Origin of the sequence: Mycobacterium sp. E2699, assembly GCF_001666745.1 — a bacterium.
Taxonomy (GTDB): domain Bacteria; phylum Actinomycetota; class Actinomycetes; order Mycobacteriales; family Mycobacteriaceae; genus Mycobacterium.
Map to the genome: position 1 here is coordinate 1 of NZ_LZJH01000122.1, position 57,671 is coordinate 57,671.

Below are 57,671 nucleotides of genomic sequence, written 5' to 3' on the forward strand. Positions count from 1 at the left end.
GTCGCAGGCGTACAACTGCGCACGCTCGCGACGGGCTGCCCACGCGTCAGGTCGCGTCGGCGTCGAACGGCGCGGGTGGCGCGCCGAACGGCTGTGGCGCTCCGAAGGGCGGGGGCGCTCCGAATTGCGCCGGCGGTGCCGGGTTTTGCGGTCCGATGCAGATCACGGTGCAGCCGGGCAGCTGCGTGGGCGCCTGCTGCGGGGTGGGTTGCATCCACGGGAACATCGGCTGCGAGCCGACGGGCGGCGTCCCGCTCAAGTCGATCAGCGGCGTCCGCGAGAACGGGTCGTCGGACGGCAGGCCGATGACGTTCATCGGGAGGTTGGGTCCGAGCCCCTCCGGATGATCGTCGTGGGCGTTGCCGAGCGGCGGCGGCGGCCCGGTCATCGGCGGCAGGTCGACCGGCACCACGCCGGTGGCGTACGCGGCGGCCCAGCCCAGCACGTTCTGCGCGTAGGGCACCGAGTTGTTGTAGCGCAGGATCGCCGACATCACCTGCATGGGGTCGCGCAGGTTCAGCCCGCCGCTGCACAGGTACCGGGCGGCGGCCAGCGCCGAGTCGAACAGGTTTTGCGGATCGGCGGTTCCGTCGCCCTTGCCGTCGGCGGCGTAGCGCGCCCAGGTGCCGGGCAGGAACTGCATCGGGCCCATGGCGCGCGCGTACGTGGGGCGATTGCCGGCCGTGCTCTGCACGATGACCTCGTTGCCGGGCAGCGACCCGTCCAGCGAGGGGCCGTAGATGGGGACGACCGCGGTGCCGCGCGCGTCGACCGCGCCACCGCCCGCGTGGCCCGACTCGATGCGCCCGATCCCGGCGAGCAGGTTCCAGCTGACGCCGCAGCCGGGGGCGGCTACGGCCATCTTCTGCTCGGCGCTGCGGTAGGCGGCCAGGGCGACCGACGGGATGCCCAGCGCGCCGGGCGCATTCACGATCATCGGCGGCGGCGGGGCGGACGGCGCGGCCTCGGCGATGTGGAACGCGGTGGGTGTGCGGTCCGCGGCGATGACGACCGGCCCGGAGGTGTCGGGGACGCTCGGCGAGACCGCGGCCACCGGGTAGATGGCGGCGCGCACCGGGGCGGGCTGGTTGCGGACCGGTGCCGGGTGAGCGGAATACGTCGGGGCCGCGCCGCCGACCGCACCGGCGAAGACGAGGGGGGTGATCACGGCGACGCCGAACGCGGGCGTTTTCGACACCCGGATTTTCGTCAGCCGGAGCTTTGGCACGCGAAGTACCCGCTGTCGCACGGCCGCGGCGGCCGGGCGTGGACCCCAACGTCCCCCAATGCGCACTCGGCCGTCCTCAAAGGTCGGGAAACTACCTGCTTAGCTTCGTGAACCAGATCACAATACATAACCCCCGTGACGGGAGTGGCGCAATGGCGGATTTGATAATTACCGGGATTTCTTAGCGGTCCGCTCCCAGTCGTCACTCGCCGTTGCGGCTTCCTCGTCGGCGCTTTCCGGCAGCAACGCGGTCAGCATCGAGCGCAGGTCTTCCAGCTCGTGGCGCAGGTATTCGCGCGTGGTGACCTCGCCCACGGCCAGCCGCAGCGCCGCCAGCTCGCGGGCCAGGTACTCGGTGTCGGCCTTGGTCTGCGCGGCCCGACGGCGATCCTCGTCGAGCGCGACCCGGTCCCGGTTCTCCTGGCGGTTCTGCGCCAGCAGGATCAACGGCGCGGCGTAGGCGGCCTGCGTCGAGAAGGCCAGGTTGAGCAGGATGAAGGGGTACGGGTCCCAGCGCAGTGCCGCCGCGAACACGTTCACCAGGATCCAGCCGATCACGATGACCGCCTGGATCAGCAGGTAGCGGCCCGTGCCGAAGAAACGCGCGATGGACTCGGTGATCTGCCCGACCGCCTCGGGGTCCACCCGTGGCGAATACCGGCGCGATGTGCGGGGGGTGTAGAGCCGTCGCGTTGCCGTGGATCTGCTCACCCGGAGCCTCCCAGTCGTCGTTCGATGCGGCCGGTGGTGTCGAGCTCCTGCACGTCAACGCGCCAGTCGTGCGGTAGCAGGTGATCGAGCAGGTCGTCCACGGTCACCGCTCCCAAGAGGTGGTTCTGGTCGTCGAGCACCGGGCCGCACACCAGGTTGTAGGCGGCGAGGTAGCGGGTCACCGAGCCCAGCGGGGTCTCCGGACTCAGGGTGAGCAGGTCGCTGTCGACGATCCCGCCGACCAGCTCGGCCGGCGCCTCGCGGAGCAGCCGCTGCAATGGGATGCAGCCCAGGTAGCGCCCGGTCGGGGTGGCCGTCGGCGGTCGCGCCACGAACACCATCGACGACAGCGCCGCGGTCAGGTCGGGGTCGCGCACGCGGGCCAGCGCCTCGGCGACCGACGTGTCCGGCGTCAGCACCACCGGGTCGGAGGTCATCAGCCCGCCCGCGGTGTCGGGGGAGTGGGTGAGCAGCCGGCGCACCGGTTCGGACTCGTCGGGGTCCATCCGGGTCAGCAGCATCTCGGCGTCCGTCGGGTTCAGCACGCCGAGCAGGTCGGCGGCGTCGTCGGGATCCATCTCCTCGAGCACGTCGGCCGATCGGTCCGTGCCCAGCTGCGAGAGCACGTCGGCCTGATCCAGCTCGGGCAGCTCCTGCAGGACGTCGGCCAGCCGGTCGTCGTCGAGCGCCTTGAGCACCTCGTAGCGCCGCTTGGGCGGCAGCCCGCGGATGACGTCGGCGACGTCGACGGCCTTGCGGCCCTCGAACTGGGCGAGCAGCTGGGCGACCCCCTGACCCGGCAGCGCCAGCGCCGACGGCGTCAGCCCCTGCACGTTCTGCCAGTCCACCACGTGGACGGGGCCGCGACGTCCCAGCCGTCGCTGGGTGCGCACGGCGACCCGGGTGACCAACCAGTCCCGTGTCCGGGTCTGCTCGATGCCCAGGTCGGTGATCACCACGCCGAGGCCGGCCAGCTCGGGCAGTTCGGGATCGTTGACCTTGACCGGGGTGTCGAGGATCTGGCCCATCGCCAGCACCTCGCCGGGCCGTTGCTCGAAATGGCGCAGGGACACGCTGCCGGTGTTGAGCGTGACCGCGTCGGGCTCGATCGCGGCGACCCGCAGCATCGGGATGAAAATGCTTCGGCGCGTGGCCAAGTCGACGACCAGCCCCAGGACGCGGGGCTGTTGGCGGACGATGCTGATGCTGATCACCACATCGCGGACGCGGCCGAAGTTTTCGCCGAGCGGACCTAACACCAGCATCCGCGGGAGCCGCGCGACGTAGACCCTGTTGACCGATGCCATGCACGGAAGCCTATTCAGCCGCCCCGCGGACGGCAGGCGGCCATGCCGGTGTCCGCCGATGAATCGCCGCTAACGCGAATGGATGCTGAACATCGCGATGACCAGAAACACCACCAGGGTGCCGACGCCGATCACGATGCCCGTGACCGCCAGGCCATAGCCGTCCTGGCGGGTCTGTTTGATCTGGTTCAGGGCGACCACGCCCAGCACGATCGCCGCGACGGAGCCGATGACGCAGCAGAAGAAACCGGTGAACGACGCGATGAGCGAGGCGATCGCCAGGCCGTTGGTCCCGGCCTGCGCCCGGTAGTCCGGCGCCGCGTGGTGGCCGGCGGGATACCCCGGATAGGCCGGCGGCCCGAAGCCGGGCGGCGGCGGCAGGAAGCCGGGAGGGGGCCCGTACCCGGGTGGCGGGCCGTACTCGGGTGGCGGGCCGTACCCGGGCGGCGGGCCGTACCCGGGCGGCGGCATCGGCGGGTAGCCGAGCGGCGAAAACGCCGGGGGCGGATATTCGATGGCCGGCGGATCCCAGGGAGGTTGCCAGGCGGGCTGCTCGGGCCCGTGGCCGCCGGTTGGCGGCGGGCCGGCCTGGTCGCCGTGGCCACCGCCGGGAGCTGCCATGGTGTTCAACCTAGCCCATGCGCACCCCGTGGCCCGGGATGAAAGGATGGCCGAGGCGGAGGAGAATGAGCGACGATGACCAATCCTTTCCAGCCCGGACAGGTACCCGGCGCCACACCCGGCGGCGCGGCGGCGGCCCGGCGCGGCGTGCCGTCGCTCCCGACCCCGCCCAAGGGCTGGCCGGTCGGCTCCTACCCGACCTACGCCGAGGCGCAACGCGCGGTCGACTACCTGTCCGACCAGCAGTTCCCGGTGCAGCAGGTGACCATCGTCGGCGTCGACCTCATGCAGGTCGAACGCGTCACCGGCCGGTTGTCCTGGCCGAAAGTGCTCGGCGGCGGCGTCATCAGCGGGGCGTGGCTTGGCCTGTTCATCGGGTTGGTGCTCGGGTTCTTCAGCCCCAACCCGTGGGCCGCGCTGGCCACCGGCCTGGTCGCCGGGGTGTTCTTCGGCCTCATCACCTCCGCGGTTCCCTACGCAATGGCGCGTGGCACAAGGGATTTCAGCTCGACCATGCAGTTGGTGGCCGGCCGCTACGACGTGCTCTGCGATCCGCAAAACGCAGAGAAGGCGCGGGATCTGCTGGCGCGCCTGGCGATCTGAATCGGTGGGCGGGCGTCGTGGTCGAGCGGGCCGACTCGGCGCAATCGTCCTGGCGGCGCTGACCGCGGCATCAACTCTGTCGGCCTGCGGGACGCCCGGCGGCGGGCTGGTGATCAGCTTCTACACGCCCGCCACCGATGCGGCCACCTTCACCGCGGTCGCGCAGGACTGCACCAGGCGTCTCGGGTTCACGGTCCGGCACGTGAGCCTGCCCAGGGGGCCGGGGGAGCAGCGTGTGCAGCTGGCCCGGCGGCTGAGCGCGCACGACCGCGGGCTGGACGTGATGGCGCTGGACGTGGTCTGGACCGCGGAGTTCGCCGAGGCCGGTTGGGCCCTGCCGCTCTCCGACGACCCGGCGGGCCTGGCCGAGTCGGACGCGACCGTCGACACCCTGCCGGGCCCGCTCGCGACGGCCCGCTGGAAGCATCAACTGTACGGCGCACCCGTGACGACCAACACCCAATTGCTCTGGTACCGGACGGATTTGGTGAACCGGGCGCCGATGACCTGGGACGCCATGGTGGCCGAGGCCGCCCGGCTGCAGGCGGCCGGGCAGGCGGCGTGGATCGCCGTGCAGGCCAACGAGGGCGAGGGCCTGGTGGTGTGGTTCAACACGCTGCTGGTGAGCGCGGGCGGACAGGTGCTCTCCGAGGACGGCCGGCGGGTCACGCTGACCGACACCCCCGCGCACCGGGCCGCGACCGTCGCCGCGCTGCGGGTCCTCAAGTCGGTGGCCACCGCGCCCGGGGCCGACCCGTCGATCAGCCGCACCGACGAGGGCACCGCGCGGCTGGCGGTCGAGCAGGGCAAGGCCGCGCTCGAGGTCAACTGGCCCTACGTGCTGGCGTCTTTCCTGGAGAACGCGGTCAAGGGCGGCGTGCCCTTCCTGCCGCTGAACCGGGATCCGGCGCTGGCGGGCAGCGTCAACGACGTCGGGACGTTCGTCCCCGACGACGAGCAATTCCGCATCGCCTACGAGGCCAGCCAGAAGGTGTTCGGCTTCGCGCCCTATCCCCGGGTGGCCCCGGCCATGCCCGCCAAGGTGACGATCGGCGGGCTGAACCTGGCGGTGTCCAGCACCACCCGCCACCGAGCGGAGGCGTTCGCAGCCGTGCGCTGCCTGCGCAGCCTGCAGAGCCAGAAATACGTGTCGATTCAGGGCGGGCTCCCCGCGGTGCGCGACACGCTGTATTCCGATCCGCAATTCCAGGCCAAGTACCCGATGTACACCGTGATCCGCCGGCAGCTCACCGACGCCGCCGTGCGTCCGGCCACGCCCGTCTACCAGGCGTTGTCGCTGCGGCTGTCGACGGGGCTGAGCCCGATCACGCGGATCGACCCGCAGCGCACGGCCGACGAGCTCGCCGCGCAGGCGCAGCTGGCCCTCGACGGCAAGGGGTTGTTGCCGTGAGCGCCTCCGAACGGCGGCTCGGCCTGATGCTGGTGGCGCCGGCGGCGATCCTGATGCTCACCGTGACGGCGTACCCCATCGGCTACGCCGTGTGGCTCAGCCTGCAGCGCAACAACCTCGCCAGCCCGAACGACACCGCGTTCATCGGGCTGGGCAACTATCTGACGGTTCTGACCGACCGGTATTGGTGGACCGCGCTGGCGGTGACCCTGGGAATCACGGTGGTGTCGGTGTCGGTCGAGTTCGTGCTGGGGCTGGCGCTGGCGCTGGTGATGCACCGCACGCTCGTCGGCAGGGGCCTGGTGCGCACCGCGGTGCTGATCCCCTACGGCATCGTCACCGTCGTCGCGTCGTACAGCTGGTACTACGCCTGGACGCCGGGGACCGGGTATCTGGCCAACTTGCTGCCGCAGGGGAGCGCGCCACTGACGCAACAGATCCCGTCGCTGGGCATCGTCGTGCTGGCCGAGGTGTGGAAGACGACGCCGTTCATGTCGCTGCTGCTGCTGGCCGGGCTGGCGCTGGTGCCCGAGGACCTGCTGAGGGCCGCGCAGGTCGACGGGGCCGGCGCGTGGCGGCGCCTGACCGGGGTCATCCTGCCGATCATCAAGCCGGCGGTGGTGGTGGCGCTACTGTTCCGGACGCTGGACGCTTTTCGCATCTTCGACAACATCTTCGTGCTGACCGACGGCGCGAACAACACCGATTCGGTGTCAATCCTGGGCTACGACAACCTGTTCAAGGGCTTCAACGTCGGGCTGGGCTCGGCGATCAGCGTGCTGATCTTCGTGTGTGCCGGCATCATCGCGCTGGTCTACATCAAGGTGTTCGGTGCCGCGGCGCCGGGTGGTGACGCCGATGGCCGCTGAACCGGCGCGGCGCGCCGCCTTGTGGGCCGTGATCGACGCCCTGGTCGTGCTGTATGCGCTCGTCCCGGTGCTGTGGATCCTGTCCCTGTCGCTCAAGCCGACCTCGATGGTCAAGGACGGCAGGCTGATTCCGTCGTCGCTGACGCTGGACAACTACCGGGGCATCTTCCGCGGCGAGTTCTTCACCTCCGCGCTGATCAATTCGATCGGGATCGGCCTGATCACCACGGCGATCGCGGTGGTGCTCGGCGCGATGGCGGCCTACGCGGTCGCCCGGCTGGACTTTCCGGGCAAGCGGCTGCTGATCGGCGCCGCCCTGCTGATCACCATGTTCCCGGCGATCTCGCTGGTCACCCCGCTGTTCAACATCGAACGGCGGATCGGCCTGTTCGACACCTGGCCCGGCCTGATCCTGCCCTACATCACTTTCGCTCTGCCCCTTGCCATTTACACGCTGTCGGCCTTCTTCCGCGAGATCCCGTGGGATCTCGAGAAGGCGGCCAAGATGGACGGCGCCACGCCGGGTCAGGCCTTCCGCAAGGTGATCGTGCCGCTGGCGGCGCCGGGCCTGGTGACCGCGGCGATCCTGGTGTTCATCTTCGCCTGGAACGACCTGCTGCTGGCGCTGTCGCTGACGGCCACCGAGGCGGCGATCACCGCGCCGGTGGCGATCGCGAACTTCAGCGGCAGTTCGCAATTCGAGGAGCCGACCGGCTCGATCGCGGCCGGTGCGGTGGTGATTACCGTCCCGATCATCGTTTTTGTTCTAATTTTCCAACGACGGATTGTCGCCGGGTTGACCTCTGGCGCTGTGAAGGGATAGCGCGATGGCCGAGATCGTGTTGGAGCACATCCACAAGAGCTACGCCGACGGCGCAGCGGCGGTGCAGGACCTGAGCATCACCATCGCCGACGGCGAGTTCCTGATCCTGGTCGGGCCGTCGGGCTGCGGCAAGACGACGACGCTGAACATGATTGCCGGGCTTGAGGATATCTCGTCGGGCGAGCTGCGCATCGACGGCCAACGGATGAACGAGAAGGCGCCCAAGGACCGCGACATCGCCATGGTGTTCCAGTCCTACGCGCTCTACCCGCACATGACCGTGCGGCAGAACATCGCCTTCCCCTTGACCCTGGCCAAGATGAAGAAGGCCGAGATCGCCCGGAAGGTCGAGGAGACCGCGAAAACCCTTGACCTGACCGAACTTCTGGACCGCAAGCCCTCCCAGCTGTCGGGCGGCCAACGTCAGCGGGTCGCGATGGGACGCGCGATCGTGCGCCATCCCAAAGCGTTTCTGATGGACGAGCCCCTGTCCAACCTCGACGCCAAGCTGCGGGTGCAGATGCGCGGCGAGATCGCCCGGCTGCAGCGCAGACTGGGTACCACCACCGTCTACGTCACCCACGACCAGACCGAGGCCATGACGCTGGGCGACCGCGTGGTGGTGATGCACGGCGGGGTCGCGCAGCAGATCGGCACGCCCGACGAGCTGTACGAGCGGCCCGCCAACCTGTTCGTCGCGGGGTTCATCGGCTCGCCGGCGATGAACTTCTTTCCCGCGAGCCTCACGCCAACCGGCCTGAGGCTGGCTTTCGGCGAGGTGATGCTGGCGCCGGAGGTCCAGCAGGTCATCGAGCGGCACCGGCGGCCGGACAACGTCATCGTCGGGGTGCGACCGGAGCACCTGGCCGACGCCGCGCTGATCGACGGCTACCAGCGCATCCGGGCGCTGACCTTCGAGGTCAAGGTCGACCTGGTCGAATCGCTGGGCGCCGACAAGTACGTGTACTTCACCACCGCGGGCCCGGCCGTGCACGCCGCCCAGCTCGACGAGTTGGAGGCCGAGGGCGAAATGCACGAAAACCAGTTCGTGGCACGCGTTTCCGCGGAGTCGAAGGCGACGGTGGGACAGTCGATCGAGCTGGCACTCGACACCTCGAAGGTGGCCGTCTTCGACGCCGAGTCCGGGGCGAACCTGACGATCCCGCCGGCTGAGTGATTTCCGACCTTGTTCGCGCCCACGTGTGCGGCCACTTCGCGGGGGTGGAGCCCGACTCGGCGAGCGTGACGTTCCTGGGCACCGAGCCGATCGAGGTGCTGCGGTTTCGCGGCGGCGGATTGGTGCACTACGTGTCGCTGGGGTGCTCGCGCCACCCGATGACCGACCCGACCGAAATGGTCGCGGACCCGTTGCGCGGCCCGCGGGCCGAGGTCGTGCTGAGCCTGCGGGATCCCGGGCCCGCCACCGGCATCGCCCGCAGCCTGGCAGTCCTGGCGGCCACCCCGGCCGTCGACGGCGTGGTGCTGGTCGCCGACGCCCTGATCGACCTCGGCTCTCCGCTGTGGGCGTGGCCGTCGGGGCGGGTGCCGTTCACCGCGGTGTTGCTGGGCCACAGCGACATTCCGCAGCTGCCGTTGGAGGCGCCCCGCGACCCGGTGCAGTTCCTGTCGGCGACTCCGATCACCGCGACCGAGGCCGCGTGGGTGCGGCTCAAGGGCGCCGAGGCGATGCGGCAGGCGTGGCGCAGCGACGGCGTCGACGTGCTCGACCCGAAACGGCCTGCGGCGCACCCGCGTTGACGGCGTGCTGGGCCTGGATCGCCGAGCAGACGCAAAAGCCCCCGACACGCCGACGAATGGGGGGCTTTTGTGTCTGCTCGCGAGGTGAAGGTGAGGGCCGTCAGCCGGCCAGGCGGGGCCTCGTCAGGTGGCCGTTGATGCGCGCCACCAGGCTGAGTGGATCCCGCCGGATGTCGTCAACCGTCATCGGAATTGTGGTCCAACCGCATTCCTGCAGTCGAGCGGTTTTCAGTCGGTCATGCAATAGGGCATCGCGACCGACATGCCACTCCACGCTGTCGTATTCCGCGCTGACCATTGCTTCCGGCCAGGCGAAGTCCACCCGCCAGAGTTTGCCGTGGCGATCGAGGACGCTGTACTGCAACTCGGGCTTCGGCAGTGCATGATCGATGAAAACGAGTCGCGCCTCACTCTCCATCGGGGATTCGGCGCGGCCGTCGGCATAGCCAGACAGTTCCCGGACCTTGACGATCCCGCGCCGACCCCGCTGCTCGCGAATCGCCGAGTCCAATTCCGCGCGGGTGCAGGCGCCGACGTGCAAGGCGGCATCAAGCGTCGCCAGGGCGCGCGGGCGCCGAAGCGTCCGGGCCAATTCGATTGCGGTCCATGCCGGCGCTGTCGCCAGGCGACCCTGGACTCGTCGCAGAGGAGCACCAATTCGCTGATGCACCATCATCCTCGGCAATGGGCGCATCCGTACCCCTGGATCAAGGACGTGGAGCCTGGACGTGCCCTCGGTGTCGAAGCCATACAACGCGGCCGCGGTGCCCATACACGCGACTACCGGTCGGCCGACCTTTAGTTGCAGCGCCGCCAGCGCGCCGCTTGCGTCGGGCTCATTCGTCGCATAAACACCATGGCATATCCGAATAAGCCTGCCGGACTTGACAAGTCCGGCCAATCGCTTACGCGAGATCACAGTCAACAGTTGGGAAGTAGTCGCCTGCCCGCCGCACTCGAATAGCGCGCGTTCGATGTCCACACCCCTAACGATGCTGCGCGGCAAGCTACCCGAGTAGTCAGCTGGCTGCGTAATGTGGAAAAGCCACGACCGCCCATTGCGCCGAGCAGACGCAAAAGCCCCCGACACGCCGACGAATTGGGGGCTTTTGTGTCTGCTCGCGAGGAAAAAGCTATAGCCAATTGTTGCGGCGGAACTGGAAGTACAGCACCAGGCAGACGACCACCATCAGCGCCATGATGCCCGGGTAGCCCCACGTCCAGTTCAGCTCGGGCATGAAATGAAAGTTCATGCCGTAGATCGCGGCGACCATCGTCGGGAAAGCCAGGATGCCGGCCCAGGCGGCCATCTTGCGCATGTCGTTGTTCTGCTGCATGCCGACGCGGGCCAGCGCCGCCTGGATCAGCGAGTTGAGCATGTCGTCGTAGCTGGCGATGTGCTCCGCGGCCTCGGAGTGGTGGTCGGCGAGGTCGCGCAGGTAGCGGCGCACCTCCTTGGCGATCAGGTCCTTGTTCTCCTGCTGGATCCGCAGGAACGCCCCGGACAGCGGGTTGACGCATCGGCGCAGTTCGACGACCTCGCGCTTGAGCAGGTAGATCGGTTCGACGTCGAGCTTGCGGCCGGGGGCGAACGCCACCTCCTCGATGCTGTCGATGTCGGCTTCGACGGAATGGCTCACTTCGAGATAGTGGTTCACCACCTCGTGGGCGATCGCGTGCATCACCGCGTACGGCCCCAGGCGCAGCTGCTCGGGGTCGGCCTCCATCCGCTTGCGCACCTCGGAGAGCCCGCCGTGCTCGCCGTGGCGGACCGTGACCAGGAAGTCCTTACCGACGAAGATCATCACCTCGCCGGTCTCGACGATCTGGCGGGCCAGCGTCACCGATTCGTGCGGCACGTAATTGACCGTCTTCAGCACGAGGAACAGCGTCTCGTCGTAGCGCTCCAGCTTGGGCCGCTGGTGCGCGCAGACGGCGTCCTCGACGGCCAGCGCGTGCAGCCCGAACACGTCGGCCACGTCCTGCATCTCGGTGAGGTCGGGCTCGCGCAGGCCGACCCAGACGAACGCCTGGTGCCCGAGCATCTCGATCTGCCGCACCCGGTTGACGGCGGCGGCGTAGCTGAACTTCCCCGGCAGCCGGTGGCCTTCGGCGTAGACGGCGCAGTCGACCAGCGTTTCGTGTGGCGGCTGCTCGACGCGCTCGGCCTGCGGCTCGCGCGGCTCGCGCGCGAGCGGTCGCAGCACCTCGGGCAATGCGTCAGGTCCGGGAAACACCCCCACCTCCGATCGCAGCGCATGGCCGATAAGCGGTGCTCAATGCTACGCGTCCTGGTGAAACACGACGTGAAAACTCCGCGGCGGCCGTGGACCGGAGGTTTCGCGCGGACGGGGGTGCGCTAGTTTCGAGCACGACACACAATCCCGATCTTCTCCATAAGGAGCACTTCGACGTGAGCGCAAGTCCAGTCAAGGTCGCCGTCACCGGCGCCGCCGGCCAGATCGGCTACAGCCTGTTGTTCCGCCTCGCCAGCGGCGCGCTGCTGGGGCCCGACCGCCCGATCGAGCTGCGGCTGCTGGAGATCGAGCCCGCGCTCAAGGCGCTCGAGGGCGTCGTGATGGAGCTCGACGACTGCGCCTTCCCGTTGCTTGCGGGCGTCGAGATCGGCGCGGACCCGAACAAGATCTTCGACGGCGTGAACCTGGCTCTGCTCGTCGGCGCCCGGCCGCGCGGCCCGGGCATGGAGCGCGGCGACCTGCTGGAGGCCAACGGCGCGATCTTCACCGCCCAGGGCAAGGCGCTCAACTCGGTCGCCGCGGAAGACGTGCGCATCGGCGTGACCGGTAATCCCGCCAACACCAACGCGCTGATCGCGATGAGCAACGCCCCCGACATTCCCAAGGAGCGGTTCTCGGCGCTCACCCGCCTCGACCACAACCGCGCGATTACCCAGCTGGCCCGCAAGACCGGCGCCGCCGTCACCGACATCAAGAAGATGACGATCTGGGGCAACCACTCGGCCACCCAGTACCCCGACATCTTCCACGCCGAGGTCAAGGGCAAGAACGCCGCCGAGGTCGTCGGCGACCAGGCATGGATCGAGAACGACTTCATCCCGACCGTCGCCAAGCGCGGCGCCGCGATCATCGACGCCCGCGGCGCGTCGTCGGCCGCGTCCGCCGCCTCGGCGACCATCGACGCCGCGCGCGACTGGCTGGTCGGCAGCCCGGAGGGCAACTGGGTGTCGATGGCGGTCGTCTCCGACGGCTCCTACGGCGTGCCCGAGGGCCTGATCTCGTCGTTCCCGGTGACCACCAAGGGCGGCGACTGGTCGATCGTGCAGGGCCTGGAGATCGACGACTTCTCCCGTGGCCGCATCGACAAGTCGACCGCGGAGCTGGCCGACGAGCGCAACGCGGTCACGGAGCTGGGCCTGATCTGATCCCGAGCAGAAATTAGGTCTACTAATGGGTAGCCCTTACCCTGATGCGATGCCGGAAACCGCGCATCCGCCGATGCCCATCGGAGACGACGAGATCTTCGACGCGCATGTGGGCGGGAAGCTTTCGGTAGCCCTCAGCGCACCACTGGACACCCAGCGCGCCCTGTCGATCGCCTACACCCCGGGCGTCGCGCAGGTCAGCCGCGCCATCGCCGCCAACCGCACCCTGGCCGCCCGCTACACCTGGTCGAACCGGTTGGTCGCGGTCGTCAGCGACGGCAGCGCGGTGCTGGGCCTGGGTGACATCGGCCCCGAGGCTTCGCTGCCGGTGATGGAGGGCAAGTGCGCGCTGTTCAAGGCCTACGGCGGGCTGAACGCGATCCCGATCGTGCTCGACACCAAGGACCCCGACGAGATCGTCGAAACCCTGGTGCGGCTGCGGCCGACGTTCGGCGCCGTCAACCTCGAGGACATCGCCGCCCCGCGCTGCTTCGAGATCGAACGGCGGGTGATCGAGGCGCTGGACTGCCCGGTGATGCACGACGACCAGCACGGCACCGCGATCGTCGTGCTGGCGGCCATGATGGGCGCCAGCAAGCTGCTCGGCCGCGACATGTCGTCGTTGCGGGCGGTGGTCTCGGGTGCCGGCGCCGCCGGGGTGGCGTGCACGAATCTCCTTCTGACGATGGGTCTTTCGGACATCACCGTCCTCGACTCGCGCGGCATCCTGCACACCGGGCGCGACGACATGAACAGCGTAAAGGTCGACCTCGCGCGGCGGACCAACCCCGACGGCCTGTCCGGCGGGCTCGTCGAGGCGCTCGAGGGCGCGGACGTCTTCCTCGGGCTGTCGGGCGACGTGGTGCCCGAGGAGCTGATCGCCACGATGGCGCCCGGCGGGATCGTGTTCGCGCTGTCCAACCCGGACCCGGAGATCCATCCCGAGATCGCGGCCAAGTACGCCACGGTGGTGGCCACCGGCCGCAGCGACTTCCCCAACCAGATCAACAACGTGCTCGCATTCCCGGGGGTGTTCCGCGGCGCGCTGGACGCCGGCGCGCGCCGGATCACCGAGAAGATGATGGTGGCCGCGGCCGAGGCGATCTTCTCCGTCGTGAGCGACGACCTCGCGGTCGACCGGATCGTCCCGAGCCCGCTGGACTCGCGCGTCGGGGAAGCCGTCGCCGCCGCCGTCGCGATCGCCGCAGACACGTTCGTGTGACCAGGCTGGCCGCGCTGCTGCTGGCGGCGCTGCTTGCGCTGGCCGGCTGCGGCGAACGCCGGCCCGCCCCGGAATTGGTGGTCGGCTCGAGGCCGGAGTCGACGCTCTTGGCCGCCATCTACGTTGCGGCGCTTCGGTCATACGGTTTCGGGGCGCGGGCCGAAGCCGACACCGACCCGATGGCGAAGCTGGACTCGGGCGCCTTCACCGTCGTACCCGCGTTCACCGGCCAGACGTTGCAGCGGTTACAGCCCGGGGCGGCGGCGATGTCCGACGCGCAGGTCTACCGCGCGATGATCGCGGCGTTGCCCGAGGGCGTGCTGGCCGGCGACTACACCACCGCCGCCGACGACAAGCCGGTGCTGCTGGTCACCCAGGCCACCGCCCGGGCCTGGGGCGGCCACGACCTCACCGCGGACCTGAGCAGCCTGCCCAAGCACTGCGACGGGCTGAGCGTCGGGGCCGTCGACGGCTTTCAGGCGCCCTTGGCGGTCGGTTCCTGCCGGTTGGCCGCGGCGCGCCAATTCCCTTCGGAGGATGCGCTTTTCGCGGCGGTGCGCAACGGTCAGCTGACCGCGGGGTGGACGACGGCCGCCGACCCGGCCAGCCCCGCCGACCTGGTCGCGCTGGCCGACGGCAAACCCGCACTCATCCGGGCCGAGAACGTGGTGCCGCTGTATCGGCGCAACGCGCTGAGCGATCGGCAGCTGCTCGCGATCAACGAGGTGGCCGGGGTGCTGGACACCGCGGCCCTGGCCGACATGCGCCGGCAGGTGGCCGGCGGCGCCGACCCGCAGGCGGTGGCCGGCGGCTGGCTGGCCGAACACCCGCTGGGCCGCTAGGGCTTGATTGCGCGACCATCGAGCCTGCGCTCAGCGCGTGCTTCGGTCATGATCTGGCGCGCTGAGCGCAGTCTCGGCGGTGAAGGCGTTAGGGCTTGGGCATCAAGCGGCCCATCACGGGCCCGAACAGCTGCTGGTAGTACGGACCGGCCAACCTCACCATCACGTCCAGGACCTTGGCGTCCATCCCGACCAGCACCCGGGCCCTCTTCTTGCGGACCGCGTCCAGGATGACGCGGGCGGCTTGTTCCGGGCTGGTCTTGGCAAGCCGCTTGTCGAACATCTTGGCCAGCTGGTCGCGGTCGAGTCCCTCGGCGACGGTGGCGTTGCGGGCGATCCCGGTCTTGATGCCGCCGGGGTGAACGGTGGTCACCGCGACCGGGTGGCGGGCCAGGATCATTTCCTGCCGCAGCGCCTCCGTGAACCCCCGGACCGCGAACTTGGCCGAGTTGTAGGCCGCCTGCCCCGGCACCGAGAACAGCCCGAACACGCTCGAAATGTTGATGATGTGGCCGTCCCCGGAGGCGATGACGTGCGGGAGGAACGCCTTGGTGCCGTTCACCACGCCCCAGAAGTCGACGTCCATCACCCGTTCGATGTCCTTGAACTGGCTGACCTCGATGTCGCCGGTGTAGGCGATGCCGGCGTTGTTGTAGATCTGGTTGACCTTGCCGAAGTGCTCGGCGACGGCGTCGGCGTACGCCAGGAAGGCCTCGCGCTCGGTGACGTCGAGCCGGTCGGCCTTGACCTCCGCCCCGATCGCCTTCACCCGCTCCTCGGTCTGCGCCAGGCCTTCGGTGTCGACGTCGCTGATCGCCACCTTGGCGCCGGAGCGGGCCAGCTCGATGGCCAGCGCCTGCCCGATGCCCGAACCCGCGCCGGTGACCACGGCGACCTTGCCGGCGAATCCCTTCATGAGCCTTCTCCCGTCACTCAGTCTGCGTCGAGGCTAGCCGGTACCCGCGGTACGGCCTACACAGGGCCCAAGCGGCACGGCGTGGTCTTTGGCCTCTGGTGCGCGGTGGCATGACGGCCCATAATCCTGCGTGGAACCGACCGCGAAGGGGGAACCGCTGACATGACAGCCGATCCGCGCTCCGATGTCGTCTCGCGCCAGTACGAGCGGTGGAGGTACCCGCGGCCCATCCAAGACCTCGACTCATTGGGCGACGGCACCTGGCACTGGTTCGACCCTTCCCGCTTTCACCGGATGTTATGGCCCGACCGGGACTACAAACCCGACCTCGACATTTTGATCGCCGGTTGCGGCACCAACCAGGCGGCGGTTTTTGCCTACCGCAATCCCGGCGCCAAGGTGGTGGGGGTCGATATCAGTCAACCGTCTCTGGACCATCAGCAATATCTGAAAGACAAGCACGGGCTGTCGAATCTGGAAGTGCACCTGCTGCCGATCGAGGAACTGCCCACGCTCAACAGGGATTTCGATCTGATCGTCTCGACGGGCGTTTTGCATCACATGGCGGATCCGCTGGTCGGCATGAAAGCGGTCGGCGCCTGCCTGCGCCGGGAGGGCGCGATCGGTCTCACGCTGTATGCGAAGTACGGCCGGACCGGTGTCGAAATGCTGCAATCGGTCTTCCGCGACATGGGGCTGCGCCAAGACGACAAATCGGTGCACATCGTCAAGGAGATGATCTCGGCGCTGCCGGCCGAGCACCCCCTGCGAACCTATTTCAGGGCGGAAGGCGACTGGGAATTGCAGTACGACGCCGCCGTGGTGGACACGTTCCTGCATGGCCGCGACCGCAGCTTCGACGTCGACGGCTGCATCGACCTGGTCACCAATGCCGGACTCGAATTCCAGGGCTGGCTCCTGAATTCGCCCTATTACTCGCATGACTGGTTCACGCCGGGGACCGCCACCTATGACGCGCTCAACGCATTGCCCGAGCGTGAGCTCTGGTCGGTCATGGAGCGCATGCACATATTTTCCGCCTGCCACTTTTTCATGGCGTGCCGTCCGGACCGGCCCAAGCAGAGCTACAGAATCGATTTCGCGGAGCCCGGCTATCTCGATTACGTCCCGATGATGCGTTTGCAGTGCGGCCTGTCCGGGGCCGACATCGTCAGACCCGGCGGCAGCATGACCCTCAACGCCGCCCAATTGCCCTTCGTTGAGCACGTCGACGGTCGACGCACGATCCGGGAGATCGCCGCGCGCGTGGCACAGGGGACATCGCGGCGGGCCGATGTGGGTGAGCTGGAGAAATTCGGCCGCAAGCTCTTTCAGTCGCTGTGGCGTCTGGACTTTGTCCAGATGACCCTGCCCGCGAGCCCGACGCCTTAGGCGATTTCGGCGCGTTGGTCTTTGGCCCCTTGCGCCGGTGGAGAGCCGCCGCCCATAATCCTGCGAGGTAAGGGGCGGATGTGAGACAGCTCACCACCGCGTCGTTTGACGGGCTGAGCCGAGAAGGGGGCAGCTGAAGTGAAGGTCGATCCGCGAGACGACGTCGTCTCCCGCCAGTACGAGCGGTGGAGGTACCCCGAACCCATCCAGGACCTCGACGCCTGGACCGTTAACAACTGGCAGTGGTTCGACCCCGTCCATGCGCACCGGATGTTGTGGCCGGACCGGGACTACAAACCCGATCTCGACATCCTGATCGCCGGTTGCGGCACCAACCAGGCGGCAATCTTTGCCTACACCAATCCCGCCGCGCGGGTGGTGGCGGTCGACATCAGCCAGCCGTCCCTGGACCATCAGCAATACCTGAAAGACAAGCACGGGCTGTGGAACCTCGAGTTGCACCGGCTGCCGATCGAGGAGCTGCCGTCGCTGAATCTCGACTTCGATCTCGTCGTATCGACCGGCGTTCTGATGATCATGGCCGAGCCACTGGCGGGCATGAAGGCGCTCGCCCACTGCGTGCGGCCGGACGGCGCGGTGGGGGTCATGCTGTACGCGAGGTACGGCCGAATCGGGGTCGAATTGTTGCAGTCGGCCTTCCACGACATGGGGCTGGATCAGGACGAGGCGTCGGTCCAGATGGTAAAAGAGGCGCTCACCGTGCTGTCGCCCGATCACCCGGTTCAGGGCTACCTCAAGATAGCGGCGGACGATTTGCAGTTCGATACCGGTCTGGTGGACACGTTCCTGCATGGCCGGGACCGTAGTTTCACCGTCGACGGGTGCGTCGATCTCGTCGAATCGGCAGGTCTCGAGTTCCAGGGATGGTTCCTCAAGGCGCCCTACTACGCGCACGAGTTGTTTTCACCGCCGAGCGAGTTCTATCGTGCCGTCAACGAGTTGCCCGAGCGAAAGCTCTGGTCCGTGATGGAACGCATCCAGACGTTGAACGGGTGCCATTTCTTCATGGCGTGTCGTCCCGAGCGGCCGAAAGAGTCGTACACCATTGACTTTTCGACCGAGGGCTCCCTCGACTATGTCCCGATGATGCGGTACCGCTGCGGTTTGTCGGGCAACGAGATTTTCCGGCCGGATTGGGGCATGGCCCTCAACGGCTCCCAGCTGCCCTTCGTGCAGCAGGTCGACGGCCGCCGCACCATTCGGGAGATCGCCGCGAACGTCGCACAGGGCCCGGAAGCGCGCCGCGGTGGCGCGGCCGAGGTGGAGAGGTTCGGCCGCAGGCTGTTCGAGGCGTTGTGGCGTCTGGATTTCCTGGCGATGGGCCTGAAACCAAACTCCGCTGTTTAGGGACAGGAGGCGGCTGAAGTGGGCGAGGATCCGCGCTCCGATGTTGTCACGCGGCAGTACGAGCGGTGGCGGTACCCGCACCCCATCCAGGACCTCGAGGTGTGGTCCGCCGGCAACTGGCAGTGGTTCGACCCCGCCCATGCGCACCGGATGTTGTGGCCGGACCGGGAATACAAACCCGATCTCGACATTCTGATCGCGGGTTGCGGCACCAATCAGGCCGCAACGTTCGCGTTCGGCAATCCGGCAGCGCGGGTGGTGGCGGTCGACATCAGCCAGCCGTCGCTGGACCATCAGGAGTTCCTGAAAGACAAGCACGGGCTGTGGAACCTGGAGCTGCATCGGCTGCCGATCGAAGAGGTGTCGTCGCTGGGCCTCGACTTCGACCTCATCGTGTCGACCGGCGTCTTGCATCACATGGCGGATCCGCTGGCGGGCGCGAAAGCGCTCGCGCAGTGCCTGCGCACGGACGGCGCCTTGGCTCTCATGCTGTACGCGAAGTACGGCCGGATCGGCGTCGAGCTGCTGGAATCGGTTTTTCGCGACCTGGGGCTGCGTCAAGATGATGCGTCGGTCCACATCGTCAAAGAGACGATCTCCGTGCTGCCGCAGGACCATCCCGTCCGGCCCTACATCCGGATAGCGGATGATCTGCAGACCTCCGATGCCGCCCTGGTCGATACGTTCCTGCACGGTCGCCAGCGCAGCTATACCGTCGACGAGTGTGTCGACCTCGTCGAATCGGCCGGGCTCGTGTTTCAGGGATGGTTCCTCAAGGCGCCGTACTACGCGCACGAGTTGTTCACGGCGCCGAACGAGTTGTATCGAGCCGTCAACGAGTTGCCCGAGCGCAAGCACTGGTCGGTGATGGAACGCATCCAGACGCTGAACGGTTGCCATGTCTTCATGGCGTGTCGCCCCGAGCGCCCGAAAGACAGCTACGCGATTGACTTTTCGACCGCTGGCGCCCTCGATTACGTTCCGATGATGCGCTACCGCTGCGGCCTGGCCGGCAACGAGATCTTCCGGCCGGATTGGCGGTTGACCTTGAATTCGGCTCAGTTGCCGTTCGTGCAGGGCGTCGACGGCTGCCGCACGATGCGCGAGATCGCCGAGCTGGTGGCGCAGGGCGGGGACTCCCGGCGGGCCGGCGCGGACGACCGCGAGAAGTTCGCCCGCAGGCTCTTCCAGGCGCTGTGGCGTCTCGATTTCGTTGCGATGGGCCTGAATCCGGCCTAGCGGAAGTCGATTAGTGCGCGAACGTCGACTTGTTGTGGCTCAAAATTGGTTTTCTGCACAACAAGTCGACGTTCGACGGCTCAACGGAAGGCCGTGTCGAGGATCTCCTGCTGCTCGACGGCGTGCACCTTCGACGAGCCCGACGACGGGGCCGACATCGCGCGGCGCGAGATGCGCTTGAGCCCGATCAGCTTGTCGGGCAACAACTCCGGCAGCTCGAGCCCGAAGCGCGGCCAGGCGCCCTGGTTGGCAGGCTCCTCCTGCACCCAGAAGAACTCCTCGACCGCCGGGTAACGGTCGAGCGTCTCGTTCAGCCGGCGCTTCGGCAGCGGCGCGAGCTGTTCGATGCGCACGATCGCGACGTCGTCACGGTTGTCCTTGGCCTTGCGGGCCGCCAGCTCGTAGTAGATCTTGCCGCTGGTCAACAGGATTCGCCTGACCTTGCTGCGGTCGCCGATGCCGTCCTCGTAGGTCGGCTCCTCGAGCACCGAGCGGAACTTGATCTCGGTGAAGTCCTTGATGTCGCTGACCGCGGCCTTGTTGCGCAGCATCGACTTCGGCGTGAACACGATCAGCGGGCGCTGGATGCCGTCGAGCGCGTGCCGGCGCAACAGGTGGAAGTAGTTGGACGGCGTCGAGGGCACCGCGATGGTCATCGACCCCTCCGCCCACAGCTGCAGGAAGCGTTCGATGCGCGCCGACGTGTGGTCGGGGCCCTGCCCTTCGTGACCGTGCGGCAGCAGCAGCACCACGTTGGACAGCTGGCCCCACTTGGCCTCACCGGAGCTGATGAACTCGTCGATGATCGACTGCGCGCCGTTGACGAAGTCGCCGAACTGCGCCTCCCACAACACGAGCGCGTCCGGGTTGCCCACGGTGTAGCCGTACTCGAAGCCGACGGCCGCGTACTCCGACAGCGGTGAGTCGTAGACCAGGAACTTGCCGCCGGTCGGGGTGCCGTCGGGGTTCGTCGCCAGCAGCTGCAGCGGCGTGAACTCCTGGCCGGTGTTGCGGTCGATGATCACCGAATGCCGCTGGGAGAAGGTGCCGCGCCGGGTGTCCTGCCCGGACAGCCGCACCAGTTTGCCCTCGGACACCAGCGAACCCAGCGCCAGCAGCTCGCCGAACGCCCAGTCGATCTTCCCCTCGTACGCCATCTCCCGGCGCTTTTCCAGCACCGGCTGCACCCGCGGGTGCGCGGTGAACCCGTCGGGCACGGCCAGAAACGCGTCGCCGATGCGGGCCAGTAGCGCCTTGTCCACCGCGGTGGCCAGCCCCGCGGGGACGGGCTGGTCGGCCTCGACGGATGCGCTGGGCTGCACGCCGTGCTTCTCCAGCTCCCGGACCTCGTTGAACACCCGCTCCAGCTGGCCCTGGTAGTCGCGCAGCGCGTCCTCGGCCTCCTTGAGCGAGATGTCGCCGCGGCCGATCAGGGCCTCGGTGTAGCTCTTGCGGGCGCCGCGCTTGGTGTCGACGACGTCGTACATGTAGGGGTTGGTCATCGACGGGTCGTCGCCCTCGTTGTGGCCGCGACGCCGGTAGCAGAGCATGTCGATGACGACGTCCTTTTTGAACCGTTGCCGGAAATCCACGGCCAGCCGCGCCACCCACTCGCAGGCCTCCGGGTCGTCGCCGTTGACGTGAAAGATGGGCGCGCCGATCATCTTCGCCACGTCGGTGCAGTACTCGCTGGACCTGGAGTATTCCGGCGCGGTGGTGAACCCGATCTGGTTGTTGACGATGATGTGGATGGTGCCGCCGACGCGGTAGCCGGGCAGGTTCGCCAGGTTCAGCGTCTCGGCCACCACGCCCTGGCCGGCGAAGGCGGCGTCGCCGTGCATCATCATCGGCACCACGGAGAAGGCTTTGTCGTCGCCGTCATCGTCGGATCCGCGATCCAGCAGGTCCTGCTTGGCCCGCACCAGGCCTTCGAGCACCGGGTCGACGGCCTCCAGGTGCGACGGGTTGGCGGTCAGCGACACCTGAATGTCGTTGTCGCCGAACATCTGTAGGTACACGCCGGTGGCGCCGAGGTGGTACTTGACGTCGCCGGAGCCGTGCGCCTGGGACGGGTTGAGGTTGCCCTCGAACTCGCTGAAGATCTGCGAGTACGGCTTGCCGACGATGTTGGCCAGCACGTTGAGCCGGCCGCGGTGCGGCATCCCGATGACCACCTCGTCGAGGCCGTGCTCGGCGCACTGGTCGATCGCCGCGTCCATCATCGGGATCACGCTTTCGGCGCCTTCAAGCGAGAATCGTTTCTGCCCAACGTATTTGGTCTGCAGGAAGGTTTCGAAGGCCTCGGCGGCGTTGAGCTTGCTCAGGATGTATTTCTGCTGGGCCACAGTCGGTTTGACGTGCTTGGTCTCGATCCGCTCCTGCAGCCAGGCCTGTTGTTCGGGCTCGAGGATGTGGGTGTATTCGACGCCGATGTGGCGGCAATACGCGTCGCGCAGCAGGCCGAGCACGTCGCGCAGCTTCTTGTACTCGCAACCGGCGAAGCCATTGACCTTGAAGACTCGATCGAGGTCCCACAGCGTCAGGCCGTGATTGAGTATCTCGAGATCGGGGTGGCTGCGAAACCTGGCGCTGTCCAGGCGCAGCGGATCGATGTCGGCCATCAGGTGCCCGCGGTTGCGGTAGGCCGCGATCAGCTCCATCACCCGGGCGGTCTTGTCGACGATCGAGTCCGGGTTGTCGGTGCTCCAGCGCACCGGCAGGTACGGGTTGCCCAGCTCGCGGAAGATCTCGTCCCAGAAACCGTCCGACAGCAGCATCTCGTGGATGGTGCGCAGGAAGTCGCCGGATTCGGCGCCCTGGATGATGCGGTGGTCGTAGGTCGAGGTCAGGGTGATCAGCTTGCCGATGCCCAGCTCGGCGATGCGCTCCTCGCTGGCGCCCTGGAACTCGGCGGGGTACTCCATCGCGCCGACGCCGATGATCGCGCCCTGGCCGGCCATCAGCCGCGGCACCGAGTGCACGGTGCCGATGGTGCCCGGGTTGGTGAGCGAAATCGTCACGCCCGCAAAGTCTTCCGCGGTCAGTTTGCCGTCGCGCGCGCGGCGGACGATGTCCTCGTAGGCCGTGACGAACTGCGCGAACCGCAGTTCCTCGCAGCGCTTGATGCCGGCCACCACCAGGGACCGCCTGCCGTCCTTGCCCTGCAGGTCGATGGCCAGGCCTAGATTGGTGTGCGCCGGGGTGACCGCGGTCGGTTTGCCGTCGACCTCCGCGTAGTGGCGGTTCATGTTCGGGAACTGCTTGATGGCCTGCACCAGCGCGTAGCCCAGCAGGTGGGTGAAGGAGATCTTGCCGCCGCGGGTGCGCTTGAGCTGGTTGTTGATGACGATCCGGTTGTCGATCAGCAGCTTGGCCGGGATCGCCCGGACGCTCGTCGCCGTCGGCACCTCCAGCGAAGCGGACATGTTCTTGACGACGGCCGCGGCCGCGCCACGCAGCACCTGCACGTCGTCGCCCTCGGCCGGCGGGGGAGCGGCGGACCTGGCGGGCGCCGCCGGGGCGGCCACCGCGGCGCCGTTGCCTTCGGCGGGCTCCGGCTTGGGAGGTGCCGGAGCGGTGGCGGCGGGCTTGGCCTCCCGGGCGGGGGCTTTTGCTTCCGTGGCCTGCCCGTCACCCGCGTCGGCGGTGGGTTCGGGGTTGTAGTCGACCAGGAATTCGTGCCAGCTCGGGTCGACCGAAGAGGGGTCGTCGCGGAACTTGCGGTACATCTCCTCGACCAGCCATTCGTTTTGCCCGAATGGCGACATGTTGCTCACGGCCGCTGTTCGCCTCAATTCTTGTGTCCTGCAAGCGCTCGCGCTGCGCCCGCGACTCTCCGCGCCCCTGATGGTGGGGCACCTCACACCCGCGTTGGTCCTGGAACGTTGCCGCCCCAATAAAGGCTAACCTTTTGCCGGCAATCCGCGAATGCGACCGGGGAGGCGAACTAGCCGGCCTCGTGGATCGGGGGCAGCAGCCGGAGCGTGCTCGGCCAGCGCGCGGGTGCGACGCCGAACGCCTCCCGGGCGTTGCGGACGATCTTCTTGCCCACCATCCGGTTGCCGGCGCCGCCGACCACGGCCCCGACGCCGACCGGCAGCATCTTGCCGAACATCAGGGCGCCCTTGCGCACCGTGTACCGCTTGACGAAGTAGCTGAGCATCCGGGTGTTCAACCGCCCCAGCGTCGGCAACGGCAGCGACGCCATGCCCTCGGCCAGCCACCCGCCCTGGGTGCGGCTGGGGCCGATCAGCTCGCCGATCGCGCGCCGGCTGTCGTCCCCGACCAGCACCGCCAGCACCAGCGCGCGGCGCCGTTCCCGGTGGTCGGCCGGGATGTTGTAGACGGCGGCCTTGGCCAGCACGAACAGGGCGGTCGCCTCGACGAAGAACACGGTTTCCCCGGCGCCCGCGGACACCGCGGTCAGCGTCCCGACCCCGGGGAACGTCGCGGCCGAACCGACGGCGGCGCCGCTGGCCGTCAGCGCGGCCAGGTAGCGCTTCTCCAGCCTGGCGTCGACCTCGGCGGGGGTGGCGCCGGGGTGCGCCCGCCGCAGCCGCGCGACGTAGGCCTCGGCCGCCGGCCCGTGTACCCGCGTGCTGCGCTCGATGACCTGCGCCAATGCGCGCGCCGATGCCTTGGGCCGGCCAGCGCCGGCCGGCGGCTGGTCCGCCTTTGACATATGTGCAGCTCTGTTCCGTCGGGCCCGCATATTGCCTCTCCTGCTGGTGGCGTCCTTCCAGGCTAACCCGCCCGGCGTAATAGATAGGTCGGACGCAAAACCCGCGGCGTTAGCCGACTTGCCCCACGCGCGATAATGCGGTGCAAGGTGACGATCCGGCGGTTCGTTCCAGGGGGAGGCGACATGACAATTGCGAGGTCACGACGCGCCGACTTCGTGACGCGCTGGAACTCCGCGATGGCGGTGGGCTCGCGCGGCTCCGGGGACCCCTGGCCCGCGCTCTGGGCGATGATGGTCGGCTTCTTCATGATCATGGTCGACTCGACCATCGTCGTCATCGCCAACCCGACCCTCAAGGCCGACCTGCACACCGATTACGCCACCGTGGTCTGGGTGACCAGCGCCTACCTGCTGGGATACGGGGTGGTGTTGCTGGTGGCCGGGCGGCTCGGCGACCGGTTCGGCACCAAGAACCTCTACCTGATCGGGCTCGCGGTGTTCACCGCGGCGTCGATGTGGTGTGGGTTGTCGGGCAGCGCCGCCGTGCTGATCGCCGCCCGCGTGGTTCAGGGGGTGGGAGCCGGGGTGCTCACCCCGCAGACCTTGTCGACGATCACCAAGATCTTTCCGCCCGAGCGGCGCGGTGTGGCGGTGAGCCTGTGGGGCGCCACCGCCGGAGTGGCCACCCTGGTCGGGCCGTTGGCCGGCGGCGCGCTGGTCGACGGGCTGGGCTGGCAGTGGATCTTCTTCGTCAACGTCCCCATCGGCGTCGTCGGCCTGGCGCTGGCCGGGTGGCTGGTCCCCACGCTGCCGACCCAGGCGCATCGGTTCGACCTGGTCGGCGTCGGGCTGTCCGGCTTGGGCATGTTCCTGATCGTGTTCGGCCTGCAAGAGGGTCAGGCCGGCCACTGGCAGCCGTGGGTGTGGGCGATGATCGTCGCCGGCGTCGGCTGCATGTCGGCGTTCGTCTACTGGCAGGCCCTCAACACCCGCGAGCCGTTGATCCCGCTGCGCGTGTTCGCCGACCGCGATTTCACCGTGTGCAACGCCGGGGTCGCCATCATCGGGTTCGCGACGACGGCGATGATGCTGCCGGTGCCGTTCTTCCTGCAGGCCGGGTGCGGGCTCTCGCCGACGCGCTCGGCCCTGGTGATCGCGCCGATGGCGGTCGCGGGCGGGGTGCTGGCGCCGTTCGCTGGCGTGCTCGTCGACAGGTACCACCCCCGGCCGGTGCTCGGTTTCGGCTTCTCGATGATGGCGATCGGGCTGACCTGGCTGTCGTTCGACATGTCCCCGTCGACGCCGATCTGGCGGCTGCTGCTGCCGTTCGCCGTGATCGGCGTCGGGAGCGCTTTCGTGTGGGCGCCGCTGACGGCCACCGCGACGCGCAACCTGCCCGCGGACCTCGCCGGGTCGGGCTCCGCCGTGTACAACGCGGTGCGGCAGCTCGGCGCGGTTCTCGGCAGCGCGGGCATGGCCGCGTTCATGACCTGGCGGATCGGTGCCGAGATGCCGTCGGCCACACCGGTCGGCGACGACGCGCCCTCCCCGCAACTGCCCGAGTTCCTGCGCGAGCCGTTTTCGGCCGCGATGGCGCAATCGGTGCTGTTGCCGGCGTTCATCGCGTTGTTCGGCATCATCGCCGCGCTGCTTTTGCTCGGCTCTGCGCGTTCGGCGGCCGCCGCCTGGGATGTGGCCGACGGGGACGACGTCGTCGACGACGACTATGACGACGACGAGTACGTCGAATTCATCCTGCTTCGCGAACCGGACGACGCGCCCCCGCCGACCGCCGAGCTGATCAGCTTGCGCTACAACGGTTCTCATGTCGAGGGTGGAAGGCTACCGCGCCCGATGGCCGCGCCGAGCCATCGCTACCTGCCGGAGCTGGATGCCGGTCCCGCCGGCTATGGCCGGCACTCGTCCGGCGCCTAGCCCCGCGTCAGCGCCAGGAAAGCGCCCAGGTCGATCAGGCCGGCCGGTGTACCGGGCAGGTACTCGGTGAGCGACTCCGAGCGCACGATCACCGCCGCGTATTGCGCCCGGCTGACGGCCACGTTGAGCCGGTTCCTGTTGAGCAGGAACGACATTCCGCGCGGCACCAGGTCGGCCGACGAGGCCGTCATCGAGACGAAGACCACCGCCGCCTGCCCGCCCTGGAACTTGTCGACGGTGCCGACCCGGACGTCGCCGAGCCCGGCGGAATCCAACCGGCGGCGAATCAGCGTCACCTGCGCGTTGTAGGGCGCCAGCACCAACACGTCGGCGGCGGTCAGCGGCCGGGTGCCGCGCTCGTCGGTCCACGACCGGCCCAGGATGTGGCCGATCTGGGCGGCGATCGCGTCGGCCTCCTCGGGGCTCTCGGTCGAGTTGCCCTGGTGGGCAACGGCACTCACGTGCACGCCGGGCGGGTGCCCGTCGAGGTGCCGCGCGGCGGCGCACTCGTGGGCGCGCAGCCTGCCCTCGTAGGACAGCGCGGAGACCGCGGCGCAGACCGCCGGATGCATGCGGTAGGAGCGGTCCAGGAAGTATCCGCGCTCGTCGGGCAGCGTGCGGGCGCCGTCCACCAGCCAGTCCAGCGCCGACGTGTCGACCGGTTCCGGATGCGTGCCCTGGCTGACCTGGGGAAGCTGCTGGGGGTCGCCGAGCAGCAGCAGGTTGGCGGCCGCCGGCGCCACCGCGATGGTGTTGGCCAGACAGAACTGGCCCGCCTCGTCGATCACCAACAGGTCCAGGCTCCCCGGCGACACCCGGTTGGCGTTGGCGAAATCCCATGCGGTGCCGCCGATCACGCAGCCGGCGTGGGCCGCGATGAAGGCGGCGTACTCGTCGGGGCCGATCTCCTGCCAGCGCGGGGCGGCGTGGTCGTTGCGTTTCTTGGCGACCCGGGCGGGGTCCAGTCCGGCATCGAGGACGCAGCCCAACAGGTTCTCCACCGTGGCGTGGGATTGCGCGACGACGCCGATCCGCCAGCCGTGTTGCGTGACAAGGCGCGTGACGACGTGCGCGGAGGTGTGCGTCTTGCCGGTGCCGGGCGGCCCGTGCACCGCGAGGTACGACGAGTCCAGATCGAGTGCGGCGGCGGTGATGTCGGTGATGGTGTTCGCGCCGCGCGGCAGTGGGCTGCCGCTGCGCGTGCGGGGCGCGCGGCGCAGCAGGATGTCGACCACGGCGGTGCGCGGCAGGCGCGGCAGCCCGGTGGCCACCGCGGCGGCGGTCGATTCGATAGACTCCCGCAACGCCGCGGTGGAGATCGGCGGGCCGGGGGCGAGCGCGAACGGCAGTTGGTCAAAGGTGTTGCCGTCGCGGCCGGCTCGCTCGACGATCACCACCTCGGTGGGCACCGCCGGGTCGTCGACCGCGATGACCTCGGCGCGGCCGGCCGCGCGCCGGTCGGGGCTGTCGGTCAGGCCCGGCGGGGCCGGCGGCTCGTAGAGCGCGAAGACTTCGCTCATCAGGTCGCCGCGCGAAAGCTGCCCGCGCAGGTGCACTTCCCGCCGCGGCTTGCGGGCGCGGGGCGGGGTGTGCCAGTCCGCGCTCACCGACGCCGCCTCGGCGATGAAGACGTCGGTGTCGTCGGCCCACTCCTCGACCGGGAAGTTCAGCCGGTCGAAATGCGCCCACCAGAACGGCTTGTCCTCGCGCCGGTGGTAGCCGCGCGCGGCCGCCAGCAGCGCCACCGCCGTCTGCTCGGGTGTGCGATCGCCGAGGCCGGCGTCCCCGGTGAACGCCGACAGCGTCATCGCCAGCCGGTCGCGGTCTTCGACCGTGTTACCCTCCGGAACCGGTTGGGCGCCAACAGGTACCACGCCCGCCTCGTAGGCCCGCAACATCAGCCAGTTGCGCAGCTCCCGGGTCGACCGGCAGTCGTAGCGGTTGTAGTCCTCGATCTCCTGCAGCACCGCCGCGGCGTCGTCGTGCTCCCCGGCGGCGCGCAGTTCGCAGTGGCGGGCATACGAGGTGATCGATTCGGCCGCCGTCGTCACATCACCGGCGCGCAGCTGCGCCCCCATGTAGAGCGGCTCGAGCGCCTTGAGGCTGAACGACTCCGCACCCACGCGAATGCTCTTGCGCACCAACGGATACAGGTCGACCAGGGTGCCGCTGCGCAGCAACTCGTCCACCTCGTCCTCGCCGACCCCATAGCGCCCGGCGAGGCGCAGCAGCGCGGTCTTCTCGTAGGGTGCGTAGTGGTAGATGTGCAGGTTGGGCCGGCGCTTGCGGCGCTTCTTCACCATCGCCAGAAAGTCGGTGAGGGCCTTGCGTTCGCCGGTCCGATCGTGCGCCCACAGGGGGTGAAAGTTGCCGCCGGCGTCCAGGGTGCCGAAGAGATATTCCAGTCCCCAGTCGCGTCCGTCGGCCGTCCACAGCGGGTCGCCCTCGAAGTCGAAGAACAGGTCACCGGGGTCCGGCTCGGGCAGCAGGGTCAGCGGCTGCGGGTCGACGATCTCGAATTGCGGGATGCCGGTATCGCGTTGGCGGAGTTGGATGTTGGCCTGCGCCGTCAGCTTGTGTTGGACGCCGGATGTCAGCCCGGGCACCGGGCCGGCGTGGTCGGCCAGTTCGGCGATCGTGGCGATGCCGGCGTCGATGAGCTTGTCGCGCTGGCCGATTCGCATTCCGGCGACCAGCAGCAGGTCGTCGGTGGCGCGCAGCTGCTCGACGCACAACGGGCAGCGAAAGCACGCGGCCACGCCGTCGTCGTCCCAGCGCACCGGGCTGCCCGCGGCGTGATGCTCGTCGAGCAGCCGCTGCAAATGCGTTCGCTGCCAACGGTATACGGGAATCAGGTCCCCGACCCGGTAGCGCGCGATGGTGCCGTCGCCCAGTTCCAATTCGGCCTCCGGCGCCACCGGCACACCCGAGCCGGCCAGCGTGTCGGCGTAGGCCGCCAGCTGCAGCAGGGCGGTGACCTTGGCCGAGCGGGCCAGCTTGGTGTCGGTGACCCGATAGTGCTCGCCGTCGAGCACCAGGAAGTCGGCGAAGCCGACGAAGCGGCCGTCGAACATCGCGGCCTGATACACAACGGGCGCGCGCCCGGCGATGGCCCGCCGGGTTGCCTCGGCGGCGGCCGTCAGCCCGGCGAGGGTGTAGGCCGGCCTCCCGATGACGGCGACCCCGTCCCCGAACTCGTCGCGCAATCGGTCAAGACGCCGCCGTTCGTGCTCGCTGCCGAGGGCGGCGGTTCGCGCGAGCAGTTCGTCCTCGACGCCGATCGAGGGGGCCCAGCCGAGTTGCGCGTCGAGGTCCCTGAGCAGGGCGTATTCGCAATTTGCGGCCGCCGCGAGGTCCGACGCGCTGTAGACGATGCTGCCGTCGGCCACGAACACAGCCGCAACAGTAGGCGAGCCGTCCGACACGAAGGCGGCTCGCCGCGCCACGTGAGCAACGGAAATTCAGCCCTTGCTGAAGGCCGACCTAGCGGTTTAACTTCGGCGGGGTGATCACCGGGGCGTTCCTCGCCGAAGCAGCTTCGGTCGTGGACAACAAGCTCACCGTCACCGGCGGTGCGCTGGCCGGGTTCCGGGTCGCCGCCGACCGGGTGGCTCAGTTTGTCCTTGTGGTGCTCACCCAAGTCGAGACCGACAGCCCGGTCCGCCTGATCGAGCTCGAGATCCGGCCCCCGACGGACGGCAAGTCGCTCACCATCGACTACGAGCTGCCCGAGGCCGCCGCCGGTGCCGAAATCGGTTTCGCCTACTTCGATATCGAGGTTCGCCTGCCGATCAACGGCCGTTGGGTGTTCGTGGTGACCGGCGGCGCCGGCACGTTCTCGCTTCCGCTGGAGGTCAGCGAGGGCTGACGCGCCGCGAGTCGTCCAAAAAGATGCCCGCGCGGTAGTGGCAGGACGTACCCTCGCCCCATGACTGGCTGGCGTAGGAGAGCCTGATGGAGAACCCGACCCTCAAATCGTTCAATCCTTCGCAGCTGCGCGAACCGATGGCCCGGCGGTTGTATCGCCGATCGGTGGCCTCCGGACAGGTCAGGCTGCCGGCCGTCCCGGGCATGCTCGACGAGTACGTCAAGATGTGCGAAACGATCTTCAGCGGTCTCGGCGTGCAGTTCACGGCCGAGGAACTCGCGGAGCTGAGGAGGATCCTGGAGAGCGAATTGGCCCAGGCGTACACCGCCTCCCCGCGTTCGGACATCGTCATCTCCTACGACAGCCCCGTCGGTAAAACGCTGAACTACCACGTCAAAGCCGAATGGCGGACCCTTGCGGAGACCTACGACAACTGGGTCGCCACCCGCACCCCGCCCTTGTTCGGCACCGAGCCGGACGCGCGTGTGTGGTCGCTGGCCGGGGAAGCGGCCGACCCCGGGACCTTTCGGGTGCTCGACGTCGGCGCCGGAACGGGGCGGAACGCGCTGGCCCTGGCACGGCGCGGCCACCCGGTGGACGCGGTCGAGATGACCCCGAGGTTCGCCGACATCCTCCGCGCGGACGCCGAACGGGAATCACTCGACGTGCGCATCATCCAGCGCGACGTGTTCGCGAGCACGGACGCTCTCCGCTGCGACTATCAGCTGATCCTGCTGTCCGAGGTGGTGCCCGACTTCCGGACGACGCAGCAGCTGCGGAGCCTGTTTCAACTGGCCGCCCGCTGCCTGGCTCCCGGCGGCCGCTTGGTGTTCAACGCCTTCCTGGCCTGGCCGGGCTACACCCCCGATGACGCCGCGATCGAGCTCTCGCAGCAGACCTACAGCATGATCTTCACCCGGGACGAGATGACCAGTGCGACGGCGGCGTTACCCCTCGAGCTCGTCGCCGACGACTCGGTGTACGACTACGAGCAAACCCACCTGCCCGCTGGCGCCTGGCCGCCCACGGGCTGGTACGCCGAGTGGGTCAGCGGCCTCGACGTGTTCGACGTCGAGCGTGAGGACTGCCCGATCGACATGCGCTGGCTCGTCTACCAGAAGTCGGGCGGGGGCGTCCGGACGGCCTAGCGCCGCACCGGCGGCCGCATAGCCGCAGCGGACCGACCCGCGGCGACGCGGCTGTCCGCATTCGGCCCGAGTTGCCATTTCCGAGGCGTTTGAGCCACTTGCGACACGCCGTATTCAAAATGGATCGGGTCCGGTTTTTTGAGTTCCACAACATTGGATTAAGTCGAGTTTGCGGCCATCCAAAGCCGGAATAGGTCCAATCGAGCGCCCTCAAAATGGATTCGATAAAGTTCACGAGCGGCGTCCTTGGTCGTGAGCGAGCTCACGCCTGATAGCAGTCAATTCACTGGATCGAATTCTGTTCATAGAGGGCTTTACTTAACGGATCAGGTCCAGTCTATGGGGTCGAAACTAGACCTCATCCGGTTTGTGGAGTGGCAGAAAATCGACCCGATCTAAATAGCGGAGACGCTCAAAAGTCGACCAAATAAAGTTTGAAAAAGAGGGCTGAAATCGCGAAAAGACCCGCGTAATGTCCCGGATCAGTCGTTGGGATTTCCCGTGTGACCGCGTCTTCCCCTAGTAGTGATGGGAGCTAGAAATGTCCTCATTCGTTCTCGCAGTGCCCGACTCCTTCGCCTCGGCGGCGCAGGATTTGACCGGAATCGGGTCAGCGCTCAGGTCAGCCCATTCGGCGGCGGCGGGTTCGACGACATCGGTCGTGGCCGCGGCCGAAGACGAGGTGTCGGCCGCGATCGCGGCGTTGTTCGGCAACTACGGCACGGAGTTCCAGGCGGTGAGCGCCCAGGTGGCGCAGTTCCATGAGCAGTTTGTGCAGGCGCTGAACGGCGGAGGGTTGGCGTATGCAGCTGCCGAGGCGGCCAACGCGAACCCGCTGCAGTCCTTGGCGAGCGCCGCCCAGACTGCCGGGCAGTTCGAGATCCTCGGACGCCCGATCTTCGGCAACGGCACCAACGGCGCTCCGGGCACGGGGCAGGCGGGTGGCCCGGGCGGCTGGCTGTTCGGTAACGGCGGCGACGGTGGCTCGGGCGCACCCGGCCAGGCCGGTGGCGCCGGTGGGTCGGCCTTCCTGTTCGGTAACGGCGGCATGGGCGGCGCCGGTGGCGCCGGCGTGGCCGGCGGCGCCGGGGCGGCCGGCGGTGTCGGCGGCAACGGTGGTGCCGGCGGTGCCGGTGGCTGGATCTTCGGTGCCGGCGGGGCCGGCGGTGTCGGCGGTATCGGTGGTGCCGGCGGTGCCGGTACCACCGGCGGTCTCGGGGCCACGGGCGGAGACGGCGGGATCGGCGGGCTTGGCGGTAGTGGTGGCGTCGGTGGTGCCGACCGTCAGCTGTTTGGCACCGGCCTGTTGAGTCACGGCGGCACCGGCGGTGCCGGCGGCCAAGGTGGCGTTGGTGGTCAGGGCGGCCAGGGTGGCGACGGTGCCCCGGGCGTGTCAGGGGTGAACTTGGGTGCCGGCGGGCCTGCCGGTGACGGCGGCAGCGGCGCCAACGGTGGTCACGGCGGCAGCGGCGGCGCCGGCGGCTCGGGCGGCCTGTTCGGCGCTGCGGGCGGCACCGGCGCCGGTGGCGCCGGCGGCAACGGCGGCAACGCCGGGGCCGGCGGGACCGGTGGCCAGGGTGCGATGGGTCAGGTCGGCGTGGCCGGCTCGGGTGGCATCCTCGGGGCCGGCGGCGACGGTGGCCACGGCGGCGACCCCGGCCTGGTTGCGGGTATAGGGGGCACGGGCGGTACCGGTAGCAGCACCGGCGCCACAGGGTTGGACGGCACGCTGGCGACCAGCGGCGGCAACGGCGGCGCCGGCGGCCAGGGCGCGAACGGCACCTTCGCCAACGGCGGCAACGGCAACGGCGGCCAGGGTGGCCAGGGTGGCACCGGCGGGAAATACGGCAACGGCGGCCAGGGTGGCCAGGGTGGCACCGGCGCGAACGGCATTGTCGGCAACGGCGGCAACGGCGGCGCCGGCGGCCTCGGCGGCAATGCCGGCCAGCACGGCGACGGCGGCGCGGGCGGCACCGGCGGCACCGGCGGCCAAGGCGCGGCTGGCGTTAACGGCACCACCGCCGTCCCCGGTAACGGAACGGACGGCACGCCGGGCGGCACGGGCGGCAGCGGCGGCCAGGGTGGCAACGGCGGCCAGGCTGGTACGCTCAGTGGCAACAGCGGCGCCGGCGGCCAAGGCGGCCTGGGCGGCAACGGCGGCACCGGCGGCAACGGCGGGAACGGCGCGCTCGGCGTCGTCACGGCCATCAACCAAGGCACTGGCGGCCTCGGCGGTAACGGCGGCGCCGCCGGCAACGGTGGCGCCGGCGGCAACGGCGGTCACGCCGGCGCGGTGCCCGTCACCAACACAACAGGCGCCGTCGGCGCCAACGGTAACGGCGGCAACGGCGGTGACGCTGGGGTGGCCGGCGTCGGCGGAACTGGCGGCAACGGCGGGACCGGCAACGCCGGCTTCCTCGGTTCGCTCGGTGTCCTCGGGGCCGGCGGTAACGGCGGCCAGGGCGGCGTCGGCGGCACCGCCGGCAACGCCGGCACTGGCGGTCTGGCCGGCGGTGCCGGCGCTCAGGCCGGTCAGGCCGGCGCCATCGGTACCGGCGGCAATGGCGGCAACGGCGGCAACGCCGGTAACGGCGCAGCTGCGGTCGGCGGCGCCGGCTTCAACGGCGGAGTCGGCGGCCAGGGCGGTGCCGGCGGCAGCGGCGGGCTCCTGCCCGGCACCATCGGCAACGGCGGCCAGGGTGGCCAGGGTGGCCTCGGCGGCAACGGCACCGATGGAACGCCCGCCACTTCGCTGGCGCAAGCCGGCCAAAACGGTGGCAACGGCGGTCTGGGCGGCCAGGGTGGCCAGGGCGGTAACAGCGGCGTGACCGGCGGCAACAGCGGCGCAGGCGGCGCGGGCGGTGCTGGCGGGAACGCCGGCAACGGCTCGGCGGGCTTCCAGGCCACCGGCAACCTGAACAACCCGGGTAACGCGGGCGGCAAGGGTGGCAACGCCGGCGGCGGCGGTCAGGGTGGCGCAGGCGGTAACGCCGTCGGAGTGTTTGGCACCGCCGGTAACGGCGGCGTCGGTGGCGCCGCCGGCACGGCCGGCAACGGCGGGGCCGGCTCGAATGCCATCGGCGTGCTCAACGCCGTCGGCGGCAACGGCGGTCAGGGCGGCGCCGGCGGCCAGGGCGGTCAGGGCGGCGCCGGCGGCAACGCCACAAACCTCGGAGGGAAGGCCAGCGCCGGCTCGGGCGGTAACGGTGGAGCATCCAGCGCAGGCGGCAACGGCGCTAACGGAGGCAACTCCGTCGGCCAGGCCGCGGCCGGTAACGGCGGCAACGCCGGCGCCGGTGGCCAGGGTGGCCAGGGCGGTGCCGGCGGCGACGCCTCTGGGCTGGCGGGCAACGCGGGTGCCGGCGGCCAGGGTGCTAGCGGCTCCAACGCCGGGACCGCGGGCTCCGGTGGCAATGGCGGTGTCGCTGGCAAGGGCGGCGGTGCCGGCAGTGGCGGTAACGGCGCCAACGGCGGTGCCGGCGGTCAAGGCGGTGCCGGTGGCAACGTCCTCAACGCCGTTAGCATCGGCAACGCTGGTGCCGGCGGCAGCGGCGGCGCGGCCGGCAACGGCAGCAGCGGCGGTGCCGGTGGACAGGGCACCGCGGCCACTGCAGCCAATGCCGGCGCCCCCGGCGGTCAGGGCGGTACCGGCGGTAACGGCGGCCAAGGCGGCCAAGGCGGCGCGGGCGGGGTTGCCGCCGGATCGGGTAATGGCGGCCAGGGCGGCACCGGCGGTAACGCCGGCACTGCCGGCGGCGGCGGCAACGGCGGCACGGGCGGTGCGGCCTCCTTCGGCTCACAGGTGGGCGGCGCCGGCGGTGACGCCGGTAAGGGCGGCACCGGCGGCGTCGGCGGCCAAGGCGGTGCTGGCGGTAACTCCACGGCCGGCTCTGGTGGAGCCGGCGGGGCCGGCGGCAATGCCACCAATGGTGGGGCCGGCGGGACTGGCGGCAACGGTTCCACGGCCAACAACCTCTTTGCGGGCCAGAACGGCGGTAAAGGCGGCGACGCCGGCAACGGCGGCGTGGGCGGCCAGGGCGGCCAAGGCGGTAACGGCGGCGGAACTGGCAACGGTGGGGCCGGCGGGGCCGGTGGCAGTAGCGGTAACGGCGGCACGGGCGGCAACGGTGGCACCGGCGGCGCGGCCTCAACCAACCAGGCCGCCGGCCAAGGCGGCAAGGCCGGAGGCGGCGGCGACGCAGGCGGCGCCGGCAAGGGCGGCGGCGCCGCAGGCGGCCTCGGCGGGACCGCGGCTGGGTCAGGCACCGGCGGCGTGGGTGGCGCCGGCGGCAGCGGCGGCAGCGGTGGTACTGGCGGCAGCGGCGGCACCGGCGGTGCGGGCTCTACCTTGCAACCGAGCGGCCAAGGCGGTCAGGCCGGTGATGGCGGCAAGGGCGGCCAAGGCGGCACGGGCGGCCAAGGCGGCGGTGCCAACACCGGCACCGCAGGGAACGGCGGAGCCGGCGGGGCGTCGGGCAACGGCGGCCAGGGCGGTGTCGGCGGCAGCGCCGGGGCCAACGGCGGCGGAGGCGTCGGCGCCGATCAGGCCGGCGGCAAAGGCGGCGACGGTGGCGACGGCGGCAAGGGTGGCAACGGCGGCACCGCCGCCGCTCCGACCGGCATCGGCGGCACCGGCGGCAACGGCAGCAGTGGCGGGACCGGCGGCAACGGCGGTGCCAATGGTCTCGGCACCCCAGGCCAAGCCGGCCAAGGTGGAGGTGGCGGCTCCACCGGCCAGCCGCCCGTCCTCAACGTCGGCGGCAAGGGCGGCGGTGGCGGCGCTCACGGCGACGGCGGCAAGGGCGCCCCTGCCTGATCGGTGGCACTGCAAACACGGGAGAGGCCCGCTCCGGCGGGCCTCTCTTGTGTGTGACGGCGGGTTTGCCGCCTGGATGCTCAGTGGCCCGGCGTATTACCGATCAGCTCGACGCCGTTGCCGTTCCATCGGAACTTCACCGTGGTGGCCAGGCCGATGCCGCTCGGGTAGGTCAGCGCGACGGTGTCGCCGGTGGTTTGTGCGGCGTCAATCCCGTTGAATCCGTAGGTATCCGGCACTCCCTGCGGGATGAACTGGCCGAGGTGAAAGAGCACCGCCCGGGTGGACGGATTGCCGGCGTTCGTGTTGGCCTTGATGATCACCGCCGACAGCTGAGCGCACTCGTTGTAGTTGCCGGCCAGCGGCTCGGGATTCCAGGACTGCTGGCTGCGCGGGTCGCGGGGCAGCTCCGAGACGACCTTCGCGATGGTGGGCGAGGCGAGGTTGACCGCGCACGGGTCGGCCGGCGCCGCGCTCGTGCCGGGCGGGGCGGCGGCCGGGCTCGGTGTGGCGGGGGCCGTGATCGACGCCGTCTCGCTCGTCGTCGTCGCCTGGGGCGTCTTGGCGACGGTGGAATCCCCGGAACCGCAGGCTGTCAGGGTCGACGCGGCCGATACGACGACGACCACGCCCGTCAGCGCGCGATAAGTCAGCGAACACACATCGCCAAACCGTACCGTTATCGGGCCCGCGGGTGCGGCAGGCGTGGCCGCGTGCTCGACCACTCGGTGCGCGGCCACCCACTACACTCCAAGGTGCGATGACCCTCCCCGACAGCCCGCCCGAGGCTGCCTCTCCCACGTTCGCCGACCTGCAGATTCACCCTGCGGTCCTGAAGGCGACCGCCGATGTCGGCTACGAGTCGCCGACGGCCATCCAGGCGGCGACGATCCCGCCGCTGATGGCCGGCTCCGACGTCGTCGGGCTGGCGCAGACCGGCACCGGAAAGACGGCGGCCTTTGCGATCCCGATCCTGTCCAAGATCGACGTCAAGAGCACCGCGACGCAGGCGCTGGTGCTCGCGCCCACCCGCGAGTTGGCCCTGCAGGTGGCCGAGGCGTTCAGCCGCTACGGGGCGCACCTGCCGCAGGTCCACGTGCTGCCGGTCTACGGCGGGTCGTCCTACGGCGTGCAGCTGGCCGGGCTGCGACGCGGCGCGCAGGTGGTGGTCGGCACCCCCGGCCGGGTCATCGACCACCTCGAACGCGGCACGCTGGACCTCTCCCACGTCGACTACCTGGTGCTCGACGAGGCCGACGAGATGCTCACCATGGGCTTCGCGGAGGACGTCGAGCGCATCCTGTCCGAAACGCCGGAATTCAAACAGGTGGCGCTGTTCTCGGCGACCATGCCGCCGGCGATCCGCAAGCTCACCAAGAAGTACCTGCATGATCCCGTCGAGATCACGGCAAAAGCGAAAACCGCCACCGCCGAGAACATTTCGCAGCGCTACATCCAGGTCGCGGGCCCGCGGAAGATGGACGCGCTCACCCGGGTCCTCGAGGTGGAGCCGTTCGAGGCGATGATCGTCTTCGTCCGCACCAAGCAGGCCACCGAGGAGGTCGCCGAAAAGCTCAGGGCCCGAGGCTTTTCCGCGGCCGCCATCAACGGCGACATCCCTCAGGCGCAACGTGAGCGCACCATCGCGGCGCTCAAGGATGGGAGCATCGACATCCTGGTCGCCACCGACGTGGCGGCCAGGGGCCTCGACGTCGAGCGCATCTCGCACGTGCTCAACTACGACATCCCGCACGACACCGAGTCCTACGTGCACCGCATCGGGCGCACCGGGCGGGCCGGCCGTTCGGGGACCGCGGTGCTGTTCGTCTCCCCGCGGGAGCGCCACCTGCTCAAGGCGATCGAAAAGGCGACCCGGCAGACGCTCACCGAGGCCGAACTGCCCACCGTCGAGGACGTCAACGCCCAGCGCGTCGCCAAGTTCGCTGATTCCATCACCGATGCCCTCAGCGCCTCGGGAATCGACCTGTTCCGCAAGCTGGTGCAGGACTACGAACGCGAGCACGACGTTCCGATGGCCGACATCGCCGCGGCGCTGGCGGTGCAGTCCCGCGACGGTGAGGCGTTCCTGATGGCGCCGGAACCGCCCCCCGAACGGCGCGAGCGCCGGGAACGTCCCGAAAGGCCTCACGAAAGATCAAGGCAGCCAAAGAACTTCGCCACCTACCGGATCTCGGTGGGCAAGCGGCACAAGATCGGACCCGGCGCGATCGTCGGCGCCATCGCCAACGAGGGCGGCCTGCACCGCAGCGACTTCGGCCACATCGCCATCGGCCCTGACTTCTCGCTGGTGGAACTGCCGGCCAAGCTGCCGAGGGCGACGCTGAAAAAGCTTGAGCAGACGCGAATCTCCGGCGTGCTGATCGACCTTCGCCCGGACCGGTCACCAAACAAGGCCAAGCCGCGCAAGAGACACGCCGGATGACGCTGTCCGAGGAGCAGGACGCCCAGGGCGGGCTCGAGCAGACCTCCCACGTCGACCGCGTCGCGTCCCTGACCGGCATCCGCGCCGTCGCGGCCCTGCTCGTCGTCGGCACTCACGCCGCCTACACCACCGGTAAGTACACCCACGGCTATTGGGGACTGGTCGGGGCGCGTCTCGAGATCGGCGTGCCGATCTTCTTCGTGCTGTCGGGGTTCCTGCTGTTTCGCCCCTGGGTGAAAGCCGCCGCCACCGGCGGCCCGCCGCCGTCGCTGAGTCGCTATGCCTACCACCGGGTTCGGCGCATCATGCCCGCCTACGTCATCACCGTGTTGTTCGCCTACGTGCTGTACCACTACCGCCAGGCCGGACCCAACCCCGGGCATACGTGGCTCGGCCTGGTTCGCAACCTCACCCTGACCCAGATCTACTGCAACGGATATCTGGGCAAGTACCTGCACCAGGGCCTGACCCAGATGTGGAGCCTGGCGGTCGAGGCCGCGTTCTACGTTTCGCTGCCGCTGCTGGCCTACCTGCTGGTGGTGGTGGTCAGCCGGCGATCCTGGCGGCCGAGGCTGGTGCTCGCCGCGCTGGCGGGGATGGCGTTGATCAGCCCGGCGTGGCTGGTCCTCGTGCACGCCGATCACTGGTTTCCCGACGGCGCCCGGCTGTGGCTGCCCACCTACCTGGCCTGGTTCCTCGGCGGCATGTCGTTGTCGGTGCTGCAGGCGATGGGCGTGCGCTGCTACGCGTTCATGGCGATACCGCTGGCGATCATCTGTTATTTCATCGTCTCCACGCCGATCGCCGGCGCGCCGACGACGTCGCCCGCCACGCTGAGCGAGGCGGTGGTCAAGACGGTGTTCTACGCCGTGATCGCCACGCTCGCGGTGGCCCCGCTGGCGCTGGGTGACCAGGGGCTGTACTCGCGGCTGCTGGCCTCCCGCCCGATGGTGTGGCTGGGCGAGATCTCCTACGAGATCTTCCTGATCCATCTGATCACGATGGAATTCGCGATGGTCTACATCGTCCGGGCCCACGTCTACACCGGCCCGATGCTGTACCTGTTCGTCGCGACGATGGTGGTGACGATTCCGTTGGCGTGGCTGCTGCACCGCTTCACCCGCGTGCGCGACTGAGCTCAGCCCGCGGCCGGGGCCCGCTGAATTGATCCAATCGAGATTGGATATTTTCGTCGACATTCCCAACGGGCCGGGCGTAATGTCCCGTCCCGGTTGAGGGATTCGGGCTTTCTCTGCCGTCGGAGTTATTCGCAGCCGAGGAGGCCCCCATGTCGTCTTTCGTGTTCACCATGCCCGAAAACCTGGCCGCGGCCTCCGCGAGCCTGACCAACCTAGGATCGTCGATCCAGCAGGCCCATGCGGCGGCGGCGGGCTCGACGACGCAGATCGCGACCGCCGCCCAGGATGAGGTGTCGGCGGCGGTTTCGGCGCTGTTCGGCAACGTCGGCCAGGAGTTCCAGGCGCTGGGCGCGCAGGCGGCGCAGTTTCACAACCAGTTCGTCCAGGCGCTGAACGGCGGTGGGTTCATGTACGCGGCCACCGAGGCCGCCAACGCCTCGCCGCTGCAGACGCTCCAGCAGGACATCATGGGTGCCATCAACGCCCCGGCCGCCGCGGTGACCGGTCGTCCGTTGATCGGCAACGGGACGAATGGCGCGCCGGGGACTGGGCAGGCCGGTGGGCCCGGCGGCCTGTTGATCGGCAACGGCGGCAACGGCGGTTCGGGAGTGAACGGCACCACGCCCGGGCAGGCCGGCGGGCCGGGTGGAGCCGGTGGTGCGGCCGGCTTGTTCGGCAATGGCGGCATGGGCGGGGCCGGCGGGACGGGTGGGCCCGGCGGCCCTGGCGGCCTCGGTGGTAACGGCGGCGCCGGCGGAATGTTGGGCGGCTTCGGTGGGGCCGGCGGGGCGGGTGGCCTCGGCGGTTCCGGTGTGGGCTTCGGCCTGCAAGGCGGCAACGGAGGGGCCGGTGGCGTCGGCGGCGCCGACCGCGCGGCCTTCGGTTGGGCCGGCGGGCAGGGCGGTGCCGGCGGTGCCGGCGGTATGGGTGACACGGGCGCTACCGGCGCCGCAGGCGGCGGGGCCCTCGGCGGGACCGGTGGTCAGGGTTTGGCCGGCGGCATCGGCGGTGCCGGTGGGGCCGGCGGCACCAACGTCGGAGTCCTCGGTTCCGGCGGCGCCGGCGGCGTGGGCGGTGCCGGCGGCATTGGTGGCACTGGCGGTACCGGTGGCACCGGTGTGGGCCACGCCGCGGTCGGCGGCAACGGCGGGATGGGCGGTACTGGCGGCGCCGCCGGTGCCGGCGGTGCCGGGGGCGCGGGCGGGTTGCTCGGGTTTGCCGGCCCTGCGGGAGCTAACGGCCTCGGCGGAACCGGCGGGGTCGGCGGGACCGGCGGGACCGGCGGGACCGTCGCCCTAAACGATGCGGCTTTGCAAGGCGGTAACGGTGGCATCGGTGGCACCGGCGGCGCCGGCATCGGCGGCACTGGTGGCGGTGCCGGTGGCGCCGGTGGGACCGGCGGTCAAGGCGGCGCCGGTCAAGGCGCCGTCACCGGCGGGGCGTCTGCGCAGGCAGGCGGCACCGGCGGCACGGGTGGCCGGGGCGGTACCGGCACCGACGGCGGCGCGTTCGGCGCCGGTGGCCATGGTGGTGCTGGCGGGACGGGCGCCAGCGTGGGTGCCGGCGCAACCGGAGGCAGCGGCGCCGCCGGTGGCACCGGCGGCGCGGCCACTGCGGCCACAGCCGGCTACGGCGGCGGCGGAGGTGGCGGGGGCGGCGGCGCCCTGGTCCAGGGCACCAACGGTGGCAGCGCGGTCGGCAGCACCGCCACCGGCGGCGTCGGTGGGGTCGGCGGGGCCGGCAATGCCACGGCCGCCGGCGGGGCCGGCGGCACGGGCGGCGACGCCACCGTCACCGTGAACGGTGCGCTCAGCAGCGCCACCGGCACAGCGATCGGCGGGGCCGGCGGGGCCGGCGGCACCAACGGCGGTACCGGCGGGGCCGGCGGCGACGCCAGCGTCATCGCCACCGACGGGGGCACCGTCACCGGTGGCACCGCCACCGGCGGGATCGGTGGGGCGGGCAGCACCGGCGGCACCGGCGGTGTCGGCGGTCAGGGCTTGGTTGAGGCCAGCGGTACGGGTAGCACCGCTATCGGCGCCGGCACCGGCGGTGCCGGCGGGGCCGGCATCGATGGCGGTCACGGCGGAGCGGGCGGCAAGGGCGTCGTATGGGGCGGCTACGGGGACGCGGGCGACCCTGGCTCGGCTAACGGCACCGCCACCGGCGGGGCCGGCGGCACCGGCACCGGCGCCAGCAGCATAGGCGGCGTCGGCGGCAACGCCTACGTCGTTGCCGCAAGTGGTCTCGGCCACGCCGCGACCGCAAGTGGCACCGCCACCGGCGGGGCCGGCGGCGCCGGTAGCACCGGCGGCACCGGTGGTGCCGGGGGCACTGGCCTGGTCGATGCCGGCGCCGGCGGTGGATACAGCGGCGGCACGGTCACCAACGGAACCGGCACCGGCGGGGCCGGTGGTTCCGGCTTCGACGGTGGCAAGGGCGGGGCCGGCGGCGTCGGCGGTGTCTTCGGCGAGTACGGCAGCGTCGCCGCCAACAGCACTGGTATCGGCGGTGCGGGCGGCAACAGCGGTACCGGCATCGGCAACGGCAGAGGCGGCAACGGCGGCAACGGCTACGCGTTGTCCATGTCTACGGTCAACGGCGGCACCGCCACTGGTGGTGCCGGCGGTGTCGGCGGTAATGGCGGGACCAACGGCGCGCTCGGCGGCGCCGGGGGCGCCGGGGGCGACGCGAACTTGAACTTCGGCGGCACGGGGACCACCGCCACCGGTGGCGTCGGCGGGGCCGGCGGTGCCGGCGGCGACGGTGTCGGCCACGACGGCGGCGCCGGTGGCGGCGGCGGAATGGGCCGGGTGAACGGCTACACCGGCAGCACCGTCACTAATAGCTCCGCCACCGGCGGCGAGGGCGGCGCGGGCGGTGCCGGCACCGCCACCGCCGCCGGAGGTACCGGCGGTACCGGCGGATACGGCCGCGTCGAAGCCTTCGGCGGCGGAACCGCCACCGGTGACCACGCCACCGGCGGGGCCGGTGGGGCCGGTGGCACCGCCGGCGGCACCGGCGGCGTCGGCGGGTATGCCCACGTCGATGCCACCAACAGCGGCTCCGTCACCGGCAGCACCGCCACCGGCGGGGCCGGCGGGGCCGGCACCACCGGCGGCACGGGCGGCGCCGGAAATTACGCGACAATTTCCGCGAGTAGCGGCGGTGCTGTCACTGCCGGCCATGCCACCGGCGGCGCCGGTGGTGCAGGCAGCGCGGGTGGCACCGGCGGCACCGGCGGGTACGGATATGTGGGAGCCACCGGTGCAAGCAGCACCGCTACCGGCTCGGCCACCGGCGGGATCGGCGGGGCCGGCAACGCCGCCGGCCAGGGTGGGACCGGCGGGAACGCCGAGATCCTCGGCGGTGACGACACCACCCACACCGGCCAAACCGCCAGCGGCACCGCGACCGGCGGGGCCGGCGGGTACGCCACCGGCACCGGCAGCACTGGCGGCAGCGGCGGTCAGGGAATCGTCGAAGCCATCGGTAATAACAGCACCGCCGCCGGCACCGGCACCGGGGCCACGGGCGGGGCCGGCGGGGCGGCCTACAACGGCGGCCACGGCGGCGCGGGTGCGGCAGGTGAGGTTGACGGCGGCTTCGGCAACCTGGGCGCCACCACCGGCAACGCTTCGGGTCAGGCCACCGGCGGGGCTGGTGGAACCGGCTTCGACGGCCACACCGGCGGTAACGGCGGCGAGGCGGCGATCATCGCCCAGAACCCGACGGCTCCGGGCGACGTCCCGACCGCGACCGGCACCGCCACCGGCGGGGCCGGTGGGAACAGTGGCACCGGAGCTTTTGGCGGTAACGGCGGTAGTAACGCCCTCCACAGCGGCACCTCCGCCGGGACCGCCGGGATGGCATGGGTGCAGGCCACCGGCACCGCCAACGTCACCGGCACTGCAATCGGCGGCGCCGCCGGGGCCGGAGGCGACGGGAACGTTGCTGGGGCGCCGGGCGGCGCCTGCGGCGCTGGCGGGTACGGCCACGTCTACGCGGACTCCGGCACTGTCACTGCCAACGGGACTGGCGGCCAGGGCGGGGCAGGGGGCACCGGCGGCAGCGTCAGCGGTGCCTACGGCGGCGCCGGCGGCCACGGCGGCGACGGCGTCAACAGCGGCAACGGTTCCGGTACCGGCGGCAAAGCCGGCAATGGCGGTGCCGGTAGCACCACCGGCACCGGCCACGGCGGCACCGGTGGCAACGGCGGCAACGGCACCGGCGCCACCGGCGGCGACGGGACCAACGGCGACCCAGGCGTCGGCAACACGAATGGAGCTGACGGCCAGAACGGCGCCAACAACCCGTGAGAGTCAGCCGCTGATCGATTCGGCAACCGCGGGCGGAGAGAAAAATCCGCGCCGCGGTTGCCGCTTGCCGCAGTCCGCCATCGTGATGGCGAGCACCGCGTTCGACGTATAGTACTGTGCCGCAGCCGATCTGGGCGCTTTCGTCCAAGGCGGCCGGGCATCGCGATTGAGCAGTGCCCAATTCGACCGCGAACGCGCTCCGAACGAGAGCTGGAAATCCAGATCGCTCGACCGGCTACGACATGGGTTCGGTCGTCTGGGTTGAGGTTGCGCGCGTGTCCGATACGCCAAAGGCGCCGCGTTCGCGTCAGGACGGAACGAACCTCACACGACCTGTAGGCCGCCGGGAATTCTCTCGGGATCGCGCCAAAAGGCGTCGCGCACAAAACGTTTGAACAGATCCGGCGGCAGCAGCGTGTCACGCGGCTCGGCCGTGACGGTGCCGCGTACGGTGTGCAGCCCTGGCGTACCGGCCCGCTCGTCGAATTCCGTGACGTCGTAATCGACATGACCGAAATCGTGCTCGAACACCCCCTCACCAATGAATGCATATATCGCCTGCATCGCCTTGGCCGGATCGGTACTCAATGTTTCGTACTGCAGCAACAGCAGCCGGTCCCGTTGCGCGCCATAGCATGCCTGCTTCAGGGCATCGTAGGGACCGCCGACCATGCCATCGGGTGCCACCACTTGTTGGGCGCGGCTGTAGACCGTGCCGCCGGCGCTGTAATTGAAGATCGACGACGGGCTGAAGACATTCCGCTGAATCAGCCGCTCGATGCTGTCCACCACCCACGGCAGTTCACGAACGCAGGCAATGACTTTCGCGTCGGGAAACAGCCGGGCGATCGCCGGCATCCATCCGCACCAGCCGCGGTTGGTGTCGAAGACCACCTCGGCGGTGCAGTCGGCATAGAAGTTGTCGAACAACCCACGCAGGATGCGTTCGCGCTTCGCGTCGTCGATGAACACCGAAAACTCGTTGCGTCCGCTCATTTCGCCTAGCAGGGCACCGAACAGGCCGGCCAGCGGACCCGACATCCCGGCCTGGAACCGCGGGTTTTGCCGCAGCAACGCGGCCAGCAAAGTCGAACCGGAACGCGGCAGACCCGAGATGAAATGAATGGCTACGATGGCACACCCCCCGACCTACCGTCCGCAGCATGAACTCGCCCGTGGACATCCAGTCCTGTGATGCCGCCATGCTAACGGATCGCGGACCAGCGCGACCGCAGATTGCGAGCCGAAGCGATATGCCGTTTCCCGCAGCATCCAAAGATCGCCGCATTTGCCCACGGAAAGTGCTGACACAAGGCATCCTGCCCGCTAACCTTTCTCCTGAGCTGGGCGGTCTTCCAGTCCTCCGTACTCGCTGGGGGAGTGCGAGTCGCCGCGCGTAGGAGACCTGATGAACAATTCGCCCCGCAGATCGATCACCCCCGCACTGCTGCACGAGGCGTCGGCGCGGCGCCTGTACCGCCGAGCGATGGCCACCGGGCAGATCACGTTGCCGGCCGTTCCCAGCATGATCGACGAGTACGTCAGCATGTGTGAGGCCGTCTTCGCCGACCTCGGCGTCCGCTTCAACACCGCAGATCTGGCCCACCTCCGCACCGTGCTGGAGGGCGAATTGACCGACGCCTACGCGGCCTCGCCGCGGTCGAGCATCGTCATCTCCTACGACCGCCCGGTCGGGATGTCCCTGAACTACAACGTCAGGGCCGAATGGCAAACGCTCGCCGACTATTACGAGGCGTTGGCCACTGTCCGGCAGCCGCCCCTGTTCGGTTTCGAGCCGGACGCGCGGGTGTGGGCGCTGTCCTGGGAGGTGGCCGACCCCAGGACCCATCGGGTGCTCGACGTCGGCGCCGGGACGGGGCGCAACGCCCTGCCCCTGGCGCGGCGGGGCCACCCGGTGGACGCGGTCGAGATGACGCCCTGCTTCGCCGAGACGATTCGCGCCGACGCCGCACAGGAGGGGCTCGATATACGCGTCATCGAGCGCGACGTCTTCGCGGCCACGGACGAGCTGCGCTGGGACTATCAGATGATCGTGCTCTCGCAGGTGGTGTCGGACTTCCGGACGACGCGCCAGCTGCGCAGCATGTTCGAACTCGCCGCCCGTTGCCTGGCTCCCGGCGGACGCCTGGTGTTCAACGCCTTTCTGGCGCGCGATGGCTACACCCCCGACGATGCCACCCGTGAGCTCGGGCAGCAGTGCTGCAGCACGATCTTCACCTGGTACGAGATGACGAATGCGGTGGCCCTGCTCCCGCTCAATCTGGTCGCCGACGACTCGGTCTATGACTACGAGAGCACCTATTTGCCTCCCGGTTGCTGGCCGCCGACGTTCTGGTACGCGGACTGGGTCAGTGGCCTCGACGTGTTCGACGTCGAACGCGACGCGTGCCCGGTCGAGATGCGCTGGCTCGTCTATGAGAAGCCGACGTGGGACGGCGGACACGCCTAGCCGCGAGCGGAAACCGGCGTCACGATCGGGACGACGAACTCCTCGATCATCGCCCGTTCGTCGGCCTCGTCCCGGCCGGGGTACATCAGCAACGATGTGAGCACCCGCACCATCCAGCGGGCCCGGCGCTGGACGACGGCCGGATCTTCCGGACCGAGCGAACCGACGAAGGCCGCGGCCAGCGCGGTGATCACCTCCGAGTGTTCGGCCACCTCTCCGCCGATCGGGGGGCGGTTGACGGCGAACCACGAAGCGAGCGCGGGACTTTCGCGAACCATCCGCAGGGCGGCCGTCATGCTGGCGACGAGCCGTTCGCGAGGGTCGTCGATGCCGGTGATCCGCTCGCCGATCGCGCGGCCGAGCCGGCGGGCCTCCCGGTGCACGTAGGCGGTCCGCAGCGCGTCGCGGTTCTCGAAGTACCGGTACAGCGTAGCGCGGGAACAGCCTGCGGCCCTGGCGATTTCGTTCATGCCGATGGCAGTCTGGTCCCGTTCTGTCCACAGCTGCCCGGCCGCGTCGAGTATCCGGTCCGCGGCCACCTCGGTGCGCCGCTCGGCCAGCCAATCGGTCGCCATCAGGAGTTCATCCGGATCGGCACCGACAGCGGCCGGCGCACATAGCTGCCGCCCGACCACACGATGCCGGACTCGTCGACCTCGAAATCCGGGCAGCGGGAGAGCAATTCGGTCAGCGCCACCCGGGACTGCATGCGGGCCGCCGCCGCGCCCAGGCAGTGATGCGCGCCGTGGCTGAACGTCAGGATGTTGCGGGGGCAGCGGGTCACGTCGAGTTCGCCCGCGTCCGAGCCGTATTGGCGCTCGTCCCGGTTGCCCGAGCCGTACAGCAGCAAAACCTTGCGGCCCGCCGGGATGGTGGTGTCGTGCAGAGTCACGTCGCGAGTCGTCGCTCGCGCCAGTCCCTGCACCGGCGACGTCAGCCGCAGCAGCTCCTCGACCGCATCGGGAATCAGCCCCGGATCCTCGACCAGAAGCCGTCGCTGATCGGGGCGCTCGTGCAGCAAAGGCATTGAGCCGCCCAGCATCCCGGTGACGGTGTCGTTGCCGCCGGTGACCATCGTGAACGTGAACGCCAGCACGGACAGCGTCCCCGCGATATCGCCGTCGGCCCCCACCCCGGCCGCGACCAGGTGCGAGATGGTGTCGTCCTCGGGCTCGCTGCGGCGCCGCTCGATCAGCGCGGTGAAGTAGGCCATCATCGACCCGACGGCCTCGCCGACGTTTTCCAGCGCCGCGCCGATCCCGCCGTCTGCCGTGTTTCCCGCGACGATCGTCTCGGTCCAGCCGTCGAACTGCGCGCGATCGTCTTCGGGCACTCCGAGATAGTGCGCCACCACCATCGACGGCAGCGGTTTGAACAGTTCGGTGACGATGTCCCCGCCGCCGTCGGCGCGCAGGCGCTCGATGCGCTCGACGACGAACTCGCGCACCTTGGGCTCCACCGCCTCGACCTGTCGCGGCGTGAAACCGCGGGAAACCAGCTTGCGAAACTCGGTGTGCACCGGCGGATCCTGCATGACAAACGGCGGATTATCCTGCAGCCCAATCATTTCCAGGTCGCCGTAATTGACGGTCAGGCCCTGCGCGGAGGAGAAGGTCTCGTGGTCGCGCGCCGCCGCCCACACGTCGGCGTGCCGGGACAGCACGTAGTAGTCCTGCTCGGGCCTCCCGGCGGGGACGACGTGGTGCACGGGGTCACGGTCGCGCAGCGCCCGGTACATCGGCCAGGGATCCGGCCAGGTCTCGGCGGTGGCAAGCCGGAACGCGACCGGCGCATCGTGAGACATCACCGCAGGCATGTCTCATTCGTAGGACATAAGGTGGTCAGTTGTCAAGACCGCGCCAGATGCGGGTCACACCTCGTCACACCTGGCTTCATTCAGTGTGCGTTGACGGCTTCGAGTGTGCGTCCAGGGCGCAGAAAACGCAGGAAATCGCGCCGTCAGCTCCCATCCAAAGCCGTCAGCGCACACTCGACGCGCAAAGCCGAAAAGGGCTAGATAGCCGCACCCGGATTGAGGATCCGGAGCGGGTCCAGCGCGCGCTTGATGCGCTGGTTCAGCTCCATCACCTCGGGGCCCAGGTAGCCGTCCAGCCAGGGCCGCTTCAACCGGCCGACGCCGTGTTCACCGGTGATCGTGCCGCCCAGACCGACGGCAAGGTCCATGATCTCGCCGAACGCCAGATGCGCGCGTTCGGTCATCGCGGCGTCGGCGGGGTCGTACACGATCAGCGGGTGGGTGTTGCCGTCGCCCGCGTGGGCGATCACCGAGATCATGAGATCCCGCTCCGCGGCGATGCGCTCGATCCCGCCGACCAGCTCGCCCAGCCTGGGCAGCGGCACCCCGACGTCCTCGAGCAGCAGTGAGCCCTTGGCCTCGACCGCGGGGATGCAGAACCGCCGGGCGGCGATGAAGGCCTCGCCCTCGTCCGGGTCGTCGGTCGAAAAGACTTCGGTCGCACCGTTTTCCGCGAACACCTCGGCGATCACCGCGGCGTCCTCCCCGGACGCCCGGCCCCTTTCGTCGGAGCCGGCCACCAGCATCGCGGCCGCCGAGCGATCCAGGTCCATGCGCAGGGTGTCCTCGACGGCGTTGATCGCCACCGAATCCATGAACTCCAGCATCGAAGGGCGCAGCCGCGCAACGGTTCCCAGCACCGCGTCGACGGCGGCCTGGACCGAACCGAACGACGCCACCACCACGCTCGACGTGTTCTGCGCCGGCAGCAGCCGCAGCGTCACCTCCGTGACGACCCCCAACGTGCCCTCGCTGCCCACGAACAGCTTGGTCAGCGACAGCCCCGCGACGTCCTTCAGCCGCGGGCCGCCCAGCCGCACCGCGGTGCCGTCGGCCAGCACCACCTGCATGCCCAGCACGTAATCGGTTGTGACGCCGTACTTCACGCAACACAACCCGCCGGCGTTGGTGGCGATGTTGCCCCCGATGCTGCAGATCTCGAACGACGACGGGTCGGGCGGATACCACAGCCCGTACTCGGCGACGGCCTTCTTCACCTCGGCGTTGAACAGGCCCGGCTGGCATACCGCCGTGCGCGTGACCGGGTCGACGGCGATGTCGCGCATCTTTTCCGTCGACAGCACGATGCCGTCGTCCAGCGCGGTCGCCCCGCCCGACAGCCCGCTACCGGCGCCGCGGGTCACCACCGGCACCCGGTGGGCGCTGGCCCAGCGCAGCACGGTCTGCACCTCCTCGGTGCGCCGCGGCCGGACCACGGCCATCGGCTTGCCCGCCGACGGGTCGAAGGCGCGGTCCTGGCGGTAGCCCTCGGTGACGGTCGGGTCAGTGACCACCATCCCGTCGGGCAGGTCGGCGATCAGGCTGGCCAACATGTCCACCCCCCGATCCTAAGGCCCCGAATCGACCGCCAACTCCGGCGCGCGGTCCAGTTCGCGCAGCGACGGCAGGCCGCAGGACACCGCCCCGATCACCACAATGGGAACGGCCAACGTCAGGAACGCGACCCTCAGCCCGGCGGCGTCGGCCAGCGGTCCGGCCACCAGCAGGCCCAGCGGGCCCGCGGCGTACATCAGCCCCGTCATCACGCCGACCACCCGGCCGCGCAGGTGATGCGGCGCCCGGGTCTGCATCACGTAGTTGTAGATCGGCTGGATCGGCCCGTACACCAGGCCGGTCACCCCGCACAGCGCCAGGATCACCGGCAGCGGCGGCAGGAACGCGATGCCGGCCGTCGCGGCCCCGAAGGTCAGGGTCGCGGCCAGCAGTGCCGTCCGCCGGCGCAGGCGTTTGGACAGCACGGCGTAGCCGAGTGCCCCCGCCACGCCGCCGACCCCGAGCGCCATCAGCGCCCAGCCCAACTGCGCGGGTTGGTGGTGGTCGGAGAAGTACTTGGGGAACAGCACGCTTTCCATCGGCAGGTAGAGCGCGGTGACGGCCAGGTCGATCAGGCCGAGCGTGCGCAGCACCCGTAGGTTCCAGACGAACCGCAGCCCCTCGGCGATGCCGGACGCCAAGCCGTCGGGCCGGGTCGCGTGGTGCGGCCTGCCGATGCCCTCGAGCCGCAGCGCCCCGATCGCCAGGAAGGACAACCCGAACAGCGCGGCGGTGACCCACATCGTGTTGATGCCGCCCACCGCGGCGATCATCAACCCGCCGATGCCGGGGCCCAGGATGTATGCCAGGTTGAGCACCGCCTCGTAGACGCTGTTGGTGCGGTCCAGCGACCAGCCCGCGCGGGCGGCCGCCTCCGGCAGCATGGACTGGCGCGCCGTCGTCCCGGCCGGGTCGAAAGCGGCCGCGCAGCACGCCAGCGCGGCCAACTCCGCGACGTTGATCGCGGCCGCCCCGAAGAACCAGGCGGTCAGCGGCACGGCGGCCACCGCCGAACACGACAGCGAATCGGACACCAGAGATACCCGGCGGCGCCCGAAGAAGTCGACGGCGGTGCCGGCGACAAGCGTGGCGAACACCAGCGGCACCGTCATGGCGGCGGCCACGATCGACGCGTCCTTGGCGCTGTCGTGGTGCTGCAGGGCCAGCCACGGGAAAGCGACTATCGAGATGCCGGTACCGGCGGTCGCCGTCAACGTGGCGAACAGGATCAGGAATGCCGGGCCGCCGCTTTTCATGGGATATCGCGGCTGAATGTAGCGCCAAACCGACGGCCGAAACCACCGAATTTCGCCGCTCATGCACGATGTTCATGTGCTCGCACACCCGCGTACCGGTCAGACGTTCGGATCTCCGGTCGGCCCCGGGACCGGGTGGCCGGACGATCCGGCCACGCCGCGGACCCCGGTGGCCGCCGACGCCGCCCACGTGGTCGCGCTCAGCGGCCAGGTCCGGTCGATCCCGGAACTGGACGCCCTGATCAGTGTCTGCCGGGCCTGCCCGCGGCTGGTCACCTGGCGCGAGGAGGTGGCGACGGTCAAGCGACGGGCCTTCGCCGACCAGCCCTACTGGGGGCGGCCGGTGCCGGGCTGGGGATCCGAGCGGCCGTGGCTGCTGATCGTCGGGCTGGCGCCCGCCGCGCACGGCGCCAACCGGACCGGCCGCATGTTCACCGGTGACCGCTCCGGCGACCAGTTGTACGCGGCGCTGCACCGGGCCGGGCTGGTGAACCAGCCGACCAGCGTGGACGCCGCGGACGGGTTGCACGCCAATGGGATTCGGATCTCCGCGCCGGTGCGCTGCGCGCCGCCGGCCAACGCGCCGACGCCGGCGGAGCGCGACACCTGCTGGCCCTGGCTGGAGGCCGAATGGCGGCTGGTGTCCGAGCATGTCCGCGTGATCGTGGCCCTGGGCGGGTTCGCCTGGCAGATCGCGCTCCGACTCACCGGGGTGCCCGGGCCGCGCAAGCCGCGGTTCGGCCACGGCGTGGTGGCCGAGTTGGACGGCGGCGTCCGATTGCTCGGCTGCTACCACCCGAGCCAGCAGAATATGTTCACGGGTAGGTTGACTCCGGCAATGCTCGACGACGTCTTCACCAACGCAAAGAGGCTGGCAGGAATCACGTGACCGATATTCTGGTTTCCGGTGCCAGCGTGGCCGGCACTACGGTCGCGTATTGGCTTGTCCACCATGGCTATTCGGTCACCGTGGTGGAGCGCCATCCGGGGCTGCGGCCGGGTGGCCAGGCCATCGACGTGCGGGGTCCGGCGCTGACGGTGCTGGAGCGCATGATGCTGCGGGCGGCCGCCGACCACGTGCGGACCAGGATCCGGGGCGCGTCCGTGGTGGACCGCGACGGCAACGAGCTGTCGCAGGACACCACGTTGACGCCCACCGGCGGGCTCATCGCCAGCCCGGACATCGAGCTGCTGCGCGATGACCTCGTCGAATTGCTCTACGACGCAACCAAACTGAACACGGAATACGTGTTCGACGACAGCATCGCCGCGCTGGAGGACGACGGCAGTTCGGTCAAGGTGACGTTCGAGAGCTCCGCCGCGCGCAGCTTCGACCTGGTGATCGGCGCCGACGGCCTGCACTCCAACGTGCGCCGGCAGGTGTTCGGCCCGGAGGCGCAGTTCATCGAGCGGCTGGGCACCTACGCGGCGATCTTCACCGTGCCCAACTTCCTCGACCTGGACCGCTGGCAGACCTGGCATTACGGCGACAACACCATGGCCGGCGTCTACAGCGCGCGGAACAACACCGAGGCGCGGGCCATGGTCGGCTTCGTGGAGGCCGACCTGCGCATCGATTATCAAGACACCGAGGCCCAGTTCGCCGAGCTGGAACGACGGATGGCCGACGACGGCTGGGTGCGCCCGCAGCTGCTGGAGTACATGCGGACCTCGCCCGATTTCTACTTCGACGAGATGTCGCAGATCAAGATGGACCGCTGGTCGAAGGGACGGGTCGCGCTCGTCGGCGACGCCGGCTACTGCTGTTCGCCGTTGTCGGGCCAGGGCACCAGCGTCGCGCTGCTGGGCGCCTACATCCTGGCCGGCGAGCTGGCCGCCGCGGGCGACGACTATGAAGCCGGTTTCGCCAACTACCAGAAGGAATTTCAGGATTACGTCAAGCGCAACCAATGGCTGGTGATCGACAACATCCCGGGCGGGGCGCCGATCCCGCAGGAGGTGTTCGACCGCATCGTCAACTCGATCACCCTGAAGGACTACTGAGCGCCTTTCGCCGAGCAGACGCAAAAGCCCCCGACACGCCGAGCCGCCGGGGGCTTTTGCGTCTGCTCGCCGTAGATAGGGAACGTTCGCCCGCGAAAAGGCGTTGACGCCATCGTGCGACTTTCCGTCCTTGACCTCGTCCCGGTGCGCAGCGACCAGACCACCGCGGACGCGCTGGCGGCCACCGTCCAGCTGGCGCAGGCCGCCGACCGGCTGGGCTTCACCCGCTACTGGGTCGCCGAACACCACAACATGCCGTCCGTCGGGGCCACCAGCCCGCCGGTTCTGATCGCCTACCTGGCCGCCCAGACCACTCAGGTACGGCTGGGCTCGGGCGGCGTGATGCTGCCCAATCACGCGCCGCTGGCCGTCGCCGAGCAGTTCGCGCTGCTTGAAGCGGCCGCGCCCGGCCGCATCGATCTGGGCATCGGGCGCGCGCCCGGCTCCGACCCGGTGACGTCGTACGCCTTGCGCGGAAGCCGAGGTGACGAAGACATCGAGCGCTTCCCCGACTACCTCGACGACGTGGCCGCGCTGATGAGCGCGCGCGGCGTGATCGTGCCGCTGCGCTCCGGGGACTACCGGCTCAAGGCCACCCCGGCCGCGGCGAGCGAACCGCGGCTGTGGTTGCTGGGCTCGTCGATGTACTCCGCGCACCTTGCCGCGGCGAAGGGACTGCCGTACGTGTTCGCGCACCACTTCTCGGGCCAGGGCACCGAGGAGGCGCTCGAGGTCTACCGCTCACGGTTCAAGCCCAGCAAGCTGACCCCCGAGCCGCTGACGTTCTTGACGGTCAACGCCGCGGTGGCCGAAACCCGCGACGAGGCAACGGCTTTGATGCTGCCGAACCTGCAAATGATGGCCAAACTGAGAACGGGCCAGCCGCTCGGCCCGGTGCCGCTGGTCGAGGAGGCCGAGGTGGCCCAGCTCGGGCCGGATCAGCAGCGCATCGTGGAAAGCGGACTCAAGCGTGCCGTCCTGGGCACGCCCGCCGAGGCCGCCGAGCAGGTGCGGGCCCTCGCCGGACGCTTCGGGGTCGACGAGGTGATGGTCCACCCGGTAGCGTCGGCCCACCTCGGCGCCGACCCGGCCACCGCGCCCGCGCGCGTCAACACCCTGGAATTGCTGGCCAAAGAGCTGTTCTGACCGGTCAGTCTTTCACGCCCGCCTGCTGCGACCGGCGCGCATTCGTGCTGGGCGCGTGCACGGCGATCCACTCGGTCAGGTCGTCCGCCGGCAGCGGCGGGGTGTGCACGAATCCCTGGGTGATGGTGCAGCCGTACCGGCGCAGCGCGCGCAGGGTGACCTCGTCTTCGACCCCCTCGGCGACCAGATCGGCGCCCAGGCTGCGGGCCAGCGCCACCGTGGAGCGCACGATCGCGACCGATCGCGGGTCCTGGGCCAGCCGCGACACGAATACCCGGTCGAGTTTCAGCTCGTCGACCGAGACGTCCTGCAGGCGCGCCAGGGAAGACCACCCCGTGCCGTAGTCGTCAAGCGAGATGCGCACGCCGAGCTGCTGCAGCGCCGCGACGGTGTTGCGGGAGCGCGCCGAGTCGACCAAAGCGCTCTCGGTGATCTCGACGATGAGCGAGTGGGCGGGCAGGCCGTGGGTGCGGAGCAGCCCCTCCACGGTGCTCACCAGGTCGAGGTCGAGCAGGTTGGTGGTCGACAGGTTGACCGCGACGGGCAGCGGCATGCCGTGATCGCGCCAGGCCCGGGCCTGCTTGAGGGCGAGGTTGATGGCGCGGTTGGCCACCTGGCGCATCAGCCCGGCGCGTTCGGCGGCGGACAGGAACTCCTCCGGGAGCAGCAGCCCGCGGCTGGGATGCCGCCAGCGCAGCAGCGCCTCGACGCTGTGGACGCTGCCGTCGCTCGCGTTGATCTTGGGCTGGTAATGCACCGTCAGCTGGGTGTCATCGAGCAGCGCGACGCGCAGTTCCTCGATGAGGTTGGGGTCGTTGTCGCGGTACATCTCGTACGCCGAGTCGTAGACCGCGATCTTGCTGGTGGCCGATTTCGCGTGCGGGATCGCCATCTCGGCGCGGGTCAACAGTTCCTGCGGATGGTCACAGTGGTCGGGGTAGAGCGCGATGGCGATGCGGGCGTCGACCTGCACGGTGATCGGGTCGAGCGCGAACGGTTCGCTCAGGGCCTCGAGCAGCCGGCCCGCCTGGGCGCGGGCGGCGATGAGGTCGGACCCCTCGGTGAGCAGGATCGCGAACTCGTCGTCGCTCACGCGCGCAAGCAGGTCGTCGTGGCGCACGCAGTGCGCCAGCCTGTTCGCGACATGGGACAACAGGTCGTCGCCGAAGTGGCGGCCGATCGAATCGCTGATCTCCTCGAACTCGTACAGATGCAGCAACAGCAGCGCCCGGCGCGACGGGGCCGCGGCGGCCGACAGGGGCCCCGCCGGCGCCGAATCCGGCAGCCCCGTCAGGGCGGTCGCCAGCGACCGCCGGTTGGGCAGGTTGGTCAGCTCGTCGGTCATGGCCTGCTTATGGCTTTCGGCCAGCATGCTCACATCGCGGAAGGTCGCCGAGAATCGGGCGGCGACCGCAACCAGGCTCAGGGCGGCGAGAGCCGTTGCCAGCGTTGAGTTGTGGCCCACGACGGCAACAGCGAGCGCCACGACAGTGCACACCACCGGCACGGTGTAGGAGCCGAGTCCGCGTGGGACCCGGGGCACGTTGGACGGCCGGGAAGGCGCCCAGCTGGCCATGGCCACCAGCAGCGACGCGGCGGGCCACAGCGCGTCGAGTGTGGTGCCCACCCGGTAGGAGCCTTCGGCGGTCTCGAAGAGATACACCGTGTCCGCGACGGCGAACCCGAGGAACCCCACGACGAGGAGACCCCAGCGGGATTCGTTGCGCCAGCCCAGGATTGGCAGCATGCCGGCGGTGACGGCCAACAGGATCAGGTCGCCCCACGGGTAGACCAGCCCCACCAGGACGGTCGCGGGGACGCGCTCCGCGGCCGCGTGGATGGGTCCGGCCCGCAGCGCCACGCCCACCGCGGCGGCGGCCAACGCGCACACCAGTGCATCGAGTCGGATCGGCAGCGGCACCCGCTTCAGCCGCGACCGCATCAGCAGCAGGAGCCCGGCATAGACGAACGGGTAGAACGCCAGGTACTCCGGATCGGCGACCGAGGGGGACTGGCCCTCCCGCACCCACATGGCATAGACGATGTCCCCGACTGCCGAGACCGCCATGCCGACCGCGATCAACGCCCAGGCGAGGCGGTCGGCGGTCACGCGGTAGGCGCGAGCGGCGATCAGCGCCGCGGCCGACAGGTTCAGCGCGGGGTAGACGATCTTGACGAAGAACGGGTGGTGGGCGGTGCCGGGGGCGACGACGCTCGTCATCGTGTAGGTAACCACGCCGATTGCCAACGCCGCCAGGGCAATCCGGATCGTGATCGGGGGCCACCGAATGCCGTCCGGTGCTTCGCGCGTCAGTTCCCGCACCGACGTCGCGGCCGCCGCGATCGGCTGCAGTGACCGCGCCAGCTTGGTCTGGGTGCCGAAGGCGCCCGCCGGGACTGAGGTGACATCCGCGTCCACGCCCGCCCGTCCTTCGGTCGAGGCCGACTCCGCCGGCTCGGCGACTTGCGGGAAGGTGTAGGGGAAGGGCAGATCGGGCACGTAAGCCCGAATGCATTGGCCGCCTTCGCGTTTGGCGGCGTACATGGCCAGGTCGGCGTTTCGGAGCAGCTGGTCGACGGTGCTGTTCGACGCGGCGGTGGCCACCGTGAAGCCGATGCTGGGCCTGACGTCGATCGGAACACCGTCGATCACGATCTCTGTGCCGAACGCGTCGAGGACCCGGTCCGCCGCGGCCCGCGATTCCTCGACCGAAGCCTCGATGAGGACCGCGAATTCGTCGCCCCCGAGGCGCGCGATGGTGCCCGTGTCGCCCAGCGCGGCGGTGAGCCGGCCTGCGACCCGCACGAGCAGCTCGTCGCCGGCCGGATGGCCCAGGGCGTCGTTGACCGCTTTGAAATTGTCCAGGTCGAGGCACAACACCGCGACAGGAATATTGTCGCGACGTTGCCGGGCGATGGCCTGCTCCAGGCGATGCAGAAAATGGGCCCGATTGGCCAGGCCGGTGAGGCTGTCGCGAAACGCCTCCCGCGCGACTTCCGACAACAACCTCCGGTTTTCCAGCAGCACCACGAACTGGCGAGCTAGCACCGCGACGACCAGGATCCCCAGCGCGCCAGCCATCGGTTGGTGGGCCATGGGGCCCACTGCGTTGCCCAGCCCGACCGCGGCCGCCACCAGCAAGGGCAGGTAAGGCAGCCACATCCGGGTGCGCGACAAAGACTGGTCGTCACCCGAGGGCTCCGTGGGCGGCTCGTTGACACTGGCCAGGGCGGCCATCGCGAGCATGCCCAATCCGCCGACGCGGGCGAGGTCCGCCAGGTCGTTGAATTGATAGCTGCCCACCCCGGCGTGGAACACGGTCGCGAGGTCGGCAACGGCGATCGTTGCGACTCCACCGGCAA

General features: G+C 69.8%; 40 protein-coding genes (1 of these 40 running past the window's edge). 23 read left to right on the top strand and 17 right to left on the bottom strand.

The genetic code is table 11. The features are described from left to right. Positions 1–46 precede the first annotated feature (46 nt). The 4 genes from A5696_RS20860 to A5696_RS20875 form a co-directional block, all read right to left on the bottom strand. Entirely contained in the window at positions 47–1,294 is a 1,248-nt protein-coding gene (locus A5696_RS20860; protein WP_197517040.1) for a lytic transglycosylase domain-containing protein, read from the bottom strand. 102 nt (positions 1,295–1,396) lie between these two features. Further along, positions 1,397–1,939, bottom strand: a complete 543-nt coding sequence (locus A5696_RS20865) for a DUF1003 domain-containing protein (RefSeq protein ID WP_067882902.1) — start codon at positions 1,937–1,939, stop codon at positions 1,397–1,399. Next, the gene (locus A5696_RS20870; RefSeq protein WP_067882903.1) at positions 1,936–3,246 is read right to left on the bottom strand and encodes a magnesium transporter MgtE N-terminal domain-containing protein; all 1,311 of its coding nucleotides are present in this window, start codon (positions 3,244–3,246) and stop codon (positions 1,936–1,938) included. Before A5696_RS20870 ends, A5696_RS20865 begins: the two co-directional genes overlap by 4 nt. 69 nt (positions 3,247–3,315) lie before the next feature. Next, on the bottom strand, positions 3,316–3,867 hold the full coding sequence (locus tag A5696_RS20875) for a DUF4190 domain-containing protein (protein ID WP_067882904.1): 552 nt from the start codon (positions 3,865–3,867) through the stop codon (positions 3,316–3,318). A gap of 75 nt (positions 3,868–3,942) precedes the next feature. On the opposite strand from A5696_RS20875, the gene A5696_RS20880 reads away from it, so the two are divergent. Genes A5696_RS20880 through A5696_RS20905 form a run of 6 tightly spaced genes read left to right on the top strand, consistent with a single transcriptional unit; the run spans position 3,943 to position 9,331 of the window. Further along, positions 3,943–4,470 carry a general stress protein gene (locus A5696_RS20880; RefSeq protein WP_067882905.1) on the top strand — a complete coding sequence of 176 codons (528 nt, stop codon included), beginning with the start codon at positions 3,943–3,945 and terminating at the stop codon, positions 4,468–4,470. Between the two features lie 4 nt (positions 4,471–4,474). Then, a complete protein-coding gene (locus A5696_RS20885) occupies positions 4,475–5,881 on the top strand; it encodes an extracellular solute-binding protein (protein ID WP_067882906.1) in 1,407 nt (468 codons plus the stop codon). Positions 5,882–5,907: 26 nt separating this feature from the next. Then, entirely contained in the window at positions 5,908–6,750 is an 843-nt protein-coding gene (locus tag A5696_RS20890) for a carbohydrate ABC transporter permease (protein WP_067882946.1), read from the top strand. Next, a complete protein-coding gene (locus tag A5696_RS20895) occupies positions 6,740–7,573 on the top strand; it encodes a carbohydrate ABC transporter permease (protein WP_067882947.1) in 834 nt (277 codons plus the stop codon). The genes A5696_RS20890 and A5696_RS20895 overlap by 11 nt, the downstream gene beginning before the upstream one ends. Before the next feature lie 4 nt (positions 7,574–7,577). Further along, complete coding sequence (locus A5696_RS20900; RefSeq protein ID WP_067882907.1) at positions 7,578–8,750, top strand: ABC transporter ATP-binding protein; 1,173 nt, start codon at positions 7,578–7,580, stop codon at positions 8,748–8,750. Then, positions 8,747–9,331: a suppressor of fused domain protein gene (locus tag A5696_RS20905; protein ID WP_156738523.1), complete on the top strand. Its 585-nt coding sequence runs from the start codon at positions 8,747–8,749 to the stop codon at positions 9,329–9,331. The genes A5696_RS20900 and A5696_RS20905 overlap by 4 nt, the downstream gene beginning before the upstream one ends. Before the next feature lie 100 nt (positions 9,332–9,431). Here the strand turns inward: A5696_RS20905 and A5696_RS20910 are convergent, their stop codons facing one another. Beyond that, positions 9,432–10,325, bottom strand: a complete 894-nt coding sequence (locus tag A5696_RS20910) for a hypothetical protein (RefSeq protein WP_156738527.1) — start codon at positions 10,323–10,325, stop codon at positions 9,432–9,434. A gap of 139 nt (positions 10,326–10,464) precedes the next feature. Continuing rightward, complete coding sequence (gene corA / locus A5696_RS20915) at positions 10,465–11,568, bottom strand: magnesium/cobalt transporter CorA (protein ID WP_067882950.1); 1,104 nt, start codon at positions 11,566–11,568, stop codon at positions 10,465–10,467. A gap of 176 nt (positions 11,569–11,744) precedes the next feature. Here corA and A5696_RS20920 point away from each other — a divergent pair, with 176 nt between their 5' ends. Genes A5696_RS20920 through A5696_RS20930 form a run of 3 tightly spaced genes read left to right on the top strand, consistent with a single transcriptional unit; the run spans position 11,745 to position 14,798 of the window. Next, positions 11,745–12,734, top strand: coding sequence for a malate dehydrogenase (locus tag A5696_RS20920; RefSeq protein WP_067882908.1), 990 nt, complete (start codon positions 11,745–11,747; stop codon positions 12,732–12,734). A gap of 49 nt (positions 12,735–12,783) precedes the next feature. Then, positions 12,784–13,956, top strand: coding sequence for an NADP-dependent malic enzyme (locus tag A5696_RS20925; RefSeq protein WP_156738524.1), 1,173 nt, complete (start codon positions 12,784–12,786; stop codon positions 13,954–13,956). Then, positions 13,953–14,798 (top strand): glycine betaine ABC transporter substrate-binding protein, encoded by an 846-nt coding sequence (locus tag A5696_RS20930; protein WP_067882910.1) that lies wholly within the window; start codon positions 13,953–13,955, stop codon positions 14,796–14,798. The genes A5696_RS20925 and A5696_RS20930 overlap by 4 nt, the downstream gene beginning before the upstream one ends. 88 nt (positions 14,799–14,886) lie before the next feature. Here the strand turns inward: A5696_RS20930 and A5696_RS20935 are convergent, their stop codons facing one another. Next, a complete protein-coding gene (locus A5696_RS20935; RefSeq protein WP_067882911.1) occupies positions 14,887–15,714 on the bottom strand; it encodes an SDR family oxidoreductase in 828 nt (275 codons plus the stop codon). 162 nt (positions 15,715–15,876) lie between these two features. Between A5696_RS20935 and A5696_RS20940 the strand changes: the two genes are divergently transcribed. The 3 genes from A5696_RS20940 to A5696_RS20950 all read left to right on the top strand — a co-directional run bounded on the left by A5696_RS20940 (position 15,877) and on the right by A5696_RS20950 (position 19,713). Next, on the top strand, positions 15,877–17,106 hold the full coding sequence (locus tag A5696_RS20940) for a bifunctional 2-polyprenyl-6-hydroxyphenol methylase/3-demethylubiquinol 3-O-methyltransferase UbiG (protein WP_067882912.1): 1,230 nt from the start codon (positions 15,877–15,879) through the stop codon (positions 17,104–17,106). 138 nt (positions 17,107–17,244) lie between these two features. Next, positions 17,245–18,474 (top strand): bifunctional 2-polyprenyl-6-hydroxyphenol methylase/3-demethylubiquinol 3-O-methyltransferase UbiG, encoded by a 1,230-nt coding sequence (locus A5696_RS20945; protein WP_067882913.1) that lies wholly within the window; start codon positions 17,245–17,247, stop codon positions 18,472–18,474. Between the two features lie 18 nt (positions 18,475–18,492). After that, positions 18,493–19,713, top strand: coding sequence for a bifunctional 2-polyprenyl-6-hydroxyphenol methylase/3-demethylubiquinol 3-O-methyltransferase UbiG (locus A5696_RS20950; protein WP_067882914.1), 1,221 nt, complete (start codon positions 18,493–18,495; stop codon positions 19,711–19,713). A gap of 80 nt (positions 19,714–19,793) precedes the next feature. Here A5696_RS20950 and A5696_RS20955 read toward each other — a convergent pair whose 3' ends face one another. Then, the gene (locus tag A5696_RS20955; RefSeq protein WP_067882915.1) at positions 19,794–23,489 is read right to left on the bottom strand and encodes a multifunctional oxoglutarate decarboxylase/oxoglutarate dehydrogenase thiamine pyrophosphate-binding subunit/dihydrolipoyllysine-residue succinyltransferase subunit; all 3,696 of its coding nucleotides are present in this window, start codon (positions 23,487–23,489) and stop codon (positions 19,794–19,796) included. 170 nt (positions 23,490–23,659) lie between these two features. Further along, positions 23,660–24,424 carry a hypothetical protein gene (locus A5696_RS20960; protein WP_067882916.1) on the bottom strand — a complete coding sequence of 255 codons (765 nt, stop codon included), beginning with the start codon at positions 24,422–24,424 and terminating at the stop codon, positions 23,660–23,662. A gap of 153 nt (positions 24,425–24,577) precedes the next feature. On the opposite strand from A5696_RS20960, the gene A5696_RS20965 reads away from it, so the two are divergent. Beyond that, positions 24,578–26,329 (top strand): MFS transporter, encoded by a 1,752-nt coding sequence (locus A5696_RS20965; RefSeq protein WP_197517041.1) that lies wholly within the window; start codon positions 24,578–24,580, stop codon positions 26,327–26,329. Here A5696_RS20965 and A5696_RS20970 read toward each other — a convergent pair. After that, complete coding sequence (locus tag A5696_RS20970; RefSeq protein ID WP_067882917.1) at positions 26,326–29,724, bottom strand: TM0106 family RecB-like putative nuclease; 3,399 nt, start codon at positions 29,722–29,724, stop codon at positions 26,326–26,328. The two genes, A5696_RS20965 and A5696_RS20970, sit on opposite strands and share 4 nt — an antisense overlap. A gap of 110 nt (positions 29,725–29,834) precedes the next feature. Here A5696_RS20970 and A5696_RS20975 point away from each other — a divergent pair, with 110 nt between their 5' ends. The 3 genes from A5696_RS20975 to A5696_RS28955 all read left to right on the top strand — a co-directional run bounded on the left by A5696_RS20975 (position 29,835) and on the right by A5696_RS28955 (position 36,161). Then, entirely contained in the window at positions 29,835–30,197 is a 363-nt protein-coding gene (locus A5696_RS20975; protein WP_067882918.1) for a hypothetical protein, read from the top strand. A gap of 86 nt (positions 30,198–30,283) precedes the next feature. After that, on the top strand, positions 30,284–31,345 hold the full coding sequence (locus tag A5696_RS20980) for a bifunctional 2-polyprenyl-6-hydroxyphenol methylase/3-demethylubiquinol 3-O-methyltransferase UbiG (protein WP_067882919.1): 1,062 nt from the start codon (positions 30,284–30,286) through the stop codon (positions 31,343–31,345). A gap of 541 nt (positions 31,346–31,886) precedes the next feature. Beyond that, the gene (locus tag A5696_RS28955) at positions 31,887–36,161 is read left to right on the top strand and encodes a PE family protein (RefSeq protein WP_067882920.1); all 4,275 of its coding nucleotides are present in this window, start codon (positions 31,887–31,889) and stop codon (positions 36,159–36,161) included. Between the two features lie 80 nt (positions 36,162–36,241). Here the strand turns inward: A5696_RS28955 and A5696_RS20990 are convergent, their stop codons facing one another. Beyond that, positions 36,242–36,823, bottom strand: a complete 582-nt coding sequence (locus A5696_RS20990; protein ID WP_067882921.1) for an LppP/LprE family lipoprotein — start codon at positions 36,821–36,823, stop codon at positions 36,242–36,244. A gap of 98 nt (positions 36,824–36,921) precedes the next feature. Here A5696_RS20990 and A5696_RS20995 point away from each other — a divergent pair, with 98 nt between their 5' ends. From A5696_RS20995 to A5696_RS28960, 3 genes are all read left to right on the top strand, one after another. Continuing rightward, positions 36,922–38,604, top strand: a complete 1,683-nt coding sequence (locus A5696_RS20995; RefSeq protein WP_067882922.1) for a DEAD/DEAH box helicase — start codon at positions 36,922–36,924, stop codon at positions 38,602–38,604. After that, positions 38,601–39,740 (top strand): acyltransferase, encoded by a 1,140-nt coding sequence (locus A5696_RS21000; protein WP_067882923.1) that lies wholly within the window; start codon positions 38,601–38,603, stop codon positions 39,738–39,740. The genes A5696_RS20995 and A5696_RS21000 overlap by 4 nt, the downstream gene beginning before the upstream one ends. A 152-nt stretch (positions 39,741–39,892) precedes the next feature. After that, positions 39,893–44,062, top strand: a complete 4,170-nt coding sequence (locus A5696_RS28960) for a PE family protein (RefSeq protein ID WP_067882924.1) — start codon at positions 39,893–39,895, stop codon at positions 44,060–44,062. 324 nt (positions 44,063–44,386) lie between these two features. Here A5696_RS28960 and A5696_RS21010 read toward each other — a convergent pair whose 3' ends face one another. Next, positions 44,387–45,196, bottom strand: a complete 810-nt coding sequence (locus A5696_RS21010; RefSeq protein ID WP_067882925.1) for a sulfotransferase — start codon at positions 45,194–45,196, stop codon at positions 44,387–44,389. A 274-nt stretch (positions 45,197–45,470) separates the two neighbouring features. Here A5696_RS21010 and A5696_RS21015 point away from each other — a divergent pair, with 274 nt between their 5' ends. Further along, positions 45,471–46,532: a bifunctional 2-polyprenyl-6-hydroxyphenol methylase/3-demethylubiquinol 3-O-methyltransferase UbiG gene (locus A5696_RS21015; RefSeq protein ID WP_067882926.1), complete on the top strand. Its 1,062-nt coding sequence runs from the start codon at positions 45,471–45,473 to the stop codon at positions 46,530–46,532. On the opposite strand, the gene A5696_RS21020 is transcribed toward A5696_RS21015, so the two are convergent. The 4 genes from A5696_RS21020 to A5696_RS21035 all read right to left on the bottom strand — a co-directional run bounded on the left by A5696_RS21020 (position 46,529) and on the right by A5696_RS21035 (position 51,158). After that, positions 46,529–47,110, bottom strand: a complete 582-nt coding sequence (locus A5696_RS21020) for a TetR/AcrR family transcriptional regulator (RefSeq protein WP_231964546.1) — start codon at positions 47,108–47,110, stop codon at positions 46,529–46,531. The genes A5696_RS21015 and A5696_RS21020 overlap by 4 nt on opposite strands. Beyond that, positions 47,107–48,348: a cytochrome P450 gene (locus tag A5696_RS21025; protein WP_197517042.1), complete on the bottom strand. Its 1,242-nt coding sequence runs from the start codon at positions 48,346–48,348 to the stop codon at positions 47,107–47,109. The genes A5696_RS21020 and A5696_RS21025 overlap by 4 nt, the downstream gene beginning before the upstream one ends. A 197-nt stretch (positions 48,349–48,545) precedes the next feature. Continuing rightward, positions 48,546–49,901 carry an FAD-binding oxidoreductase gene (locus A5696_RS21030; protein WP_067882952.1) on the bottom strand — a complete coding sequence of 452 codons (1,356 nt, stop codon included), beginning with the start codon at positions 49,899–49,901 and terminating at the stop codon, positions 48,546–48,548. Positions 49,902–49,916: 15 nt separating this feature from the next. After that, positions 49,917–51,158 (bottom strand): MFS transporter, encoded by a 1,242-nt coding sequence (locus A5696_RS21035; RefSeq protein ID WP_067882953.1) that lies wholly within the window; start codon positions 51,156–51,158, stop codon positions 49,917–49,919. Between the two features lie 61 nt (positions 51,159–51,219). On the opposite strand from A5696_RS21035, the gene A5696_RS21040 reads away from it, so the two are divergent. From A5696_RS21040 to A5696_RS21050, 3 genes are all read left to right on the top strand, one after another. Further along, positions 51,220–52,047: a uracil-DNA glycosylase gene (locus tag A5696_RS21040; protein WP_067882928.1), complete on the top strand. Its 828-nt coding sequence runs from the start codon at positions 51,220–51,222 to the stop codon at positions 52,045–52,047. Next, positions 52,044–53,162, top strand: a complete 1,119-nt coding sequence (locus A5696_RS21045; protein WP_067882929.1) for an FAD-binding protein — start codon at positions 52,044–52,046, stop codon at positions 53,160–53,162. The genes A5696_RS21040 and A5696_RS21045 overlap by 4 nt, the downstream gene beginning before the upstream one ends. 114 nt (positions 53,163–53,276) lie before the next feature. Next, positions 53,277–54,308, top strand: a complete 1,032-nt coding sequence (locus A5696_RS21050; RefSeq protein WP_067882930.1) for an LLM class flavin-dependent oxidoreductase — start codon at positions 53,277–53,279, stop codon at positions 54,306–54,308. A gap of 4 nt (positions 54,309–54,312) precedes the next feature. Here the strand turns inward: A5696_RS21050 and A5696_RS21055 are convergent, their stop codons facing one another. Continuing rightward, positions 54,313–57,671: the 3' portion of a bifunctional diguanylate cyclase/phosphodiesterase gene (locus A5696_RS21055; RefSeq protein ID WP_082969081.1), read on the bottom strand. It continues 631 nt past the right edge of the window; 3,359 of the gene's 3,990 nt are visible here — the last part of the coding sequence; its start codon lies beyond the right edge, outside the window; its stop codon occupies positions 54,313–54,315.

Excerpts from the sequence above, each read along its gene's own strand:
- A5696_RS20870 (WP_067882903.1), bottom strand. The coding sequence starts at position 3,246 with ATGGCATCGGTCAACAGGGTCTACGTCGCGCGGCTCCCGCGGATGCTG.
- A5696_RS20875 (WP_067882904.1), bottom strand. The coding sequence starts at position 3,867 with ATGGCAGCTCCCGGCGGTGGCCACGGCGACCAGGCCGGCCCGCCGCCA.
- A5696_RS20880 (WP_067882905.1), top strand. The coding sequence starts at position 3,943 with ATGACCAATCCTTTCCAGCCCGGACAGGTACCCGGCGCCACACCCGGC.
- A5696_RS20890 (WP_067882946.1), top strand. The coding sequence starts at position 5,908 with ATGCTGGTGGCGCCGGCGGCGATCCTGATGCTCACCGTGACGGCGTAC.
- A5696_RS20895 (WP_067882947.1), top strand. The coding sequence starts at position 6,740 with ATGGCCGCTGAACCGGCGCGGCGCGCCGCCTTGTGGGCCGTGATCGAC.
- A5696_RS20900 (WP_067882907.1), top strand. The coding sequence starts at position 7,578 with ATGGCCGAGATCGTGTTGGAGCACATCCACAAGAGCTACGCCGACGGC.
- A5696_RS20925 (WP_156738524.1), top strand. The coding sequence starts at position 12,784 with ATGCCGGAAACCGCGCATCCGCCGATGCCCATCGGAGACGACGAGATC.
- A5696_RS20935 (WP_067882911.1), bottom strand. The coding sequence starts at position 15,714 with ATGAAGGGATTCGCCGGCAAGGTCGCCGTGGTCACCGGCGCGGGTTCG.
- A5696_RS20940 (WP_067882912.1), top strand. The coding sequence starts at position 15,877 with ATGACAGCCGATCCGCGCTCCGATGTCGTCTCGCGCCAGTACGAGCGG.
- A5696_RS20960 (WP_067882916.1), bottom strand. The coding sequence starts at position 24,424 with ATGCGGGCCCGACGGAACAGAGCTGCACATATGTCAAAGGCGGACCAG.
- A5696_RS20965 (WP_197517041.1), top strand. The coding sequence starts at position 24,578 with ATGACAATTGCGAGGTCACGACGCGCCGACTTCGTGACGCGCTGGAAC.
- A5696_RS20980 (WP_067882919.1), top strand. The coding sequence starts at position 30,284 with ATGGAGAACCCGACCCTCAAATCGTTCAATCCTTCGCAGCTGCGCGAA.
- A5696_RS28955 (WP_067882920.1), top strand. The coding sequence starts at position 31,887 with ATGTCCTCATTCGTTCTCGCAGTGCCCGACTCCTTCGCCTCGGCGGCG.
- A5696_RS20995 (WP_067882922.1), top strand. The coding sequence starts at position 36,922 with ATGACCCTCCCCGACAGCCCGCCCGAGGCTGCCTCTCCCACGTTCGCC.
- A5696_RS21000 (WP_067882923.1), top strand. The coding sequence starts at position 38,601 with ATGACGCTGTCCGAGGAGCAGGACGCCCAGGGCGGGCTCGAGCAGACC.
- A5696_RS28960 (WP_067882924.1), top strand. The coding sequence starts at position 39,893 with ATGTCGTCTTTCGTGTTCACCATGCCCGAAAACCTGGCCGCGGCCTCC.
- A5696_RS21015 (WP_067882926.1), top strand. The coding sequence starts at position 45,471 with ATGAACAATTCGCCCCGCAGATCGATCACCCCCGCACTGCTGCACGAG.
- A5696_RS21025 (WP_197517042.1), bottom strand. The coding sequence starts at position 48,348 with ATGCCTGCGGTGATGTCTCACGATGCGCCGGTCGCGTTCCGGCTTGCC.
- A5696_RS21030 (WP_067882952.1), bottom strand. The coding sequence starts at position 49,901 with ATGTTGGCCAGCCTGATCGCCGACCTGCCCGACGGGATGGTGGTCACT.
- A5696_RS21035 (WP_067882953.1), bottom strand. The coding sequence starts at position 51,158 with ATGAAAAGCGGCGGCCCGGCATTCCTGATCCTGTTCGCCACGTTGACG.
- A5696_RS21040 (WP_067882928.1), top strand. The coding sequence starts at position 51,220 with ATGCACGATGTTCATGTGCTCGCACACCCGCGTACCGGTCAGACGTTC.